Here is a 47,956-nt window from a genome sequence, read left to right on the forward strand (position 1 = left end):
CTGTCCTTCATTGTTCCCGAGCGCGAAAGCCACCTGCTGCTGATCGGGGTCGGTGTCTTGGGCACAGTCGCGCATCTGTTCATGACTTGGTCCTTGCGCTATGCGCCGTCCGCCACGCTGGCCCCCATGCAATATCTTGAGATCCCAGTGGCCACGTTCTTTGGCTGGTTGATTTTCCATGACCTTCCGGACAGCATGGCCGCCGTCGGCATCGGCATCACCGTCGCCGCGGGCCTGTATGTCATTCTGCGCGAGCGGGCCAGCGCCCGGTCTGCCCCGACACAAACGCCTGCATAACCTGATCCAGCGCATACCTTGGCACCATCACCAGCAATCCCGGCGCATCCACCGTCAGCTCAACATCTGCCAGCGCACGGTTGGATGTGCCTACTTGCCCGCCGGGTTCCATAACCAGATCGTCGATGGCCCATTCAAGGCCTTTGCTGGCACCGGTTACCCGTTGGAACGGAAACAGTGAAACGACATCGCCGGGTGTGATACTAAGGGAAACCCGCGGCGGCGCGTGAAAGACGACCTCAGTCTCACCCAATAAGACGCAGGGGCGATCCTGCCTCTGGACCAATGTGTTAAGAACAGCAAGCTGATGATCCAGCCGCCCGCCCAGGAACCCGGCCCCCAACACGACAGGCGCTTCGATGCTGCGCAGAGCCTTGTCAAAATCCGTGCTGTTTTGTTCCCGTATAGGATACAACCGGTCCACCGGAATTTGGTCTTTGTGCCGGCTGTCCAGCGAATCAAAATCGCCAATCACGGCATCCGGAATGCGACCCGATTCTACCAAAGGGGCTGCCCCACCATCGGCCGCCACAACCGTCTTGGCGCGAATCAGCATCACATTTAGGTCGTCAGGGCCGATTTCCCCGCCTCCGACCAGTGCAATTGGCTCAAATGACCGCACAATTGGGCGATTTTTACTTAGATTGATCATTTTTCCCGGATTTGGACACATTGAGACCACAAAATGATAGGTTCATGCAAAGAGTTCCGAGCCAATGGGTGTGCCTGCATAAGGTGGTTGGCTCTCGTAGTTTGTAGAGGACGTGCGTCTGATGGTACAGAACAACAAGGTATTGACCGTTTCTTATGGAACCTTCTCCTGCACTTTGGAAGGATTCGACGATTCATTCGAAACGATGAAGGCAATCGCTGAATACTTCCGTGATCTTTCTGCCGATGATCGGTATTTTGGTTCTGAACCCCCGCAACCTGACGCAGAAATGCTGACCCGGATCGCACGGCGCGACGCCGCAAAACATGTAGAAGCCAGCCAGAGCGATTCCGGCCTGTTGCTGCGTGCAACCCAGCAGGCTGCAAAGCCAGCCCCTGCTGCGGTTCCAACCGCTGCGCAAGCAGACCCCCATGTGATGAGCCACAGTGCCACCCCCCCTGCACAACGGGCCGACTCGTTTTTCGCTGACGCCGTGCCGGTCGAAAGCGCGCCTGCCCCGGCTGCGGACAGCATTGCCGCCAAACTGCAGCGCATCCGCGCCGTCGTTTCGCATTCCGAAGAAAACTCGGTGATTTATACAGAAGACGAGGACGCAAGCCTGGGTAGTCAGCCAGCTGCACCGATGGATGCGATCGCCGCCGCGTTTGAGGCAGGCTCGCTCGACGCATCGGACCTTTCGGAAACGGACAAGCCCGACGCAGCTGTTGAACCGATGGCGCCGGCTTTTGAAGCAGAAGAAATCGCGGATACCCCCGCCGTGGCAGCGCCAGCGGCAGAGGCCGAAGCAACGGAAGAACCGGTAGAATCCGTGCAGCCATTCTCGATGCAGCAGGACGCAGATTATGAAGACGAGGAAGAGGCGCCTGCACCCTCGGCGCTGTTCACCGATCTTGAGGAAACGACCGAAACTGATGAGCCCGTCAATATCCTGAGCGAAGAGACCGAAGAGGATCTGATAGATGAAGTCGCAGAGACCCAAGAGGGTTATCTGACCGCCGAGGATGAGGCCAATGTTCTAAGCGAGATCTCGAAGGTTGAGGCCGCAATGGGTGGTCAATCACCGAACGAAACGGCCCTGGATCAGGATTTGTCCCGCCTGATGGACAAGGCGGACAGCCAGATGGATGACCCGGCGACCAGCACGCAGCGCGAAACATATTCACATCTGCGCACGGCAGTCGCTGCGACCGAAGCTGAGCGCGGGAACCAGCCGCGGGACGAAGACTCCGAAGAAAGCGGATATCGTGGCGATCTGACGTCGGTCGTAAGCCCGCGCCGCCCCGAGATTCAAGTCACCAGCATGCGCCCGCAATCCGACACTTCATCCCCCTTGAAGCTGGTTGCAGAACAGCGGGTTGACACAAATGAACAGGACGCCGGCCCCGTGACCCCCCGCCGCGTCACGTCCAAATCAGAAGACGAAGCCGACGATTCCAACGAAGAAGGTGGTTTTGCCCTTTTTGCACAGGAACAAGGTGCACAATCTCTGCCTGACCTGTTAGAGGCTGCCGCCGCTTACCTGTCGTTCATCGAAGGTCAGGAACAATTCTCGCGCCCGCAGCTGATGAATAAGATCCGCTCACTCAAGCAGGACGACTTCAACCGCGAAGAAAGCCTGCGCTCGTTCGGTCAATTGCTTCGGGACGGCAAGATCGAAAAAGCCGGTGGTGGTCGTTTTGCCGCCTCAACACAGATCGGGTTCCGCCCCGATGACGAGCGCGCTGCAGGCTGAACTTAAGAAAATCAAAAGAAACGGGGCCGATGCAATCATCGGCCCTTTTTTGTACGGGAAATGAATCGCCCTCTCAGTCTTGCGACTGATCCGGGTCTGCTTGCCCAACGCCTTTGAACACGAATTTGAAAGGCAAGGCCCACACGATGCCCAGACCAATATAGACTAGCAGCTCAAGCCAGAGCGGCGGGCGGTCTAGCCAATTCACAACCGTCACGACCGCCACAATATAAAGAGGCAACCCAACCAGCAGCAGCACTAGTGACCAGCGACGGCGCGCTTTATAGCTGAGGCCTCGTTTCTGTTCCTCTGCCATCAGTCTGCAAACGGGTCAGTCACCAAAATGGTGTCATCCCGCTCCGGGCTGGTGGACAAAAGGGCGACGGGGCAATCGATCAGCTCTTCGACCCGGCGCACGTATTTGATGGCATTGGCCGGCAGATCCGCCCAGCTGCGCGCCCCTTCGGTGGATTCGCTCCAACCCGGCATCTCTTCGTAAATCGGTTTGCAGCGCGCCTGTTGATCCGCGGCCGTCGGAAGGTAGTCCAGACGTTCGCCGTCCAGCTCATACCCAACGCAGATTTTCAGGGTCTCGAAACCGTCCAGAACATCCAGCTTGGTCAGCGAGATGCCGTTCACACCGCTGGTCGCACAGGTCTGGCGCACAAGGCAGGCGTCAAACCACCCACAACGGCGCTTACGGCCCGTGGTGGTCCCGAACTCGTGCCCGCGCTCACCAAGCCGCTGACCATCGTCGTCGTCCAACTCGGTTGGGAACGGGCCCTCACCCACGCGGGTTGTATAGGCTTTGACAATGCCCAGAACGAAGTCAATCGAACCGGGACCGATGCCGACGCCTGTTGATGCCTGACCGGCAATGACGTTGGACGAGGTTACAAACGGATATGTACCGAAGTCGATATCCAGCAGCGCCCCCTGTGCGCCCTCGAACAGGATGCGTTTGCCAGCCTTGCGCTTTTCGTTCAGCACTTTCCAAACCGGCGCGGCAAAGGGTAGGATTTTTGGCGCGATCTCTTTCAGCTGGACAATCAGTGCATTTCGGTCAATTGGCTCCAGTCCAAGCCCGTTTCGCAGCGCATTGTGGTGAACCAGAGCGCGATCAACTCGCAATGCCAGCGTTGCATCGTCAGCCAGATCAGCCACACGGATCACGCGGCGACCAACCTTGTCTTCGTAACAAGGACCAATTCCGCGACCGGTCGTCCCGATTTTCGCAACCGAGTTTTGACTTTCACGTGCCCGATCCAGTTCCCCGTGGAAGGGCAGGATCAACGGTGTGTTTTCCGCAATCATCAGGTTTTCAGGGGTGATTTCAACGCCCTGCGCCTGGATGGTTCCGATCTCTTTGATTAGGTGCCATGGGTCCAGAACGACACCGTTGCCGATGACACTCAACTTGCCGCCACGCACAACACCCGACGGCAGCGCGTGCAGCTTGTATACTTCTCCGTCGATGACCAGCGTGTGCCCGGCGTTATGTCCGCCCTGAAAGCGTGCAATCACGTCTGCACGCTCGCTGAGCCAGTCGACGATCTTGCCTTTTCCTTCGTCACCCCACTGGGCGCCGACAACAACCACATTGGCCATATCCGGTCCTTTTGCGCTGAGTTATCAAACTCGGCTCGTATAACGGGGGGAAAGCGACAGGGAAACCGGTAATTCGACGCATGCAGAGATCGTGCTGCGCACGATGCCTCCGGCGGGGATATTTTTGGCCAGGTGAAGAAACGGATCCCCCGCTTCATCTGGCTGAAGATACCCCCGGGGGAAGTGCCCGGCACGGGCAACGAGTGCAGAGCCCCCTACCCCTTGGCCAACCGCACCGGCTGTCCATGAGAGGTGGTCAAATAAGCCTCTTCCCACTTGTCGCGAAATTGGACCACTTCATCTGGAGCTGCGACACCTTGCTCGGCCAAAAACGCCTCGAGCGTTTCCAGCCAGGCAAAAAAGTAGTCATCCCCTCCATTCAGTTCGCGATCCAAACCGTTCTGCTTCAAGCTGGCCGAAAAGCGCGCCGCCCAATCCGGCCAGTCGAACCGTCCGGCCTCGTTTAAGGCAACCGTCACAGCAAAGACCTGAGCGTGCCAGGGCTCTGCGAAGGCTGGTTCGGGAGCAGTATGAGTTATGCAGTCGCTCATGCGAGTTCCAGATAGCTTTGCCAAAGATCCAAAACGACTTCATCCTGCGAGTGTTCGGGATTGGCCCAAAGCTCGGATGCCGGAAAGACCACGGCGTAAAGCGGCTCGGGTGCATCCCCCAACCTATGAGCACTAGAGTCCGGCAGCACATGCGTTCCGTGCATCATAAGGATGCGCCCTTTTGCCCCGGTGGCGTACATGGGCAAACGCGTATGCCCGCCGTCGACAAGGCGGTTCGCGGCTTGACGGGCGGTCACAACTTTTTGCCCCGGTTCAAATTTCACCCGCACATTTGAAGGGCGATCCGCAGGCCCGCCGCTGGCCAACACTTTCGCAACCGCGTCAGACTTCAGCACGCGGCTTGCCAGGGGGTGATTGTCGCCGTCTGTCTCGCCGCGCAGATCCTCATCTGTCAGCACGCCTGTTTCGACGAGAAGGTCCGCAAGCCCCGAAATCCATTTCTCGTAATAAGAAAAACGGGCGTAGTCCTTAGGCGACAATCTCTCGCGCGCATGCCGGGATACGTCGATGTTCCACTGCCCAAGCGATCCCGCTGCCAGTGTTACGGCCAATGCCCTTGCATGCCAGTCTTCGGCAAAGACCGGGGCATCTTCGGGTTCAGGGAGCACAGGCCCATCGCCAAAGCGCCCGCCCATATCGTGAACTCGGGTCATGATGGCACCTTTGGCAAACCGGTTCCGATCATGCTGTCGCGTGTGACAAGCGCCGCCAACTCGTCTTCTGTTAAGCCATCCGTGTCTTCTGGCCGCATCGGAAGCACAAGGTACCGCACCTCGGCCGTCGAATCCCAAACGCGAACTGAGGAAGTTTCGGGCAGGGTCACACCAAATTCCGCCAGAACCTTGCGCGGCTCACGCACAGCCCGCGCCCGATAGGCATCGGATTTGTACCAACCCGGCGGAATACCAAGCAGCGGCCACGGGTAACAGCTGCACAGGGTGCATACGACCATGTTGTGCTGTTCATGGGTATTTGCGACGACAACCATGTGTTCACCCTGACGCCCGTAATAACCCAGATCGGCGACAACCGATGTGGCATCTTTCAGTAATGCGGCTTTGAAGTCCGGGTCGGTCCAGGCTTTGGCAACGACCCGCGCGCCATTCTGCGGACCTATCTTGTTCTGATAGGTATCAATAATTTCATCCAGCGCCGCCGGATCGATCAGACCTTTACGAGTCAGAATCGTTTCCAGCGCCTTTACCCGCAGCGCAGGATCAGGTGGCAAAAGGGTGTGCGGGTGGTCGTGATCATCATGTGGCATGGCCGCAGCCTGCGCGAGGTGCGGCCATGCTGTCCAGTCCCTTTGCCGTGATCCGGAACATCACCGATCTTGATGCCAACTCCTCACTTGCCCCCGCTGGCAAACTTGCATAAGTACCACGCGATACACGCCACGCTGTACAGGAACACCATGGAAAACGTCGTTCTCATCATCCACCTCCTCCTGGCCCTTGGCCTGATTGCCGTTGTTCTGATGCAGCGGTCCGAAGGCGGTGGCCTTGGCATGGGCGGCGGGGGCGGCGGCGCCATGACCGGACGCGCCGCAGCGACTGCTTTGGGCAAGGTGACGTGGATCCTGGCCGCTTGTTTCATCGTGACTTCAATCACGCTGACCATTCTGGCCGCTCAGAAATCCTCGGGCAGTTCGGTGATCGACCGTTTGGGCGTTCCGGCACCAGCACCGACCGAGGAAAGCACACCTGCGGTTCCGTCGGCTGACGATCTGCTGCCTCCGGCAGATGGCGACAACGCGCCGCTGATCCCACAAGCCAACTGATCCACAAAACCTAGAAACTTGAAAGAGAACTGCAACAGCATCTTGCGGTTCTCTTGCGCTATTGGCGCGAATCCTTTATATGTGAAGTCCCGTGGTGCAGCGGTTTTTCGGAACCGTCGGGCAGCTGATTTTGACGTCTCACGGGAGCAGCCGAAAACATGGCGCGTTTTATTTTCATCACTGGTGGTGTGGTTTCGTCTTTGGGTAAAGGACTGGCTTCGGCGGCTTTGGGCGCGCTGTTGCAGGCCCGAGGGTATTCGGTACGTCTGCGCAAGCTGGACCCCTATCTCAACGTTGACCCCGGCACGATGTCACCGTTCGAGCATGGCGAAGTGTTCGTGACCGATGACGGAGCCGAAACCGACCTGGATCTTGGTCACTACGAACGTTTCACCGGTGTGGCAGCGCGCAAAACCGACTCGGTCAGTTCGGGTCGGATTTATTCCAACGTACTCGAGAAAGAGCGCCGCGGCGACTATCTGGGCAAGACCATTCAGGTGATTCCGCACGTCACCAACGAGATCAAAGACTTTATCTCGATCGGTGAGGATGAGGTCGATTTCATGCTGTGCGAGATTGGCGGCACAGTCGGCGATATCGAAGGCCTACCCTTCTTCGAAGCCATCCGTCAGTTCAGCCAGGATAAGCCACGCGGCCAATGCCTGTTCATGCACTTGACCTTGCTACCTTACATCAAGGCCTCGGGCGAATTGAAAACCAAGCCGACGCAGCACTCGGTGAAAGAGCTGCGCTCGATCGGTCTGGCCCCTGACATTCTGGTCTGTCGCTCCGAGGGTCCCATCCCGGTCAAAGAACGCGAAAAGTTGGCGTTGTTCTGTAACGTGCGCCCCGACAGCGTGATCGCGGCACAGGATCTGTCGACCATTTATGACGCCCCACTGGCCTATCACCGCGAAGGACTGGATCAGGCGGTTCTGGATGCGTTCCAGATCAGCCCTGCCCCCAAGCCCGATCTGACAAAATGGGAAGATGTCAGCGACCGCATCCACAATGCTGAAGGCGAAGTCAAAGTCGCCATCGTCGGCAAATACACGCAGCTTGAAGATGCCTATAAGTCGATTGCCGAGGCCCTGACCCATGGCGGTATGGCCAACCGGGTTCGCGTAAAGGTCGAGTGGGTCGATGCCGAGGTATTTGATACCGAAGACGCAGCCCCGCATCTGGAAGGCTTCCACGCGATCCTCGTTCCCGGTGGATTTGGCGAACGCGGGACTGAAGGCAAGATCAAAGCCGCGCAATACGCGCGCGAACACAAAGTGCCCTATCTGGGAATCTGCCTTGGTATGCAGATGGCTGTAATCGAAGCAGCCCGCAACGCCGCTGGCATCACAGAGGCGGGCTCAGAAGAGTTCGACCACGAAGCGGGCAATAAACGTTTTGAGCCTGTTGTTTATCACCTGAAAGAATGGGTGCAGGGCAATCACAAGGTCGAACGCAAGGTCGGTGACGATAAAGGCGGTACCATGCGTTTGGGCGCCTATGACGCGGTACTGGCCGATGGCTCGAAAGTGGCAGAGGTATACGGCGGCACCAATATCGAAGAACGCCACCGGCACCGTTATGAGGTGGACATCAAGTACCGCGACAAGCTGGAAAAAGCTGGCTTGAACTTCTCGGGGATGTCGCCCGATGGCCGTCTGCCGGAAATCGTAGAATGGTCAGACCATCCGTGGTTCATCGGCGTACAGTACCATCCGGAACTGAAGTCCAAGCCATTTGATCCACACCCCCTGTTCCGCGACTTTGTGCGCGCAGCGAAAGACACCTCGCGCCTCGTTTAAGTGGTGTCTGTGTCGGACTGTCACCCCGCATTGTTTTGTGGGGTGTAACCTCCTAACTATTTGAACAAGCAGGTCCACCTGCCGTGCACCATGGATGCAGTTCAAAGATTTAGGAGTTTTCAGATGAGCAATGCGACAACGATAACAAACCTCCAACAAGCGCTTCACATGGAAATGACCGCAGCGCATCAATACCAGCTGCATTCGCATGTACTGAACGATTGGGGTTTGGACATCCTGGCCGAGAAGATGCGAGGCGAGATGCAGGAAGAGTTGGGGCATTCTGATGCCTATATCGAACGCATTCTTTTCCTTGGCGCAAAGCCAGAGCTTGAGCTTCAGAAAAACCCAAAGGCGGCGGACGACCTGGAAGAGATGTTTACCGCGGACCTGAAGGATGAAATGGAAGCCATCGACTTCTACACCCAAGCTGCGGCACAGGCGGCTGAGGCCGGTGACGTGGGAACCCGAACCCTGTTTGAGCGAATTCTGCTGGAAGAAGAAGGTCACAAGGCGTGGCTGGAGACCGAATTGTCGCTGCTCAAACGATTGGGTGAGCCGGCGTTCAGCGCTCGATACGTGTCGAGCACAGCCGGCGAAGACTGACTCCTCAGCAACTGATCTCACCATGTCGAAGGATTCGGGCCAACAAATGTTGGCCCATTTTCGTTCGTCACCGCAAAGTGACGGTGTGCGGCCAAAAAACACTACTCGGGCACGGTTCCAAGTGGTTACTGTTAAGTAAATGATGACAGGAGAGGCCCAAATGACCGATCAAATCCAAAACGCAGAAACCTTTGCGGCCCTGCACAAAAAGGGCGATCCGGTCATCCTTTTTAACATCTGGGACGCTGGCAGCGCCGGTGCCGTGCGGGATGCAGGCGCCATGGCATTGGCGACCGGCAGCGCACCCGTTGCAATGGCGCAGGGGTTTGGCGACGGCCAGAACATCCCGCTGGATGTCGCTTTGGACAACGCCGGCCGAATCGTCAGCGCCGTAGACCTTCCTGTTTCTTTGGATTTCGAGGGGGCCTATGCCGAGGACGCGGTGGGAATCATCGCCAATGTCCAAAGTGCACTTGAAACAGGTGTCGTCGGCTTCAACTTCGAAGACCAGATTGTCGGCACCAAGGACCTATACGACATCGAAACCCAAGCCGCCCGCGTTGGTGCGATGCGCGAAGGGTGTGACGTCGCTGGCGTCCCTGCTTTTATCAACGCCAGAACGGACATCTTCCTGAAGGCTGCGCCGGAAACGCATGACGAGGCGATGCTCGACGATGCGATGGCCCGCGCCAAAGCCTATGCCGACGCGGGTGCCAACGGATTCTTTGCACCCGGCCTCAAGGATGAGGACATGATCGCCCGGCTTTGCGAATCGACTGATCTACCTGTGAATATCATTGCCCTGCCCGGGACGCCGGATACCGCGACGCTTGCGTCGCTGGGCGTCGCCCGGATCAGTTATGGGCCTGTGCCGTATCGGAAGATGCTCGGCTGGCTGCAGGAACAAGCGAAACAGGCGCTGCAGTCAGGCGCCTAGCCAGAGGGTAGATACCGATACAAGCGGATACCGGCAAAGTTGTGACCATTCAGGGCTATGACGGGTAGTCAGCGCTTGGCGGGCCACAAAATATGGAATAACCTCGCGGCATGTTGAAAAAATTCCTTCAGGCGTTTCGCCCGCCACAGCACGACCATTTGCCCGATCCTGACGCCGAACTGGCTTTGGGTGCTTTGATGGTGCGCGTGGCGCAGGCGGATCGGGATTACAAACTGGAAGAAATCAGCCTGATCGACCGCATTCTTGCGCGGCTCTATCAGCACAACGCGATCGAGGCCGCCAAGGTCCGCGCCACCTGCGAAAAATTGCACGCCGCCGCGCCAGACACCGATACATTCGGCAAGTTGATCCGCGAAACAACCGACCTGCAGGAACGTCTGGCCGCGCTGGACGCTTTGTGGGAGGTCGTTCTGGCCGATGGCAATTCGGACGAAGGCGAAATGAAGATCGTCGAAGAAGCCCGCATCGCCATGGGCCTGAGCTTTAAAGACAGCCAAGAAGCGCATGAACGGGTACAAACGCGCTTGGAACAGAAGTAGTCCGCTTCTATAACCAATTCATGTTCAGCGATTTTCTGTCCCGGCTCACGCAGCCGCAGCCCGACCCACTTGCCGATAACGACGCCCGTTTGGCCCTTACGGCCCTTCTGGTTCGCATCGCCAGATCCGACAACGACTATGCCGACACGGAAATGGCCCGAATCGACCGGATTTCGACGGAACGCTATGGCCTGTCCCCTTTTGAGGCCGCAGCCCTTCGCGCTAGCGCCGAGGATCTAGAAGCCGAAGCCCCCGATACTGTCCGCTTTACCCGCGCGATCAAAGAGGCCGTCGCTTACGAAGATCGTCTGGCCGTAGTTCAGGCGATGTGGTCGGTCGCGCTGGCTGATGGGCATCGTACTGGCGAAGAAGATTCGCTGCTGCGTCTGGTTGTCAGCTTGCTGGGTGTCAGCGACGTCGATTCCGCCCTGGCCCGGCAAAAGGCGGCCAAATCGTGATTTCAATGCTGGGCATGTATGACATGCCCGCGCTGCAACCAGCCAATGATCGTTTCTGGTCGTTGATTCGGGCGCATCTTGGTTTTGGCCCCACGCACCTGACACGTGGCGCCGACGTTTGGGATATCTGGCATAGCCCTGACCTTGTTTTCTCCCAAACCTGCGGCATGCCTTACCGCACCCTATTGCACGGTAAAGTTCAGCTTGTTGGTACGCCGGACTACGGTTTGGCAGGCTGTCCGCCAGGATACTACCGGTCTGTTATCGTGGCCCTAAAAGACGATACCCGCGATCTGGATCAGCTTGCCAACGGCACCTTTGCTTACAATGAGGCATTGTCTCAATCCGGTTGGGCTGCGCCCATGGTTCATCTGTCACGTCACAGCCGCCTTCCAAGTTCTGTGTTGGAAACTGGCGGTCATGCCCTTTCGGTAGCCGCTGTTGCGGAAGGCCGCGCGGATTATGCCGCGCTGGATGCGCTTACGTGGGAATTGCTCAAGGAACACACGAATTTGGACGCTGAGCTTCGCGAGTTCTCAGCAACGGAACCTTCGCCCGCCCTGCCCTACATCACGGCCAATGGTCAGGATGCGCCCCAGATTGCAAAGGCGGTTCGTGCAGCCATCAACGATCTTTCCCCCGCTGACCAAAAGAGTTTGCATTTGCGCGGTCTGATCGACATTCCAGCCGAGCATTACCTTGCCGTTCCCGACCCGTCCCCTGAGGCTGCCAAATTGATCGATCCGTGACCACTTTGGCCAGAACGTCTGATCAATTTGACAGTTTGTGGCCCGTTCCGTGTCATTTGCGCATTGCATTGCACTGAATTTTCAGCCCTAGTACCGCACCAACACCAATAACAACTGGACCACCCGTGACAGATTCCACTCCGGTCATCGAGATCAAGAACCTACACAAGAGCTTTGGCAATCTTGAGGTATTGAAAGGGGTGGATATCACCGCCAGACGCGGCGACGTCGTTTCTCTGATCGGCTCATCAGGGTCCGGAAAATCGACACTTCTGCGTTGTTGCAACCTGCTGGAAGACAGCCAAGAGGGCGAAATCCTGTTCAAGGGCGAACCTGTCCGCTGGACTGGCAACGCACATAACCGCCGTCCGGCCGATCCCAAACAGGTCCTGCGTATTCGCACAAACCTGTCGATGGTTTTTCAGCAGTTCAATCTGTGGGCCCATATGACCATCCTGCAAAACGTGATGGAGGCCCCAGTGACCGTCATGGGCCGCGACAAGGCCGAGGTTGAAGACAGCGCCCGTAGGTATCTGGAAAAGGTCGGCATCGGCGACAAATGCGACGCGTATCCTGCGCAACTGTCGGGCGGTCAGCAGCAGCGCGCCGCAATTGCGCGCGGCCTGTGCATGGAGCCTCAGGCCCTGCTGTTCGACGAACCGACTTCGGCGCTGGACCCCGAACTGGAACAGGAAGTGATCAAAGTGATCAAGGATCTGGCCGCCGAGGGTCGCACCATGATCATCGTGACACACGATATGAAAATGGCTGCCGATATCTCAAGCCATGTGGTGTTCCTGCATCAAGGCCTCATCGAAGAAGAAGGCCTGCCGGAAGACATCTTTACGACCCCTGAATCCACGCGACTTCAGGGTTTTCTCTCCGCCACCATGGCGGCATAAATTCAGGACAGAACCAAAAAGGGGAGTAACAATGAAAAACCTGATTCTGACCACAGCAGCACTGGCGCTGAGCGCCGGTATGGCCATGGCCGATACGGTCCGCATGGGCACCGAGGGTGCCTACCCTCCGTGGAACTTCATCAATGACGCTGGAGAGATCGACGGTTTTGAGCGTGAGCTGGGTGACGAGCTGTGCAAGCGCGCAAATCTGGAATGCGAATGGGTCAAGAACGACTGGGATTCGATTATTCCGAACCTGGTGTCGGGCAACTATGACGTCATCATCGCGGGCATGTCGATCACCGACGAGCGCGACGAAGTGATTGATTTCACTCAGAACTATACGCCGCCAGATCCGTCGGCTTATGTTGCAACCTCCGACGACGTAGATGTCGCGAACGGCGTTGTTGCGGCACAGACCGGCACCATTCAGGCCGGTTACATTGCTGAATCCGGCGCAACTCTGGTCGAGTTCGCCAGCCCCGAAGAAACCATCGCAGCCGTGCGCAATGGCGAAGCTGACGCCGTTCTGGCCGATAAGTCTTTCCTTGCGCCGATTGCAGATGAAGACGCGGACCTGCGCTTTGTCGCCGAAGATGTCCCGCTGGGCGGTGGTGTCGGCATCGGTGTGCGCGAGTCGGACGGTGATCTGAAAGAGAAGCTCAACACTGCCATCCAGTCCATGAAGGACGACGGCAGCCTGAACGAGCTGATCACCAAATGGGAAGTGTCCTCGACCTTCTGATCTGAATCAGGTTGCGCGCCCCAATACCGGGGCGCGCTGCCCCTGCGCCTTAGCACCTCAAGAGGCCCGCCATTTTCTCGTTTTGCACTGATCCCGATACGCTGGGCACGTTCCGCTGGTTTTCCTGCTACCTCACCAACGGCGTGCACTGGTCGTTCTACCTGTCGTTCCTGAAGGTCCTGCTGTTGCTGGCCGTCACAGCGCCCGTAGCGTTGAGTTTCGGGTTCGTTGGTGCCATGGCCGCCCGCTCGCATATCCCCCCCGTCAGCTGGCTGGGCAAGGGCTATATCGCGATTGTACGGGGTGTGCCGGACATCGCCTTCTTCATGTTCTTCGTGATCGCCTTGGATCAGGCTTTTGAATGGACGCGCCATAAGATCCTTTGCCCCGATTGGCCGGACCCGATCCGCCAGGGCAACGACTTCATCGTTTGCCAGTCGGCAAAACTACCGCTCAGCACCGCGCCGGAATTTGTGCATGAGACCTATGGTTTCTTCCTCGCAGTCATCACATTCTCGATCGTTTTCGGTGCTTTTGCGGCCAACGTGCTGTTTGGCGGCATGCGGGCGGTTCCCCATGCGCAGCTGGAAACAGCAGCCGCTTATGGCCTGTCCCCAAGCCAGACATTCTGGCGCATCCTCGTGCCGCAAATGTGGGTTTACGCCCTGCCCGGCCTGTCGAACCTGTGGATGGTGCTGATCAAAGCCACTCCATTGCTGTTCCTGCTTGGTATCGAAGACATCGTCTATTGGGCCCGCGAATTGGGCGGCACGAAAACCACAAAATTCACGCAATACCCCCACGGCGATTGGCGCATGTGGTACTTCCTGGCTCTGCTGATCTTCTACCTCGGCATGACCCGCGTCTCGGAAATCGGGCTTGAAAAGCTGATGCGCCGCCTGTCCCACGGCCAGGCCACGTCGGGCGGAGAGCTTCTGCGCAAGGAGACCACCGCATGAGCTGCATCCAGACCATTCAGGACTACGGCCTGCGTTCCCTGGGCCTTGGTGAGCGGCTACTGCCGCGCAACGATTTTACCCTGTGTGAGCAATTCACCCTGATCGGTTCAGGTATGATCTGGAATATCTATTTCGGCATCATGGCACTGGTCACCGGGTTCTTTCTGGCAACCGCCGTGGCAATGGGTAAAGCATCTACCAACAAGTGGCTGCGCAAACCCTCCGAGTGGTTCATCTTTATCTTCCGCGGCTCACCGCTGTTCATCCAGTTCTTCTTTGCCTATTTCTTCTTCCTGTCGCTGAAGAAATCTTACCCGATGTTCGACGCCCTGACATCGGCATGGCTGGGGGCGTTGATCGTTCTGTTCCTGAACACCGCCGCCTATACCGGTGAGATCTTCTATGGCGCGCTGCGCTCGATCCCCAAGGGCGATATCGAGGCCGCTGATGCCTATGGTATGTCGGGTTGGTCGCGGTTCCGCCGGATCGTTTGGCCCACCATGCTACGTCTGGCGTGGCCTGCGTACACGAACGAAGCAATCTTCTTGTTTCACGCCACAACGCTGGTCTTCTTCTCGGCCTTCCCCGCCTGGCAGCAACGTGGCGACGCGCTTTACTACGCCAGCTATTTCGCCGACAAGACGTTCAACCCGTTCATCCCCTACCCGATCCTGGCCTTCTACTTCATCCTGCTGACGCTAGTGGTGGTCGGAGTGTTCGGGCTGATCAACAAACGACTGAATCGCCACCTGCCGGCCGCCAGAAAGGCCAAGATGAGGTTTCGTTTGAATCTGGCGCGCTAATTCAAACAATCCAACACTGTAACAACCGGGCTTGTTTTAAGCCCGGTTTTTTCTCGTCAAAACTTCCTAGGAACGTTCTGCGGAGGCTTGCGTATCAGGGGAAGATGGTACCGCCTCCCTGGCTTGAACAGGGGACCTCTGGATCCACAATCCAGCGCTCTAACCAACTGAGCTAAGGCGGCACTCGTGAGGGGCGATGTACCGAACGCGCACACGGATTGCAAGAGGATTAAAGACGAAATTCCCAGCTTTGTTCGACAAGATCGCGGCCAAAGGAATGAACCTTTTTGCTGCCGGTCAATTGCCACCCCGACGCCTTGTAAAGGGCGCAGGCCGCCCGATGGCTTTCATGGGTCCATAAGGCCATATCACGATAACCAGCGCTGCGCGCGAACCCCATGCATGTGTTGAGCATACGTTTGCCCAAGCCCTTCCCACGAGCCTCTGGCAGCAGCAAAAACAATCGCAATTTTGCGGTGTGGTCGTCTAGTGCGACGCAAAAGATACTGCCCATGCGCGCGCCACCCAGCTCCGCGATCCAACCCCTCTCGCGCGCTGGATCGTGTGACGTGACGAAGTCGGCCAGAATGCTTTCGACAAGGGGCGCGAACGTGTCATCAAACCCGTTGTCCCGCTGATAGAGGCGGCCGTGCTGTTCGACCAACCAGGGCGCATCATCTGGGCGGAAAGCTCTGATCAGAATATCTTCCATGCTTTACCTGACCTCAAAGGCGGCTTGATTCTCAACCCTTTGCGCGCTAGCAGGAACGCTCAGTCCCGGAGGCGCAAATGGGCATTAACACCGAACGTGACATTCAGGCGAACCTTCAGATCGGCCCGACCGACCATGGCATGGTGCGCCTGTTCATCGAGGCCGACGGCGTCGAAATTCCAATGGACTTCGAACCTGAAGAAGCGGAAGAAATCGCTGACGAAATCCTCGCCGCTGTGCAAGCTGCCCGGATCGTAAAAGACTGACAGTTCAAATTCTTGGATCACGCAATGCCTGCAATCTGCGGGCTGTGTCTGTTGCAAACTTCTGAATCATCTTCTTGCGCCGCGCTGGCGCCAGCTTATCTTCCGGTGCCATTCGGATGATTTCGGCGTCATAGGCATCTGCGATGATCAGACCGGTCTCTACTGGCAACAAGTCTGTCGGGAAATCGGTGTCCACCGCCCAGAAAAAGCGATCACACCAATCCAGATACCCCTGCCATTTAGAATCCGTCAGATAATCTGCGCGGCTGGATTTGCACTCGATCACCCACAGTTCCCCCTTGGGACCCAATCCCATGACGTCGACTCGCAGACCGCGGGTGGGGACAAATTCCTCAACAGATACAAAGCCATGAGCCAATAAATGGCGCGAAACCCCACGGGCCAGTTTTTGTCCGGGCTGTAAATCCAGTGTCATTCCCGAAATGTGAACAATTCGTGAACAAAAATCAAGCGCCTGAAAGACTCTTGACGTGATACCATTTGGTATCCCATAAACTACAATACCAAATGGTATCACTATTGAGGTGACGAATGCAGACGCAAATTCAAAACGCGTTCCGCGCCCTTGCGGACCCGACCCGACGGGAGATCGTCCAGATCCTTGCCTCTGGCGACATGACGATCGCGCAGCTGACCGATCAGTTCGATATGACCCGTGCAGCGGTCAAAAAGCACCTGACTGTTCTTTCCGATGGCGGCCTCATCACCGTCGAGGCACGTGGACGTGAGCGCATTAACCGGCTGGAGCCGAATGGAATGGCCCCCATCCTCGACTGGTTCAGCTATTTTGACCAGTTCTGGGATGATCGCCTGAATAATCTGAAGGAAGCTATTGAAAGGAATAAAAAATGACGAATGCAGTTCTGCAAAAACAGATTTTCCTGAGGGCCACGCCGGAAACCGTATGGGCCTATTTGACCGAACCCGCCCGCTTGGCAGAGTGGTTTCACAAACCAGAGCGTCCGTTGGCCACCGGTCAGAAACTTGAGATGTTCGGGACTACCAGTGGCGATCTTCTGATCTGGGGTGAGGTACGCGCTGCCCGTCCGCCCGAATATCTGGAATATACATTCACCATCAAACCCATGGGAGACGCTGTTAGTGTCGTAAAATGGACGCTGGACCCTGTACCGGGCGGTACCCGGCTGGGCTTGGTTCACGAAGGGCTGCCGCAAGGCGCAGAGGCATTTGGCCTGATCCTTGCACTCGATGACGGTTGGGACGAACATTTGGGCAAGATGCGCAATGCGCTGCACGAAACTGTTGACGCCTGACCCCTTGTGCAAACCCGCCGCAACCCCTACTTAGGCCCGTGGCGGGTTCTGCCCTTCTTGTGATTGGTAGCATTCTGGTGGCCTTAAGCAATTCCGAGGGGGCTGGCTCTGTTCAGGTCCTGGCCTGATTACCTGGCGCCCACCTGTACATACAGGTCCTCGGGAATCACACCGCACGGTTGACTGGCGGTCCCGCCACATAAACTTATCTCTCGCCCGGTCTGGGAGAGTCTTCATTTTCCGAAATAGGTTGGCTCAGCCCTTGTCCACCGCAACGCGGGCGGGTTCGAACTTGGCCGCAACGGGTGTACCGCGCCTGGGGCCTGATGGCTTTTCCGCCAAGCTCATGATCGCGTAGGCGAACTGAACACCGGCGAACACGATGCCGTTCATGAACCAGATCATTGCCAGAGCGATCAACCCGATCTCGGATCCGAAAATCAGGCCGCGCAAGTTGGCCACGTTCAGGGCCAGCAGCACCCCGACAAACAGGGCCGAGATGACAAATCCCCATGCAACTTGCGTGATGTAAAGGCGGATCAGTTTGGGCACGACAAAGCTCCTTGTCTGATACCGTGATGATAGCGCATGGTCGTGCTGAGTAAACCGCGGCCTCAACGGGTGCGACACTATATTCGGAGTCTCTATGAATGCCCTCAGCCTGTTCACGTTGGATCTTCTCGAAGAACTTTCTCTGCGCCATGATGATCAGGAACGTTGGGAGTTCACGTTAGACCGTCTGAATGAGATCGGGTTTAACGCCCTGAACATGCTTTGTTTTACACCCGAGACTGGCGCCATTCATTGGGTTCGAAGTTCAATGTCCAAAGGTTGGCTGAACCGCTATGACAGCCAAGGTTACGCCGAAGCAGATCCGATGCTGGCGCAGGTTCAAAATGGCAAGGAAAGCCTCTACGTGCAGGCCGCAAGCCTCCGATCCGCGGACGGCCATTCCTCCAAGGCGCTGGGTCTGAACCACGATCTGGAAAAGGCCGGATATATTCACCTTTACTCTCTGGTGGTTCCCTGCCCCGACAACGAGGCCAAGCTTGTGGTTCTGTCATCGGACAGACCGGACGCCCAGGTTCAGATGACTGAACGGCAGCGCGAAATGCGTGTCCTGGCAACCGTGCTGGCCACCAATCTGGGATCGGATATCCCCAGCAATCACGGTCGTGTGTACGACATCGCCAGCATTGCTCCAACCGCTCCGGACCTGACGCCACGAGAGCTGCAGGTCCTGAACCTTTTGGCTCTTGGGCACCGAAACGATAGAATCGCCGAACTTTTGAACCTCTCGGAAGTTACGGTACGAACCCATTTGAAGAATGCGCGCGAAAAATTGAGAGCCCCGACCCGAGAATCCGCACTGGTCCGTGCGATGCAACTTGGCCTGATCAATCCGCCGGGCTATCGGAATCGATAGGTGGCACGCCGGCTACGTTCCGGTAAAATGTTGGTGTCTTTGGAAAAAACTGTGAGTGGTGGAGGCCGAAGACTTGTTTGAACAAGTGTATTTTTAGATTTCAGGCGCAGCGCTTTGTGTGGCTGCGCCTTATTCTTTTGGACTAAGGCTTTACTCAAAACGCCTCTGGCTGCGCCTCGCGGGCCATGTGATCCAAAACTGCGTTGACGAATTTCGGTTCTTTACCTTCCGGGAAGAACGCGCGCGCCACATCAACGAACTCGGTGATGACGACCTTTGGTGGCGTATCGCCTTGGGTCAGTTCGGCCCCGGCTGCACGGAAGGTGGCGCGCAGGGTCGGGTCAATGCGCGCGATGGGCCATTTGGCGACCAAAGCGCGGTCGGTCATCTGGTCAATCGGTGCCTGATAATTCACCGCGTCTTCAACCAACTTGCGGAACACGCGGATATCGCCGTCCAGCATTTCCTCACCCTCATAGACAGCGCCAAACCGATGATCCAAAAACTCGTTCACGACTGCTTCCGTCGTTTGGCCCGATTGCTCCATCTGGAACAGCGCCTGCACGGCATAAAGCCGGGCGGCGGATTTCATCAGGCGTTTCTGGTTGGCCGGTTTCGGCGCGTCTGTCTGGGTCATGCTGTCGTGGGTCCGTTGTTGTCGCCCGCCACAAGGATGGACTCGGACGGCGGCTTGAACCCGACGCCCTTTTTGGAAGAGCCCCACTTACGGCTGAGTGCGATCAGATGCAAGGCCGCAGCGGCCGCACCACCACCTTTATTCATCTTTTTAGGATTTGCGCGGACTTCGGCCTGATCGTCATTTTCGACCGTCAGGATGCCATTCCCAATAAGAAGACCCTGCAGACCCATCAACTGGATCGCCCGGCTCGAGTCGTTGCACACCGTTTCATAGTGCGTGGTCTCGCCACGAATGACACAGCCCAGCGCCACGTAGCCATCATAGTTGCACTGGCGATCTGCCATGGCGATGGCGGTCGGGATTTCAAGCGCGCCCGGAACCTCAACAACTTCGCAGGTACCGCCAGCGGCTTCGATCTCGGCCATGGCACCAGTAACCAGATTGTCGGCAATGGCGCGATAGAACGGGGCCACCACGATCAAGAGTTTCACAGGCTTGTCGAATGTCGGCGTTGGCAGTACGCCATGTTTGTCTTGTTCAGCCACGATCAATCATCCTTGAGAATGGAACGGGTTCCGACGATGGAGATTCCAAACGCGTCGAGACCCAGATATTTCGTTTCCGGTGTATCGGTCAGCAACACCAGTTCCTGGATACCCAACTTGGACAGGATCTGCGCCCCTAGACCGGTTTGCTTGATGGTGCGCGGGCCTTCGTCATCGGTTGCGTATAGCGCGTTGCGCGGTTCACGAAACAGGCAAACCACGCCGCGTCCTTCGGCGGCGATCTTTTCCATAGCACGCGGCAGTTCCTGCGGCGATTTTGGACCCAGGCCCAGAACATCAGGCGCTTCATGCAGTGCATGGGTTCGTGTCAAAACCGGCTCGGGCGTGGTGATGTCACCCTTGATCATGACGACATGTTCGATGCCATGTGTCTGATCTGTGAACAGGCGCATTTCCCATTCGCCGCCATATTCTGACGCCACCGTCCTGCGCGAGGTTTCGACAACCAGATTGTCGTTGCGCGAGCGATACGTGATCAGGTCGCTGATCGTGCCGATCTTCATGTCATGTTCTTTGGCGAACGCGACCAGATCAGGCAGGCGCGCCATGGTGCCGTCGGGCTTCATGATCTCGCAAATCACCCCTGAGGGGTTCAACCCGGCAAGCCGAGAGATATCGACCGCCGCCTCTGTATGACCGGCGCGCACCAGCACCCCGCCCCGTTTGGCGCGCAGCGGAAAGATATGACCCGGTGTCGCGATATGCGCCATCGTGTTCTGTTCGTTGATTGCTGTTTCAACGGTCAGCGCGCGATCTGCTGCCGAGATGCCGGTTGACACGCCTTCGCGCGCCTCGATGGAAACGGTAAACGCGGTTTCATGACGGGATGAGTTGTTCACAGCCATCATCGGCAGGCCAAGGGCGTCGACGCGCTCTGCCGTCATCGGCAGGCAGATCAACCCGCGCCCATGGGTGGCCATAAAGTTGATCGCCTCGGCATCCGCAAACTCGGCCGCGATGACCAGATCACCCTCGTTCTCGCGATCTTCATGATCGACCAGGATATACATCCGGCCCTTGCGCGCCTCTTCGATGATATCTTCGATCGGGCTGATCGCGTCGCGCAGCTGGGCCTCGACGGGACCGGGGGTTTCAAAGCTCATGGGGCAGCCTTTCACAAGAGCGTGTCTGGACGGCTGGATAGACCACAAAGCGCTCAAATACCAGAGCGCTTGCGGCCACGGATCGTCAAAACGCGGCGTCGAAACCGTTGGGTCAGGACATCTCGGCCAAACGGGCGACGTACCGCGCCAACGTGTCAATCTCGAGGTTCACCTGATCACCGACCGAGACATCGCCCCATGTTGTCACCTCTTTGGTGTGGGGGATGAAATTGATCCCGAAATCGCAACCGTCGACATCATTTACCGTCAGCGAGGTTCCGTTCAGCGCAACTGATCCTTTAGGCGCGACAAAGCGGGCCAATTCCTTGGGCGCGCGCAACGTTACTCGGGTGCTGTCGCCTTCGTCCTGCAGGGCAACAACCTCGGCCACGCCGTCGATATGGCCGGAAACGATGTGCCCCCCCAGTTCGTCCCCAACCTTGAGGGCGCGTTCAAGGTTCACGCGTTTGCCAACTTGCCATGTGTTCAGATTGGTTTTCGACACCGTCTCGGCGCTGATCTGCACATCGTACCAATCATCCCCAAGGGCAATCACAGTCAGACAGACGCCGTCACTGGCGATGGATGCGCCAATATCAATACCCACAGTGTCATAGCCCGTTTTGATCCGGGCACGCAGATCCCCTTGCTGGTCCAACTCGGTAACAATTCCGATATCGGTGACGATCCCTGTGAACATTGCTTTCACCCTTAGCTTATAACCTGTGCGTATGTGTAACCGCCGAGGTAAGCCCAAGAAACGCTGCGGGCAAGCCCTGCCTTGCCCGGATTGATGTATACAGGCATAATTTTGGTACCAAACGATAAAGAGCAGTCCCGGATGCATCCACTCACCTCGCGCTCGCATCGCCGTGTATTCCTGTTTTTGCAGGGACCGCATGGCCCTTTCTTTAGCGCACTGGCACGCGCTTTGCGCGCCGCCGGGGCTGATGTTTTGCGCGTGGGGTTTAATGCGGGCGATCAGGCGTTCTGGTTTGACCGCAGCACCTACATCCCGTTTTTGGACAATTCCGAGCAATGGCCCGAAACCCTTAGGGAACTGATCCGGTCACAGTCGGTCACAGATATCGTCCTATACGGCGACACCCGTCCGGTTCATGCCAATGCTGTGGATATTGCGCGCGAAATGGGAGTGACTGTCCATGTTTTCGAAGAGGGGTATCTGCGCCCGTGGTGGGTCACTTACGAACGGAACGGATCAAATGGACACTCACGACTGATGTCTTTGGACGTCGCGCAGATGCAGGATGCGCTTGACCAGTCCGAGGCGCTGGTTCCACCGCCACCATCCCATTGGGGCGATATGCGGCAACACATATTCTACGGCGCGCTTTATCACTGGTTTGTCCTGTTCCTTAACCGGAGGTACTCCAACTTCAAGACGCACCGGGAATTGCCTGTTTCAAAAGAGTTTCGCCTGTACTTCAAACGACTTGCACTGATGCCTTTCCACAGGATTAGGCGTCGCTGGGCCACCATGCGCGTTCGGCAAAACGGTGCACCCTATCACTTGGCCCTGTTGCAACTGGGTCATGACAGTTCGGTGCAGGCCCATTCAAACTATACCTGCATGTCGGATTTTCTGAAGCATGTCATATCAGGTTTCGCCAAAGGCGCTCCGGCCCATCACCTTCTGGTTCTGAAGGAACATCCGCTCGAAAACCACCGCGAGCCGCTGCGCCGCAAGGCGCGCGAAATAGCCCGCGCGCACCAAGTGGCGGATCGCGTGCACTACGTTCCCGGCGGCAAACTGGCCGGATTGCTGGATGACGCGAACACAGCAGTGACGATCAATTCCACAGCCGGTCAACAAGTTTTGTGGCGCGGAATCCCGTTGCGCAGTTTTGGAAAGTCCGTCTACGACAAACCCGAGTTTGTCTCGCAACAACCCATTGCCCAGTTCTTTGCCGACCCGGACGTACCAGACCACGAATCCTACCAAGCTTACCGGAAATTTCTATTGAAAACCAGCCAGTTACCCGGCGGCTTTTATTCGCTGCGTGGGCGACGGCAACTGCTGCGCCGCGCCACCGACATGCTGCTGCAGGCGCATGACCCCTATCAGTCCGTTCTGTCCGACAACGAGGCGTCGACGCCACAGTTGAAACTCGTCGATTAAGCCGGGTTGGTTGGTGCTGGATGTTGGACCCCGAACAAGTTAACTTGACGCAAACAAAAGACGACTGAGGATAATCGGCAGTGCAGTGCTTTCCAATTCGCTGGGTGCGAGGGGCCGCCCTTGTGGCTGTATGTGGCGTACTGGCCGCGTGCCAGCTCCCTAAATCTGGCCCCAACAAATCCGAGATTCTGGCCGGTTCAGTGGAAAATGGTGGCAATGCCTTCGTCGTTGAGGTGGATGACAGAATCGCGCGAGCGACATCAAAAATCCCCCAATTCGGTTTTTCGTCCTCCTTCACCAGCGCGCAGAGCCTGACGGCGGATACCGTTCGCCCTGGCGACGTGTTGGGATTGACGATCTGGGAAAATGTCGATGATGGTCTGCTGTCAGGTGACGTCAGCTCTGCCACATCACTCAATGAGGTTCAGGTTGACGCCGATGGCTTCATCTTTGTGCCCTATGCAGGGCGTGTGCGCGCCTCTGGAAACACGCCCGAGCAACTGCGTCAAATAATTACTGAAAAATTGCAGGATCAGACGCCTGACCCTCAAGTTGAAGTCCGCCGGGCTGCGGGAGATGGTGCGACCGTTTCACTAACAGGAAGCATTGGGTCGGCGGGGATCTATCCAATTGAACTTCCTACCCGTACCCTCTCAGGCATGCTGTCACGTGCGGGTGGCGTATCCGTTGGTTCCGACATAGCGCTTGTGACGCTGCTCAGGGGCAACCAAAAAGGGACAGTCTGGTACGACGATCTGTTCAGCAACCCCAAGCTGGATGTCGCACTGCGTGGCGGGGATCGCATTCTGGTTGAAGCCGACAGCCGGTCGTACATTGCACTTGGCGCAACCGGTGGTCAGTCTCGGGTTGCATTTGACACTCAGGACCTTTCGGCGCTCGAAGCCTTGGCGCAGGTTGGCGGATTGCTGCCCCTGTCCTCGGATCCGACCGGCATTTTCGTGTTGCGAAAGGAACGTCAGGACATTGCTCGTTCAGTGATGGGGCGTTCGGACCTGCAGGGCGATCAGCGCATGATTTACCTGCTGAACCTGACGGCCCCCAACGGGCTTTTCATTGCACGGGATTTCGTGATCCGTGACGATGACACAATCTATGTGACCGAAGCACCATATGCGCAGTGGACAAAGTCTATTTCCCTGATCTCCGGCGGCCTTACTCCGCTGGCCAATGTCGCCACGCTGACAGGCAACTGATGTCGCCTGAAACAACAGCCGGGTCTGAACGTACCCGGCTGCTTGTCTACAATGGTGGTTTCCTGACATCCCGCCGAATTCGCCGAATATTGTCCCTGTCCGGTTACGACATCCGGATTGGCCTGCCAAAAGGCGGTGATGCCGTCGGGGTTTGGGGCAATAGCCCGACGGCCCATCGCGGCCTTGCTGTCGCGGATCGGCACAATGCCCCGGTGCTGCGCGTTGAAGACGCCTTTCTTCGGTCTTTGCATCCAGGCCGCAGCGGAGAGCCGCCTCTTGGCCTGTTGCTTGATCGGTCCGGACTGCATTTCGACGCGGCCCAGACGTCCGATCTGGAAACATTATTGGCCACTCATCCGTTGGATAACACCGCCCTGCTAAACCGCGCACGAGGCGGGATCGAACGGATGCGCGAGCTGCATCTTAGCAAATACTCGGCCTTTGATCTGACCGCTCCGCCCCCTGACCCTGGCTATGTACTGGTGGTTGATCAGGTCCGCGACGACGCGGCTGTGACGGCCAGCGCCGGGGATGAGGCCCGGTTTCGCGAAATGCTGGTCATGGCGCAGGAAGAGAATCCCGGCGCCAAAGTTCTGATCAAGACACATCCCGACACCATCGCCGGGCATCGTTCAGGTTATTTCTCCACCGCTGACCAATCCGATCGCGTCTCGGTCATCAGCACACCGGTCAGCCCGTGGTCTTTGTTGGAAGGTGCGGTTGGCGTTTACACCCTATCCTCACAGATTGGGTTCGAGGCAATTTTGGCCGGGCATAAACCGCGTGTTTTCGGCCAGCCCTTCTATGCAGGCTGGGGGCTGACGCAGGATGAAGCACACCTGCCACGCCGCCAACTCAACCTGACGCGCGCGCAATTGTTCGCTGCAGCGATGATCCTCTATCCGACCTGGTACGATCCATACCGGGACCAGCTGTGCGAGCTGGAAACCGTTCTGGACACGCTGGAGGCGAGAACCCGCGCCTGGCGGCAGGATCACAAGGGCTGGACGGCCTCGGGTATGCGCCTGTGGAAACGCAAACACCTGCAACGGATGTTTGGGCGCGAGAAAACGGTCCTCTTCACTGACGATCGACCAGCGCAATCAGATCGCCCTCACATGGTCTGGGCAAGTAAAGCCAAGGGCACGGAAAGTGCCGTCCGGGTCGAAGATGGATTTCTGCGCTCGCGCGGGCTGGGCGCAGATCTTGTTCCTCCCCTGTCATTGGCAACGGACAATCAGGGGATTTACTACGACCCGACGCATCCCAGCCAACTGGAAGGGTTTATTGCCGCCCGGGAAACTCTGCGGCTAGATCAGGAATTGCGTGTCGAAAGGTTGATCGCTCAAATCGTGTCCGCCCAAATCACCAAGTACAACACAGGGGTCGGCGCACCGGATTTGCCAGTTGGGCATCGCATACTGGTGCCCGGTCAGGTCGAAGACGATGCTTCAATCCAGTTGGGCACCAGCACTGTTCGCACAAATACCGATCTGTTACGCGTCGTGCGCGAGGCTAACCCAAACGCCATTCTGGTCTACAAACCGCACCCCGATGTCGAAGCGGGCCTGCGCGATGGGGCAATCGAGGCCGCAGACCTCGCCGATGTCATCGCCACCCATTGCGACCCGGCAGCTCTGCTGCCGCAGGTCCAAGAAGTCTGGACCATGACCTCATTGCTGGGGTTTGAGGCTTTGATGCGCGGTGTCAGTGTTACCACCCTGGGCGCGCCTTTCTATGCGGGTTGGGGGCTGACAAACGATTTGGGAACCGTCCCAGTCCGCAGGGGCGCTCGACCACCGGTTTTAGGTTTGGTCCACGCGGCGCTGATCGACTATCCCCGGTACTTGGACCCTGTGACAGGTGAGCCCTGTCCCGTAGAAGTTGCGGTTGAACGGCTGTCACAAGGTGCTGCACCCGCAGGCGGTCCACTGCTTCGAGTTCTATCAAAACTACAAGGCGCATTCGCGACCCATGCACATATCTGGCGTCGTTAACGCAGCACCCGCGCCCAACGGTGCATGATGTCCGGCCCGATGACCTGGGTCTCGATCAACTCAAAACGCGGGGCATTGTCCAACTTGTCCAGCCCCAGCGTACCGATGGCTGACAACCCTTCGGCACCGATTGCAAGCCCGGCGGTGAACCCGACCAATTCATCGACCATATCCGCGGCAAGTAACGACGCGGCCAAAGCCGCTCCGCCCTCGCAGAACACGCGGGTCAGACCTGCTTTACCCAACCGCTGCAACAAGTCCGCTGCATCGATCTGGTGGTCGTCCAGCGCGCAGGGCAGCAAGCGCGCGCCCAGCCCTTCCCACGCGCGGGCACGCTCGGCATCCGGGGATGGGCCATGACATAGCCAAACGGGAACCTCTGCTGCAGTGCGTGCCAGCTGCCCCAATAAGGGAATGTCCAAATGGCGCGAGACCACAATTCGCACAGGCTGAGCGTCGACCCCAATATCCCGAACGGTCAGGGATGGGTCATCGGCGCGCGCGGTTCCCGCCCCGACCATCACCGCATCATGACGCGCACGCATGGCATGCACCGCACGCCGCGCCTTTGGGCCGGTGATCCATTGGCTATGCCCCGTCGCGGTGGCAATGCGCCCGTCAAAACTGCTGGCCAGTTTCAGGGTGACGAAAGGGCGCCCCTGTTCGGTTTTCAGGAAGAACCCCGCAAGATCCTGGGCTGCTTGGTCGGCCAGAACACCGGTGACAACTTCGATCCCCGCCTCGCGCAGCATGGCAAAGCCCTGCCCCGCAACACGCGGATCGCTGTCTTCGATGGCCGCGACAACACGGGCCACACCGGCAGCAATCAGGCCCTCGGCGCATGGGGGTGTTTTGCCGTGGTGGGCGCAGGGTTCAAGCGTGACATAGGCCGTTGCACCCCGCGCCGCGTCTCCGGCCTGTGCCAGCGCTTGGGGTTCGGCGTGTGGGCGGCCACCCGGCTGGGTCCAGCCGCGCCCCATAATGCGCTCATCACGCACGATCACGCAACCGACGGCTGGGTTTGGCCAGCACGTTCCTTGACCGCGCCGCCCCAAAGACAGGGCAAGCGCCATATATCGCTTATCTGTTTCGCTCACTCGTCCGTCGAAGGCTGCGGCGGGCGCAGTTCGTGGACAAACTCCTCGAAGTCATCGGCCGCCTGGAAATTCTTGTATACGCTCGCAAAGCGAACATAGGCGACGGTGTCGATCCGCGCCAGAGCTTCCATGACGATCTCGCCAATTTTGCTGGACGGGATGTCGGTCTCACCCATGCTTTCCAGACGACGCACAATTCCAGAAATCATCTGGTCAATACGTTCCGGATCAATCGGGCGTTTCTGCATCGAAATGCGGATCGAACGCTCCAACTTGTCCCGATCGAAGTCTTCGCGTTTGCCGTTGGTTTTGATGACCACCAAGTCACGCAGTTGGACACGTTCGTAGGTCGTAAAACGTCCGCCGCAAGCAGGGCAGAACCGGCGTCTGCGGATCGCAACGTGATCCTCTGCCGGGCGTGAATCTTTGACTTGAGTATCGATATTTCCGCAAAACGGGCAGCGCATCCACCGTCTCCTCGTCCCTGGTTCCGCCTCTTTTTGTAAGCACTACGACTTACTTATCCACAACTATAGGGTAGCCGCTAGGATTTGGGTAGTCGGAAATTTCCACCGCAACATAAAGGGGTCAGGCGAAGTGCGCAGCGACCTTTCGCACATGCGCTGCGGTGCGGTGTTCAAACAGGTAAATGCCCTGCCATGTTCCCAGCACCGGTTGCCCCGCGGACACGGGAACAGAAAGCGAAACAGGCAAGAGAGCCGCCTTGATATGGGCGGGCATGTCGTCTGGGCCTTCGTAGGTATGGCGCAGATAGGCCATAGCGGGGTTGTCGGACGGCGGCACCAAACGTTCAAAAAATGCGTGCAGATCTGTTTGCACCTCAGGATCAGCATTTTCCTGAATGGTCAGCGAACAGGACGTATGTCGTACGAAAAGCGTAAGTAATCCATCGCCTGAGACCGAGTTAAGCCAGTTGCGCACGTCCCGGGTAAATTCGTACAACCCTGGTCCGTTCGTCGAAATAATAAACTCGTTCTGCATATGGCGATCAGTCCTCGATCAGTCGCGGAACGGGCGGATGTTGCAACGTCCGTTTGCCCCCTGAACCGACATGCTTTCGCCAGCCTTAAAGCCGACCGAGATCGAGCTGCTTTGCTGGGCAACGTTTGTAGGTTGCTGCAGCGAGAATTGAACGGCTGTGCGGCGACCCGTCGCTTCGCTGGGGCCATAGCCGCGCCAGACGTAAATTCGCTGCTGCCAACCGGCACCCAAAGTTCGACGCGCATAGTCCGCAGCCGCGCACCAATACCCATCCACATCCTGTCGTGCCCGCGGGATCACTTCGAACACAATGTTGTTGACTGAAACCGTCTGATACCCGTTTCGTGCGGCCGAAGCCGACGACACTGGCACGGTCAGCAAGATCGCGGCGGAAACCGCCAAAGTCATAACCTTTTTCATAATCATACTCTCATTCGCTTCGAGGTAATTTTTCAAATAGTATACATTCTTACCGGGCAAAGCTGGTTCACAATCATTTCAGTTCAAGCTGGCCAGCGCGTGATCGTACGTAAGCCAGCCCTTGTACCGGATCAAGTCCCCGAAAAAGGGCATTCGGGCCGCAACATCAAACCGGAATCGTCCGTCATCATCCTGCCATTCCACGGTCTTTGATTGCGGCAGAAGCACCTTTGCGAAAGGTACTCGCAGCATGCTGAGGCGCAGGATCTGGATCTCTAACCGCTCGTTCGCAACAACCGGTTTCAGCCAAACGCAAACCTGTCCAAACTGCTCGCGGACGCATCCCATGTCCTGGTCCAAAGTCAGCTGCGATCGGGTGATGTGACCATCGAAATCGCGCGTCCAGATCCAGGCGCTCCCTTCTTTCTCGACGCCGAGCCGCACCGGGATATCGTCGCCCCCAAACGGCATACCGGCAAAGCGCAACGCGAGTTTGGCCAGCCATCCCCTGCCCGGCGTGACCGAACATCGCCCGGAATAAAACCCGCCCGTACTATGCAATGCCTGCAACGCTTTGGGCAGGCTTGTTCCCATCGGCAACGTTTGCAAAAAAGGATCAGGCTGCACTCAGAACCCCTCGGGCAGGAAACGAGCCCGCAGAGCTTTGTCCGGGACCATGCAGGTCGGTGAACGTCCAAAGATGGCATACCGGTTTCTGGCGATCGCGTAGTACAGTGGGTCTTTGATGATACTTGGAAAGTATTTGCAGATCGAAAGAGCACGCCAGAACCCTGGCAGCTTGTGCATCGCGGCAGCGAAAGCATCCAACCGTTGATGCACCACGCCATCGGTCACAACGAGATTGGTTTCAAAATCCCGGGTCGGCAGTCCAAGTTCTTTGTATAGCCTTTGTCCCAAAGGCGATTGCGCGGTGGCAAATTTGAACCGCTGCGCCTTGTCCCGGGCAACCATGAAACGAAAAAACCCCGAGCACAGAGCGCATTCGCCGTCAAAGACGATGAAATCCTGACCATCCGCCGCATCTGTTGCCAGTTTGGTCATGCCAGTTACGCTCGCTATCCCGTTTTGACGCACATTCGCATCACTGCGCATTTCGGGCAATGCGACACTGGGCCATCTTTGCGAATTGATATGTGTCGGGGAGCCGCGGGTCATCTGCGCGACAAGTTTCCTGGGCTCTGACCTCATCCCCACAAGGCTTAACCCGACAGCACGCGGAAAATACGTATGACACCCACTGTAGGCTTGCGAAATTCTGCCATTGTTATTTGAATAGATGACAGCGGCCGAAACAAAGGCCGCGAAATGAAATACGCTGCTAACTCGGGTTTGAACATGGACGTCGATATTGCCCGCATTCAAGTGTTGTCCAAAACACTAGATCAAAGGGCAGAAGATCCTTCGATTGGTGATCGCGTGCTGGCCAAATCCGGTCTGAGCCGCAGCGACATTGCGCCACCTGCAACAGCCTATAGCGCGCACAAAGAGGCGTTGTTTGTCCGCTACGCCTGCGACGCGCTGAATGACATCACCTTTTCGGCCAGTGCTGGGCTTGGCTTCAGGTCGTCCTCCAGCCTGACGGCGTATATCAGTAAATACTCGCGTGATCTGAAGCAGGTGATCGAAAACTCGTCGCGATTTCACGGGATGATAGACCCGGCGTTATACTTCAGTCTGCGCGTTTCTGGAAATTTTGCTTCAATCGAAGCCGACTGGAAGGATGCCAGTTTTGCCCGATATCACCGTCGTACCGAATTTTTGATTTTCGCGGCCCTCGCCCGCATTCGCTCGTTAACGCAGACAAGTTTCTTTCCCATAGAAATCCGCTTTCAGCACGAGGTCGGCGAAGCCGGAAAAGAGTTTCAGAAACTAGCGGGCTTTCCTGTGTCCTTTGGTGCAGAGCGGTTGGAAATAATACTGACGCTGTCCTCATTGGATCTGCCGGTGCCGACATATGACCCCTCTCTGCGCGAGCATCTTCTGTCATATGGCGATAGGGTTCAGGCCGAAAGTGACCAGCCCGCGCAAAAACTCAGGGCGCAAGTCGAGGGGTTGATCACCCGGTCTATGCCCGGCGCGATTATTCAAGCGGACGACGCAGCCTCGAACCTTGGGATGAGCCCGCGCACCTTTGCCAGGCGGTTGAATGATGAAGGCACAAGCTATCGTGAGATTGTCGAAGACTTGAGGTGCGATCTGGCGCAGACTTTTATCACCAACGGGATGCCCTTGTCGGAAATCGCCTATTCGCTGGGTTATGCGGATCAACCTGCGTTTTCTACGGCCTTCAAACGCTGGACCGGTCAGGCACCCAGCACGTTCCGCACTCGGTTGGGACCGTAACACGGAAAGGGTGGCCGGGGGTCGTCAGCGGCACAGCCTCGCCCCGGCCTGTCCCATGAGTGGACAAGGCAGAAATAGGGGCCACATCGCCGCATGACTTGTGAGTTCTCGCCAATTTGAGGTTTGAACCGGTCACCGTGATCAACGCGTGAACGGATAAGAAAAAGGCGCCTCGGTTGAGGCGCCTTTTCGATTACTGATCCAGGAAGGACCGCAGTTTGCGCGATCGGCTTGGATGTTTCAGTTTCCGCAGTGCTTTCGCCTCGATCTGACGAATACGTTCGCGGGTCACGCTGAATTGCTGGCCAACTTCTTCCAGAGTGTGGTCCGTGTTCATACCGATGCCAAAGCGCATCCGCAGAACACGTTCCTCACGCGGTGTAAGCGACGCCAGAACCCGGGTGGTCGTTTCCTTGAGGTTTTCCTGAATGGCGCTGTCTAAAGGCAGCACGGCATTCTTATCCTCGATGAAATCGCCCAGTTGGCTGTCTTCCTCGTCGCCAATCGGCGTTTCAAGGCTGATCGGTTCCTTGGCGATCTTCATCACCTTGCGAACCTTCTCCAGCGGCATCTGCAGCTTTTCGGCCAGTTCTTCCGGCGTCGGCTCACGTCCGATTTCGTGCAGCATCTGACGACCGGTCCGGACCAGCTTGTTGATCGTTTCGATCATGTGCACCGGAATACGGATCGTACGGGCCTGATCCGCGATGGAACGCGTGATCGCCTGACGGATCCACCAGGTCGCATAGGTCGAGAACTTGTACCCGCGGCGGTATTCGAACTTGTCCACCGCCTTCATCAGGCCAATGTTACCTTCCTGAATAAGATCAAGGAATTGCAGGCCACGGTTCGTGTACTTTTTGGCAATCGAGATCACCAAGCGCAGGTTGGCTTCGACCATTTCTTTCTTGGCCTGACGCGCCTCTTTCTCACCCTTTTGAACCTGCTGCACGATGCGGCGGAATTCAGGGATGTCCAAGCCGACATACTGACCGACCTGAGCCATATCGTTGCGCAGTTCCTCGACCTTGGCGGTCGAACGTTCGATGAACATCTGCCAACCCCGGCCCGGCTTTTCTGCCATCTCGGTCAGCCAGTTCGGGTCCAGTTCGCGCCCACGATAGGCGTCGATAAACTCACGACGGTTGATGCGCGCCTGATCCGCCAGTTTCACCATCGAGCTGTCCAGAGACATGATGCGACGGTTAATGCCGTACAGCTGGTCAATCAGCGCTTCAATACGGTTGTTGTGCAGATGCAGACCGTTCACCAGTTCTACGATCTCAGACCGCAGCTGTTGATAGGTCGCCTCTTGTTTTTCCGAGAACGTGTCGTCTTCGTTCAGGGTCGCCGAGATCCGGCTATCCTGCATTTCCGACAGCATCGAGAAGTCAGTCGAGATCCGTTCCAGCGTAGTCAGAACCTGATCTTTCAGCGCGGCTTCCATCGCGGCCAACGACATGTTGGCCTGCTCATCATCGTCATCGTCGTCGTCATTGTTCAGCGGGTTGCCGTCGGCATCCAGCTCGGGGCCGGTATCCTTGGCGGGTTTTGCCGCCTGAACCGCAGACGTGTCGACAACCGGCTCTTCGACATCCCCGTCTTCATCCAACTGGTTGCCAAACGTGGCCTCCAGATCGATGACATCGCGCAACAGAATGTCTTCGGACAACAATTCGTCGTGCCAGATGGTGATCGCCTGGAAGGTCAGCGGGCTTTCGCACAGACCGGCAATCATGGTGTTGCGACCGGCTTCGATCCGCTTGGCGATGGCAATCTCGCCTTCGCGGCTCAGCAGTTCGACGCTGCCCATCTCGCGCAAATACATGCGGACCGGGTCATCTGTGCGATCCAGCTTTTCAGCACCAGCACCCGCCAGCGCAACCTCTCGGTTGCTTTCTGCAGCAACCAGTTCGGTCGAGCCTTTGTTCTCTTCTTCCTCGGCCTCTTCATCTTCGATGATGTTGATGCCCATCTCGGACAGCATCGACATAACGTCTTCGATCTGTTCCGAACTGACCTGATCAGGCGGCAGAACCTGATTGAGCTGGTCGTAGGTGATGTAACCTTTCTCGCGGGCCTCGGCGATCATTTTCTTGACGTTGGCCTGGCTCATGTCCAGCGAGATTTCCTGTTCCTGCTCGTCGGATTTGCGGTCTTCGTTTGTATCCTTGGCGGCCATTCAATGCTCCTGCAGGGATGGGTGATTCGTTTGTACCGAATCATTAGCGCGTAGAAGTGATTCGGCCACCCGTTTACCCGTTTTTCTTTTCCAGTGCCTTACGAAAACACCACTTTAGCGACGTTTCCGTTCAAAATTGATGCCAGACATGATCGCCTGAAACGCGTCTTTCTCGTCGCGGTTGATTCGTGCGCCGTTATCGGCGATGTCAAAAACCGACCTATCCTCGTTCTGACTGCGGCTTGTGCGGTTACGCTCTTCGGCGGCCTGGGCCAGCCGGTATGTCAGCGCTTCATCAGCCAGATCAGACAGTTCCTCTGCAGCTTCGGCAATCTCGGCATCCAATCCCCGGAGCGCTTTGATTTTCGCGAGTTCCTCGGCCAGAGTCATCTCGGCCTTTTCGACGTCGCCTGGTTTGAACACACAAGGGATTACTGCGACATGGCGAAGGGCCAGCAGGTTTTCAAGGATTTCGCCGCCCAAAGTTTCAAAAATGTGGTCTTTCAGATGCTCTGGGTCGTCGATCGCATGTCGAAGGATGGCGGCGCGCAAGGCGGCATGATCGGGATCGTGGCACTCCATCTCTTCAAGTTGATGTTCGAATTGGACCACAACAGTGGGGTTCAGGATGGCGATTGCCAGAATCGCAGCCTCGCGCATCTGGATATCCGCAGTTTCTGAAGACGCCAGAAAAGATGAGCGCGCACCGGGGGTTGCTGGCTGTTTCGGAGGTTGCCACTTGCCGCGTGGCTGCCATTGGCGATTTTGCGGCTGACGTTGCGGGCGGAACAATTGCCAGCGCAGGTCTTTGATCTCTTGCCCGTAATGCGCCCGGATCGAGGGGTCGCGGATCAGTTTGATCTTGTCCCTCAGCGACTTATCCAACGCAGCTTTGCGTTCCGGGCTGTCGAACACCTTGCCCTCTGTCTCACGCTGCCACAGCAGCTTGACCATCGGAATCGCGCCTTCAAGCACTGTTTTCACGGCTGCCGGTCCCTCGGCTCGTAGTAAATCATCGGGATCCTTGCCCTCGGGCATCAGGGCAAAGCGCAGAGATTTCCCGGCCTCTAACAGTGGCAACGCCAGATCAACGGCCCGCATCGCGGCACGCAGGCCGGCCGTGTCGCCATCCAACGCGATGATCGGCTCATCCGAGATGCGCCACAGGAGTTGCAACTGATGTTCGGTGATCGCCGTGCCCAATGGGGCGACCGACGCCCCAAATCCAGCTTCGGCCAGGGCGATCACATCCATGTACCCTTCGGCCACGATCAGAGGTTGCCCTTTGCCTGCGGCCTGACGCGCAGGGCCGTGGTTATAAAGACTGCGCCCCTTGTCGAACAATTCCGTTTCGGGCGAGTTCAGGTATTTCGCATTGTCATTGGGGTCCATTGCCCGACCGCCAAACGCGATGCACCGCCCGCGCGGATCGCGGATAGGGTACATGATCCGATTGCGGAACGTATCATAAGGCTTTTTGCCCTTGTTCGAAGGTTTGGCCAGCCCGGCCCCAAGGATCAGGTCCTCGGCCACGTTCTTTCCGCGCAGGTGATCCCACAACCCTTGCCAGCCATCCGGCGCAAACCCGATCTCCCACCGGTCCAACGCCTGCGCATCCAATCCTCGACGCGTCAGGTAGTCTCGCGCCACGCCCCCTGCCCCGGTCTTGAGTTGCAAGCGGAAGAATTGCGCGGCCTGCTCCATGACGTCGGCCAGTTGCGACCGGCGATCCTGCTTTTCCTGCGCTTTCGGGTCGCGCGCGGGCATGGGCATGCCTGCCTCGCGCGCCAAAATCTCAACAGCTTCGATGAATGAGACATTCTCGGTCTCTTTCACAAAGCTGATCGCATCGCCTTTGGCGTGACAACCAAAGCAGTAATAAAACCCCTTTTGGTCATCTACGTGGAAGGACGCGGTCTTTTCGTGGTGAAACGGGCATGGCGCCCACATGTCCCCCTTGCCCTGATTGGACTTGCGCTGATCCCACATGACTTTGCGCCCGACGACCTGAGACAGGCTTAGGCGGGTGCGCAGTTCATCCAGAAATCCGGGGGGCAGTGACATGGGTCAAACCTGACAGAAACAAGAACGCGCGCCAAGGGTATGGCGCGCGTTTGTCCACAGGGAAATGATGGGGCTGTGGATTATTGCTGCAAACACAGCTCAAGCCAGGCGGCGCCCAGATCCTTTTTGCGCACGTCGCGCATCTTTTGTTCGTAGACCCAAGGCGCGATCAACGGGATGGCAGCATTGTAATTTTCGGGCCAAGTCGGGCTGGTTTCGGCAACTGCCTGGGGCACGTTGCGCTCTTTTACACGGTCCAGCCGTGCCTTCTGGATCGCCGCAACAACGTCTGCCTGATATTGGCAGCTTTGCTCTTTGGTCTCTTCCGCAGCTAATGGGGTAGCCAGCAAAGCGGCTGCAATGGCGATACGCAACATAGAAAACTCCGGTAATCGATTCTGTCGCTGCAGCTTACCTGTCGCAGGCACGGCCCGCCATTACCGTTTTCGGCGTATCTGCCGGGGTTGAGGCCGCCAACCCTGATTGTAGGGGTAGCCTGACAAAGCCAGGCTGCCCCTGATTTCAAACCATCATAGCCCTTTGGCGCGATAGCTTTTGGACACACGGTCGATGGCCACAATATAGGCCGCCGTCCGCAAATCCTCGACATCATCACGGCTGTGCCAGACTTCGCGCATGGATTGATAGGCAATGCGCATCGTGTCATCGAGGCCCGAGCGCACCAGTTCCAACTCGTCCGCACCGCGAAGGTACTTGGCCTTAAAGTCCGGCGACATCGACCAGGCATCGCCTAGGTAACGATCCAGCCGCTCCAACTCGCTGACGATCAGCTCATGCCGCGCCTCTTCTTGACGGCGCTGCATACGGCCAAAGCGAATATGGCTGAGGTTCTTGACCCATTCGAAATAGGAAACCGTCACACCACCCGCGTTTGCGTACATGTCCGGAATGATCACCGTACCCTTCTTGCGCAGAATCTCATCCGCACCGGCAGTCACCGGGCCATTCGCAGCCTCAATGATCAAAGGCGCTTTGATCCGGTCTGCATTAGACAGGTTGATAACCGCTTCCAGAGCAGCCGGGATGAGGATATCGCATTCTTCTTCAAGAACTGCACCACCCTCGGCCGAGTGCGTCGCATCTGGATAGTCACTGACACCGCCATGCTTGACGATCCACTGGCGTACGGATTCCACGTCGATCCCGTCGGGATTATACAGCGCACCATCCCATTCGATGATGCCGACAATTCTGGATCCGTCCTCCTCGCTCAGGAACTTTGCGGCGTGATAGCCCACATTGCCCAGTCCCTGAACAATGATACGTTTCCCATCCAGCTTGCCGGACAACCCTGCCTTTTGCATGTCTTCCGGGTGGCGGAAGAACTCTCGCAGAGCGTATTGGATGCCACGGCCCGTTGCTTCGACCCGGCCGGCGATTCCGCCTGCATTCAGTGGTTTACCGGTCACACAGGCGCGCGCATTGATGTCCGTCGTGTTCATCCGGGCGTATTGGTCCGCCATCCACGCCATCTCACGCTCACCCGTTCCCATGTCGGGAGCGGGTACGTTTTGCGAGGGGTTGATCAGATCGCGCTTGGCCAGCTCATAGGCAAAGCGGCGGGTGATCTGCTCCAACTCGTGCTCTTCGTATTTTCGGGGATCAATGCACAATCCCCCTTTTGATCCGCCAAAGGGCGTTTCGACCAGAGCACACTTATAAGTCATCAGGGCGGCAAGCGCCTCGACCTCGTCCTGGTTCACAGCAAGGGCGTAACGAATACCGCCCTTCACAGGTTCCATATGTTCGGAATGCACCGAGCGGTAACCGGTGAAAGTATGAATATCGCCGCGCAGGCGGACACCAAACCGAACGGTGTAGGTGGCGTTGCAGACCCGGATCTTTTCCTCCAGCCCCGGTGGCAGATCCATAAGGGACGCCGCCCTGTTAAACATCAAATCTACACTTTCGCGAAAGCTTGGTTCATTAATGGCCGTCATGTAATCCTCCGTGCCGACGAACGACGAGCGTTCTGACGTTTTGTCGCACCCATTGCCTAAACGATCAATAATTAAGCAACAATAAAACCCGAAATCGTCATTAAGGCGCTCAGACCGGGCTGAGTCGCGCGCTGGGCTCAACACCTGAATAATTGTCGCCCGACCGAAAACAGAGGCGATAAAGTCGTTCAATTATCTACGGTTCCAGCCCAAAGTTGCCATAACTCTGGCGCTTCCGCCCAATTCACGCCACGATTCGCCGTTAGTTTTCATACGTTAACTTTTCCTTAGCAGCGTCGGATATCTGCTCAGCGAGGACGGCTAGATGAAAATGCGCGTATTTAAGTGCAACGCCAAGAATTATAAGAACGCAGCCGCTGCTGCTCGTCGTTTTTCACGCGACGAGGACGGTGGCGTGTTCACGATCTTTGTGGTTGTTGGGTTTTTGCTCATATTTGCGACAGCAGGTATCGGCGTTGACATTATGAATTTTGAGCGTGACCGAGCGAGCCTTCAAGGAACTCTGGACCGTGCGGTTCTTGCAGCGGCCAATGTCAAACAAAAACTCGCCCCAAAAGATGTAGTCATTTCTTACATTGAGAAATCCGACGTCCGCGGCGATCTTACCGAAGAACCTATCGTTTTTGATGATCCGACCATCGGATCAAGAAAAGTTACCGCAAACGCTAAAGTCGACGTCCCTACACATTTCATGTGGTTTTTTGGGTATCCCACACTGACAGCTTCGGTAACAAGCGTTGCTGAAGAGGCCATTGGGTCGCTCGAAATCGCGTTGGTTCTGGATATTTCCGGCTCAATGGGCGATCCATCCGCAACGGAGGGTAAAACAAAGATACAGGCGCTTCGAGAGGCCGCCGTACAATTCGTGGATACGATCTATCTTGGCGAAGACCCGGACAAGATTTCTATCTCGATCATACCCTACAACAACCAGGTAAACGCTGGCGCGAACCTTTTGGACAACATGCCGGGTGTTACGACAGAACACAGTTATTCCAATTGCGTGGATTTCAAGGACACCGAAATCGAAGACCAATTCAAAGAATCTTGGATTGATCCGAACAAAACACTCAATCGCACAGCGCATTTCGACCGCTCTAACAAAAGTGACCGATACGATCGAGAATCCCACTCCTATTCAGTTTGCACTACCCGAGCCGGCAGTTCCATCACGCCGGTAACCAATATCAAAACTGACCTGCACAAGCAGATAAACGCCATGACTGCGGGCGGAAACACGTCGATTGATATCGGAGTCAAATGGGGTGCCGCACTGCTGGATCCCCAATTCCAGCCGGTCATCAGCAGACTATCAACGCAGAACGCCGACCCGAACGTCGTAGTTGATCCGGAAACGGGAAAAGACGCGGATGGAAACATTCCCCCCAAAGTCGTTCCACCGACCTTTAGCAACCGCCCTCTGGCATATGAGTCCAATGTCAAAAAGATCATGATTGTCATGACAGACGGGCAGAACACCAGCAATTGGATTTTGGACGAGGACTTGCGCGACGGATTATCGGATGTTTGGTACAATCCCAGCACAAGTATTGAAAAGGACTATAGGAACTGTCGCGAGTATTATGACTGGGACGTCGGAGTATGGGTTAAATACGACTGCTGGAGAACATTGACTCGCTCTGGTGAGTACAGTGTTCAAATCTCAGAAAACCCGCCCGAGTTTTTCTATACCCGGAGGGGAACAAGAGGGCACACGGAACCCTTCAACGAAGAAGGTGAATCCGTCCGCCTGACCTACCCGGAACTGTGGAATCGTGTGAACTTGGACTGGAACGCCGAGTATAACTATGCATTCGAATACCAGCGCACTCGAGACTGGTACAACAATGCCTTCACAACGATTGGTAGCGGAACCAAAAACACTAGGGTGAGTGATATTTGCGGTGCGATCAAGGCTAAGAACGTTGATGTCTATGGCATTGCATTCGAAGCACCGGAAGCAGGTGCCACGGTCATCGATAACTGTTCTAGCGGCGACGGCTTCTTTTTCAAAGTCAACGACGGCGGCGGCCTGGGCGACGATAACCTCTCGCTTTCACAAGTTTTTGACTCCATTGCCGTTTCAATCAAACAACTGAGACTGACGCAATGATCCGCAAAGCTCTGGGAAAAGTGATCAGGTTCAAACGAACTGAGGACGGTTCGTTGACCGTCGAGTTCGCCATACTGTTCCCTTTGTACATATTCTTCATTCTAGGCGTCATCGAATACTCGTTGGTCACGATTCAGAAAGCGATGCTGGATCGCTCTATGGATCTGGTCGTGCGCGACATTCGACTTGGGATCAATTTGCCGGATACTGAGCACGATACAATCAAGAATGCCATCTGCGACCATATGGTTGTTATGCACGCATGCTCTGACAACCTGCTTTTGGAGATGATTGTTCAGAATCCGCGTGGCGTTTTGGATTTTCCGGTCGAGCCCACCTGCGTTGACAGAGCGGAAGAGGTTCAACCTGTTACCGTGTTCCAAAACGGCGGATCCAACGCACTGATGATCATGCGCGCCTGTGCAAAGGTCGATCCAGTATTTCCCACGACGGCAATGGGGCGAGCTCTGTCAGGCGAAGATGGTCTGGTCACTCTTACGTCGACGACGACCTTTGTTCAGGAGCCTTAAAATGACGCGTATTGCTTCACGTATCCGTCACTCGCTTGGCACTTTTGCGAGCAACGAAAACGGCAACCTGTCCGTGGAGACGGCTATTATTTTACCTCTCCTCGTATGGACTGTTACACTTACATATACGTACTTTGATGGTTTTCGCGAAAACACCGCCAACCTAAAAGCTGCGTACACAGTAAGTGACTTGATTTCACGTGAAGGTGAGGATGCAATTACCGATAACTATGCGGAATCTATGTATTTGGTATACAACCGTATGGTGACCGACAATTCACCGCTAAAAATGCGTTTGTCGGTAATCCAGTACATCGCTGCAGATGTAGATGCGGGTACAGAAGAGCGCTATAGAATTGAGTGGTCGACAACTTGCGGGTTCGAGGGCAATTGGACCAATGACAACCTCGACCCTTTGGTTGAATTGCTTCCGGAAATGGCGGATTTGGACACTATGATCATTGTCGAAACGTCGAAAGACTACGTTCCATTGCTGAACACCACTTGGCTGGACAGAGATCACACATTCAATAACTTTGTTTTCACGCGTCCGCGTTTTGTTCCAATCGTCAAGGGGAACGTTTCTGATCACTTCTGTCAGCAGGATGTAGAGCCAGTGGGTGTAGCACCTGTATCATGAATTTTGTTTCGGCGGCCGTGGTCAGGCCGCCGATGCCAACACGGCGCCCCAATCGCCACCAGAGTCCCGGTGCCCAGCTGTTTCCTGCGCTTTCCTTTGTCCTCAACAAAAATCCATTTGACGGTTTGAACGCAAACACCCCCTGATCGATGGTCTTGATATCTTCGATACGCGTAATCACCTGCCCCGATCCGGTCCGCAATTCAGTCTCTGTCAGCTCGATCCAGTCGCTGGTGGCTTGCCACATGCGATAGGCTAGCCAGAACGCCGCCACACCAACGACAAGCAAAAAAACAAGCCAGGCCGGTTCCGGTGGCGTGGTCAAAGCGACATAGATGACCAACACACCCACGGTCGACAGCATCCCGACCCCTATCCAGCGCCTGGATGATGAAGGTCGGACCGTGGCCAGAATTTCTTGTTGCATTGACGTCCCCTGCTCTGCTCGGTCCGGGTTTATCCGCTTTGTCCGCCGAAAAACAGAGGGAAGCCGACTATGGAATTGCGCACAGCACCCGTGTTTGCACGCAAATTGACGCATATCGCCAACAGCATACATGATCCCCACAAATTCAGGAGGCCGTCATGTCCCTTAGACCAACATTGGAAACCCGCAAAGCCATGCCAACCATGGAAGGCGCAGGCGTCAAATTGCACCGGGCGTTTGGCTTTCAGGACCCGTCCGAGCTAGACCCGTTCCTGTTGTTCGACGACTTCCGCAATGATCACCCCAAGGATTATCAGGCAGGCTTCCCCTGGCATCCGCATCGCGGCATCGAAACCATCACTTATGTCCTGTCCGGCTCGGTCGAGCATGCGGATTCGCTGGGCAACACCGGCATTTTGGGCGCAGGCGACGTTCAGTGGATGACCGCCGGGTCCGGAATCCTGCATCAGGAAATGCCCAAGGGAAACGGTGCGGGCCAAATGCACGGTTTCCAGCTGTGGGGCAATCTGCCGTCAGATCAAAAGATGACAGCCCCCCGCTATCAGGATGTCCAAAGCAAAGAGATCCCCGAGGTCACTGATGATGACGGCACCACCGTGCGCGTTATTGTTGGTGAGTTCTGGGGCAAAACCGGCCCGGTAGACGGTATTGCCGCCGACCCGCAGTACTTGGATATTCAGGTTCCGGCCGGTGTGAGAAAGACCTTTCGCATCGACACCTACCGCCGGGCGTTTGCCTATGTGTTCCAAGGACAGGCGGCCTTTGCCGATGCATCACAACCTACCGGCGTGCTTTTGGAAAAAGAAGTCGCGGGACAAGAGGTTAACATCCGTGATCTGTCCGGTGACCGCACTCTGGTTCGGTTTGGCACCGGTGATGAGGTCACGGTTCAAGCTGGTCCGGAAGGTGTCCGGTTTCTGTTGATCTCCGGCGCGCCCATTGATGAGCCTGTCGCATGGCATGGTCCAATTGTCATGAACACGCGTGCCGAACTGGAACTGGCGTTCAAAGAACTCCGCAATGGCACATTCATCCGCGCCGCGCACTGATTAAACAAAGTTGGTCAGGCGGTTACGGCGCGTCTGACCATATCCCAATAAACCTGCTCTACTTCGTCCAGCGACAAGCGTCCGCCTGCACGATACCAGGTCATCACACCGTTCAGCATCGCGATCACGGCCAAGGTCGCGATTTTGGTATCGGCAACCGAGAAGAGCCCAGACTTCTGCCCATCCTGCAAGATGGCTTCAAGCGAATCCTCATAAGCCCGGCGCAGGCCTTCTATTTCCGAGAAGTTTTCGGGCGTGAGGTTGCGCAGCTCCATATAGGCAATAAAGACTTCATCCGGTCGCTCCAAATGAAACCGAATGTGAAAGCCGACAAAGCGGCGCAGCGCAGCCTCTGCATCGGCAGGTTTTTCAAGCTCATCGTATGCGGCCAACAGATCCTGCATATGGTCATGCATCAGGCGATAAAGCAGGCTTTGCTTGTCTGGCGTATAGTTATACAGAGCACCCGCTTGTACGCCCACCTCCTTTGCGATCTGGCGCATGGACACGGCTGCATAGCCATGTCGGGCAAACAGCCCCAGCGCTGCTTTTCGAATGCGCGGGCCGGTGATATCGGAATGTGAACCTTGAGTACGTGCCATACCGCCATCGTATATGAACAAGCGTTCATATAGAACCCCGCTTGAACGACCCCAGCAAAAGGTGCATCACAGTCTAAGTCGTTATTGAAAGGGTTCGTTATGAAGCCTCTGCCATTGTTGGTCCTGCTTCTGACTTGCGCTGCCTGCACGGACTTTCCGGAATTGGAAGGACGCGAGCAGCCGAATGTGCGCTCGGCCGCGTATCCGAAGCTGGTCCCACTTCAGGATATTCTTGGCCCGCCCATAGATCCCGTGAACGAAGCGGCCGAGGTTGAAGAAGACCTGACCGCGCGCCGCGAAGCGCTGGCCAAAAGGGCCGAAGCGCTGCAGAACGCGCAAACCAACTGACCTTTAGCGTTTCAACCGACTGTTACCGCTGTCTCGGATTGCGCCTCGGCGCCGAACCCGTTAAGGCACCTTTGAACGGGCAAACAGCCCGAAACCAAGGACATTCGAGCGGAAAGGAACCCACGGGATGACACAGGCGCTGCGGCTGGGAATTGCGGGCTTGGGAACGGTTGGCGTGGGTGTCGTGCGGATCGTGCGCCGCCATGCGGACCTGCTGCAGGCGCGTACAGGTCGTGCGATCGAAATCACAGCTGTTTCTGCACGCGACGCAAACAAAGACCGTGGCGTGAACCTGTCGGAATATGCATGGGAGACTGATCCCGTTGCTTTGGCGCAGCGCGACGATGTCGATATTTTTGTCGAACTTATGGGCGGCGAAAACGGCCCCGCCAAAGCATCTGTCGAGGCCGCGTTGGTCGCCGGCAAGGATGTGGTGACCGCAAACAAGGCTTTGTTGGCCATTCACGGTCAGGAGCTGGCTGAAAAAGCCGAGGACGCAGGCCGTGTAATCCGTTTCGAAGCGGCCGTTGCTGGTGGTATCCCTGTGATCAAATCCCTGACCGAGGGGCTGGCCGGGAACGAGATCACCCGCGTCATGGGCGTGATGAACGGCACCTGCAACTATATCCTGACGCGGATGCAATCGCAGGAGTTGGGGTATAACGCGCTGTTCGAAGAATGTGCCGAGCTGGGCTACCTTGAGGCTGACCCGAACCTGGACGTGGGCGGCATCGACGCGGCGCACAAGCTGGCGCTGTTGTCCTCGATCGCGTTTGGCACCAAACCGAATTTCGACGGCATCCAGATCGAAGGCATCCAGCATATCAGTCTGGATGACATTCATCAGGCAGCCGACATGGGCTATCGTATCAAGTTGCTGGGTGTCGCTCAGCGCTCGGCACGCGGTCTGGAACAGCGGATGCAGCCATGCCTTGTACCCAGCGGCTCGCCCTTGGGTCAGCTGGAAGGCGGCACGAATATGGTCGTCATCGAAGGCGACGCAGTCGATCAGGTCGTCCTGCGCGGCCCCGGTGCGGGCGAGGGTCCAACGGCAAGCGCCGTGATGGGTGACGTCTGCGATCTGGCGCGGGGGTTGCAAATCCCGACCTTTGGCCGCCCAGCAACAACATTGGAAGACGCAAAACCCGCTATTACCGGCCTGCCCGCCCCCTACTATCTGCGCCTCGCGCTGTTCGACAAACCCGGTGCACTGGCCAAAGTGGCCGCCATTCTGGGTGACGCGGGCGTCTCGATCGACCGGATGCGCCAATACGGGCACACCGAAGCCACCGCGCCGGTTCTGATTGTGACCCACAAAACCACGCGGGCCACTTTGGATGTCGCTTTGGAAGGGCTTCGCGCGACCGATGTCGTGTCGGGTGAGCCCGTCGCACTGCGGATTGAAGAGGTTTGACCCTTGCGGCTTGCACAAAACGCAGGCTATGCCCGATGAAACGCCTTTATTGACCTGAGGATACGAAAAATGAGCGCTGCCAAAATCGATTTCAACGACCGCCTGTTGTCTCTGGGCCTTGCACGGGTCGCAGAGCAGGCCGCACTGGCATCGGCCTCGCTGGTCGGACGTGGTGACGAAAAGGCTGCGGATCAGGCGGCTGTAAACGCGATGCGCGAGCAGCTGAACCTGCTGGATATTGCCGGCGTGGTTGTCATCGGCGAAGGCGAGCGTGACGAAGCACCGATGCTGTATATTGGCGAAGAGGTCGGCACTGGAAACGGCCCCGGTGTGGATATCGCACTGGACCCGCTTGAGGGCACGACTCTGACCGCCAAGGACATGCCGAACGCGCTGACCGTGATAGCTATGGGGCCGCGCGGATCAATGCTGCACGCACCCGATGTTTATATGGACAAGCTGGCCATTGGTCCGGGCTTTCCCGAAGGCGTCGTGAACCTCGACATGAGCCCACGCGAGCGTGTTGAAGCGCTGGCCAATGCCAAAGGCTGCAAGCCTGCCGACATCACCGTCTGCATTCTGGAGCGTCCCCGCCACGAAGCGATGATCGCTGAAGTGCGCGAAACCGGCGCCTCGATCCGCCTGATCACCGATGGTGACGTGGCTGGTGTCATGCACTGTGCCGAAAGCGAAGAGACCGGCATCGATATGTACATGGGTCAAGGCGGAGCGCCCGAGGGCGTTCTGGCCGCTGCCGCGCTGAAATGCATGGGTGGACAGATCTTTGGCCGCCTGCTGTTCCGCAATGATGACGAGCGTGGTCGTGCCGCCAAGGCGGGTATCACCGATCTGGACCGTGTTTATTCTCGTGATGAGATGGTGACTGCAGACGTGATCTTTGCCGCAACTGGCGTGACCGGTGGTTCTTTGCTGCCGCGGATCAAACGCCAGCCGGGTTGGGTTGAAACCACCACCCTGTTGATGCGTTCCAAAACCGGGTCGGTGCGCCGCATGTCCTACCGCACGCCAACCTGGCCGCACGACAACGCGTGATGGCTTGCACCTTTGCCTTTGGCATAGGTATCGATAGATACATTGAGGCCGGGTCCGAGAGGGTCCGGCCTTAGCATATGAGAGGCAGGCATGAGCTTTTTAGGGGTTGAGCAGTCACTGACCGGGCGGCGCTGGATCGGACCGGAGGCCGAGGTCGAACGGGCAACAGAAATGCTGGTGCAACAGACTGGCCTGCCTCGTGCAGTGTGTCAGGTTCTGGCGCGGCGCGGAGTGCCCCCCATGGAAGCCGAAAGCTTTCTTGAACCAAAGCTGAAGGAATTGCTACCCGATCCCCGGTCCATGAAGGATATGGAGACCGCCGCAACGCGGTTTTTGGAAGCTGTCCGGAATAAGCAGCGGGTCGCGGTTTTTGCCGATTACGACGTCGATGGGGGCAGTTCGGCGGCTTTGCTACTTGTCTGGCTGCGTCAGATGGGGCTGCAAGCCACGCTGTATGTGCCAGACCGAATTGATGAGGGTTATGGGCCGAACATGCCTGCAATGCAGGAACTGGCGGCCGCGCATGACCTGATTATCTGCGTGGACTGCGGAACGCTCAGCCACGAACCTATCGCGGCGGCAAAAGGCGCGGATGTCATTGTGTTGGACCACCACCTTGGTGGTGAAACGCTGCCGGATTGCGTGGCCGTAGTGAACCCGAACCGGCAGGATGAAAGCGGCGACCTGGGTTATTTCTGCGCCGCTGGCGTAGTGTTTCTGATGCTGATTGAGGCTGGTCGGCAACTGCGTGAGGCTGAGGTTAAGGGTCCCGACCTGATCGGGCTGCTGGATCTTGTGGCATTGGCAACCGTTGCAGACGTGGCCCCGCTGATTGACGCGAACCGGGCGCTGGTGCGGCAAGGCCTTAAGGTCATGGCACAGAGGCAACGACCAGGATTAGTGGCGCTGTCGGATGTGGCGCGTATGGATTCAGCGCCTACCAGCTATCACCTGGGTTTTCTTCTGGGTCCGCGCGTCAATGCGGGCGGGCGGATTGGTCAAGCGGATCTGGGCGCGCGACTGCTCAGCACGGACTCGATGACCGAAGCCGAAGCGCTTTCTCAAAGATTGGATGAGTTGAACACCGAGCGTCGTGATATCGAAAACGCAGTCCGTGCAGCGGCGCTGGAACAGGCCGAGGAACGTGGGCTGGATGCCCCCTTAGTCTGGGCGGCGGGCGAAGGGTGGCATCCCGGCGTTGTCGGCATCGTGGCATCCCGCCTCAAGGAAAGCGCCAACAGACCCGCCATTGTCATCGGCTTTGATGGTGATGAAGGAAAGGGTTCAGGGCGGTCGGTTTCTGGCGTTGATCTGGGGGCATCAATCCAACGGTTGGCGGCCGAGGGACTCTTGGTTAAAGGCGGCGGGCACAAGATGGCCGCTGGGTTGACCGTTATGCGGGATCAGTTGGAGCTGGCCATGGAACGCCTCAGCGAGTTGTTGGCCAAGCAAGGCGCGGGCAAGGGCGGTCCTGCAGACATGAAGCTAGACGGAGCGCTTATGCCGGGCGCAGCTTCGGTCGATCTGATCGAACAGATAGAAAAAGCCGGTCCTTTCGGGGCCAGCGCCCCTGCCCCGCGCTATGCGTTGCCGGACTTGCAGGTGCGATTTGCCAAGCGCGTGGGGGAATCGCATCTGAAACTGTCGCTGTCCGACGGGGTTGGTGGTGGTCTTGATGCCATTGCCTTTGGAGCCTTTGACGGACCAATGGGTGAAAAGCTGTCCAACCATGGCGGCGCGCGCTTTCATTTCGCCGGACGGCTTGAAGTGAACACATGGGGTGGACGGCAAAGCGTTCAGCTGAGGTTGGAGGACGCGGCAGAGGCAAACTGAGCCCATTTCCGGCCCTGCCAAAAAAGTTTCGCATCCCTGCATTTTTCGGCTTGCGGGGGTCAGAGGTAAACCGTAAAAGGCCCTCCACAAGCCAGCGTGGCCCGTTCGTCTATCGGTTAGGACGCCAGGTTTTCAACCTGGAAAGAGGGGTTCGATTCCCCTACGGGCTACCACTTGTGCTTGTGCCATTGGCAGATGGCCCGTTCGTCTATCGGTTAGGACGCCAGGTTTTCAACCTGGAAAGAGGGGTTCGATTCCCCTACGGGCTACCAC

General features: G+C 57.0%; 54 protein-coding genes and 3 tRNA genes (1 of these 57 only partly in view). 31 read left to right on the forward strand and 26 right to left on the reverse strand.

Annotation, left to right across the window (positions count from 1 at the left end; genetic code table 11):
- Positions 1–297, forward strand: the 3' end of a protein-coding gene (locus tag AC2FI9_RS06995) for a DMT family transporter (RefSeq protein ID WP_496766829.1). The gene continues 618 nt to the left of window position 1, outside the view; only the last 297 of its 915 coding nucleotides appear in the window; the start codon falls outside the window, past its left edge; the stop codon is at positions 295–297.
- Here AC2FI9_RS06995 and AC2FI9_RS07000 read toward each other — a convergent pair.
- On the reverse strand, positions 242–949 hold the full coding sequence (locus tag AC2FI9_RS07000; protein ID WP_496766830.1) for a thiamine diphosphokinase: 708 nt from the start codon (positions 947–949) through the stop codon (positions 242–244). The two genes, AC2FI9_RS06995 and AC2FI9_RS07000, sit on opposite strands and share 56 nt — an antisense overlap.
- Before the next feature lie 121 nt (positions 950–1,070).
- Here AC2FI9_RS07000 and AC2FI9_RS07005 point away from each other — a divergent pair, with 121 nt between their 5' ends.
- The gene (locus AC2FI9_RS07005) at positions 1,071–2,702 is read left to right on the forward strand and encodes a hypothetical protein (RefSeq protein WP_496766831.1); all 1,632 of its coding nucleotides are present in this window, start codon (positions 1,071–1,073) and stop codon (positions 2,700–2,702) included.
- Between the two features lie 73 nt (positions 2,703–2,775).
- On the opposite strand, the gene AC2FI9_RS07010 is transcribed toward AC2FI9_RS07005, so the two are convergent.
- The 5 genes from AC2FI9_RS07010 to nthA form a co-directional block, all read right to left on the reverse strand.
- Positions 2,776–3,018 (reverse strand): DUF2842 domain-containing protein, encoded by a 243-nt coding sequence (locus AC2FI9_RS07010; RefSeq protein WP_496722135.1) that lies wholly within the window; start codon positions 3,016–3,018, stop codon positions 2,776–2,778.
- A complete protein-coding gene (locus AC2FI9_RS07015) occupies positions 3,018–4,310 on the reverse strand; it encodes an adenylosuccinate synthase (protein ID WP_496766832.1) in 1,293 nt (430 codons plus the stop codon). Before AC2FI9_RS07015 ends, AC2FI9_RS07010 begins: the two co-directional genes overlap by 1 nt.
- Positions 4,311–4,525: 215 nt before the next feature.
- Positions 4,526–4,861, reverse strand: a complete 336-nt coding sequence (locus tag AC2FI9_RS07020; protein WP_496766833.1) for a nitrile hydratase accessory protein — start codon at positions 4,859–4,861, stop codon at positions 4,526–4,528.
- Entirely contained in the window at positions 4,858–5,535 is a 678-nt protein-coding gene (nthB, locus tag AC2FI9_RS07025) for a nitrile hydratase subunit beta (RefSeq protein ID WP_496766834.1), read from the reverse strand. The genes AC2FI9_RS07020 and nthB overlap by 4 nt, the downstream gene beginning before the upstream one ends.
- Entirely contained in the window at positions 5,532–6,146 is a 615-nt protein-coding gene (nthA, locus tag AC2FI9_RS07030; protein WP_496766835.1) for a nitrile hydratase subunit alpha, read from the reverse strand. The genes nthB and nthA overlap by 4 nt, the downstream gene beginning before the upstream one ends.
- Before the next feature lie 150 nt (positions 6,147–6,296).
- Between nthA and secG the strand changes: the two genes are divergently transcribed.
- From secG to AC2FI9_RS07085, 11 genes are all read left to right on the forward strand, one after another.
- On the forward strand, positions 6,297–6,662 hold the full coding sequence (gene secG, locus AC2FI9_RS07035) for a preprotein translocase subunit SecG (protein ID WP_058276104.1): 366 nt from the start codon (positions 6,297–6,299) through the stop codon (positions 6,660–6,662).
- 158 nt (positions 6,663–6,820) lie between these two features.
- Positions 6,821–8,464 carry a CTP synthase gene (gene pyrG / locus AC2FI9_RS07040; protein WP_496766836.1) on the forward strand — a complete coding sequence of 548 codons (1,644 nt, stop codon included), beginning with the start codon at positions 6,821–6,823 and terminating at the stop codon, positions 8,462–8,464.
- A 123-nt stretch (positions 8,465–8,587) separates the two neighbouring features.
- Entirely contained in the window at positions 8,588–9,070 is a 483-nt protein-coding gene (locus AC2FI9_RS07045) for a bacterioferritin (RefSeq protein ID WP_496722126.1), read from the forward strand.
- A gap of 160 nt (positions 9,071–9,230) precedes the next feature.
- Positions 9,231–10,007: an isocitrate lyase/PEP mutase family protein gene (locus tag AC2FI9_RS07050; RefSeq protein ID WP_058276116.1), complete on the forward strand. Its 777-nt coding sequence runs from the start codon at positions 9,231–9,233 to the stop codon at positions 10,005–10,007.
- A 110-nt stretch (positions 10,008–10,117) separates the two neighbouring features.
- The gene (locus AC2FI9_RS07055; RefSeq protein ID WP_058276107.1) at positions 10,118–10,567 is read left to right on the forward strand and encodes a tellurite resistance TerB family protein; all 450 of its coding nucleotides are present in this window, start codon (positions 10,118–10,120) and stop codon (positions 10,565–10,567) included.
- A 20-nt stretch (positions 10,568–10,587) separates the two neighbouring features.
- Positions 10,588–11,025 carry a tellurite resistance TerB family protein gene (locus tag AC2FI9_RS07060; RefSeq protein WP_496766837.1) on the forward strand — a complete coding sequence of 146 codons (438 nt, stop codon included), beginning with the start codon at positions 10,588–10,590 and terminating at the stop codon, positions 11,023–11,025.
- A gap of 5 nt (positions 11,026–11,030) precedes the next feature.
- On the forward strand, positions 11,031–11,774 hold the full coding sequence (locus AC2FI9_RS07065) for a phosphate/phosphite/phosphonate ABC transporter substrate-binding protein (RefSeq protein WP_496766860.1): 744 nt from the start codon (positions 11,031–11,033) through the stop codon (positions 11,772–11,774).
- A gap of 125 nt (positions 11,775–11,899) precedes the next feature.
- Positions 11,900–12,676, forward strand: a complete 777-nt coding sequence (locus AC2FI9_RS07070) for an ABC transporter ATP-binding protein (protein ID WP_496766838.1) — start codon at positions 11,900–11,902, stop codon at positions 12,674–12,676.
- Between the two features lie 31 nt (positions 12,677–12,707).
- Positions 12,708–13,421, forward strand: coding sequence for a transporter substrate-binding domain-containing protein (locus AC2FI9_RS07075; RefSeq protein WP_058276110.1), 714 nt, complete (start codon positions 12,708–12,710; stop codon positions 13,419–13,421).
- A 71-nt stretch (positions 13,422–13,492) separates the two neighbouring features.
- Entirely contained in the window at positions 13,493–14,380 is an 888-nt protein-coding gene (locus tag AC2FI9_RS07080; RefSeq protein WP_108858966.1) for an ABC transporter permease, read from the forward strand.
- A complete protein-coding gene (locus tag AC2FI9_RS07085) occupies positions 14,377–15,183 on the forward strand; it encodes an ABC transporter permease (RefSeq protein ID WP_496738807.1) in 807 nt (268 codons plus the stop codon). The genes AC2FI9_RS07080 and AC2FI9_RS07085 overlap by 4 nt, the downstream gene beginning before the upstream one ends.
- A 105-nt stretch (positions 15,184–15,288) precedes the next feature.
- Here AC2FI9_RS07085 and AC2FI9_RS07090 read toward each other — a convergent pair.
- Together AC2FI9_RS07090 and AC2FI9_RS07095 are read right to left on the reverse strand one after the other, a co-directional pair.
- Positions 15,289–15,365: transfer RNA gene (locus AC2FI9_RS07090), tRNA-His, on the reverse strand.
- Positions 15,366–15,412: 47 nt separating this feature from the next.
- Positions 15,413–15,895, reverse strand: coding sequence for a GNAT family N-acetyltransferase (locus tag AC2FI9_RS07095; protein WP_496766839.1), 483 nt, complete (start codon positions 15,893–15,895; stop codon positions 15,413–15,415).
- 77 nt (positions 15,896–15,972) lie between these two features.
- On the opposite strand from AC2FI9_RS07095, the gene AC2FI9_RS07100 reads away from it, so the two are divergent.
- Positions 15,973–16,161, forward strand: coding sequence for a DUF6324 family protein (locus tag AC2FI9_RS07100; RefSeq protein ID WP_058274816.1), 189 nt, complete (start codon positions 15,973–15,975; stop codon positions 16,159–16,161).
- A gap of 4 nt (positions 16,162–16,165) precedes the next feature.
- On the opposite strand, the gene AC2FI9_RS07105 is transcribed toward AC2FI9_RS07100, so the two are convergent.
- The gene (locus AC2FI9_RS07105) at positions 16,166–16,597 is read right to left on the reverse strand and encodes an MmcB family DNA repair protein (protein ID WP_496722113.1); all 432 of its coding nucleotides are present in this window, start codon (positions 16,595–16,597) and stop codon (positions 16,166–16,168) included.
- Between the two features lie 116 nt (positions 16,598–16,713).
- On the opposite strand from AC2FI9_RS07105, the gene AC2FI9_RS07110 reads away from it, so the two are divergent.
- Both AC2FI9_RS07110 and AC2FI9_RS07115 read left to right on the forward strand, forming a co-directional pair.
- Positions 16,714–17,034, forward strand: a complete 321-nt coding sequence (locus AC2FI9_RS07110) for an ArsR/SmtB family transcription factor (RefSeq protein ID WP_108858970.1) — start codon at positions 16,714–16,716, stop codon at positions 17,032–17,034.
- Complete coding sequence (locus AC2FI9_RS07115; protein ID WP_496766840.1) at positions 17,031–17,456, forward strand: SRPBCC family protein; 426 nt, start codon at positions 17,031–17,033, stop codon at positions 17,454–17,456. Before AC2FI9_RS07110 ends, AC2FI9_RS07115 begins: the two co-directional genes overlap by 4 nt.
- Positions 17,457–17,711: 255 nt before the next feature.
- Here AC2FI9_RS07115 and AC2FI9_RS07120 read toward each other — a convergent pair whose 3' ends face one another.
- Complete coding sequence (locus tag AC2FI9_RS07120) at positions 17,712–18,008, reverse strand: hypothetical protein (protein ID WP_496766841.1); 297 nt, start codon at positions 18,006–18,008, stop codon at positions 17,712–17,714.
- A gap of 94 nt (positions 18,009–18,102) precedes the next feature.
- Between AC2FI9_RS07120 and AC2FI9_RS07125 the strand changes: the two genes are divergently transcribed.
- Positions 18,103–18,882, forward strand: a complete 780-nt coding sequence (locus AC2FI9_RS07125; protein WP_472723479.1) for a helix-turn-helix transcriptional regulator — start codon at positions 18,103–18,105, stop codon at positions 18,880–18,882.
- A 154-nt stretch (positions 18,883–19,036) separates the two neighbouring features.
- Here the strand turns inward: AC2FI9_RS07125 and nusB are convergent, their stop codons facing one another.
- From nusB to AC2FI9_RS07145, 4 genes are all read right to left on the reverse strand, one after another.
- A complete protein-coding gene (gene nusB / locus AC2FI9_RS07130) occupies positions 19,037–19,519 on the reverse strand; it encodes a transcription antitermination factor NusB (RefSeq protein ID WP_058274810.1) in 483 nt (160 codons plus the stop codon).
- Entirely contained in the window at positions 19,516–20,067 is a 552-nt protein-coding gene (locus AC2FI9_RS07135) for a 6,7-dimethyl-8-ribityllumazine synthase (RefSeq protein WP_058277314.1), read from the reverse strand. The genes nusB and AC2FI9_RS07135 overlap by 4 nt, the downstream gene beginning before the upstream one ends.
- 2 nt (positions 20,068–20,069) lie before the next feature.
- The gene (gene ribB, locus AC2FI9_RS07140; RefSeq protein ID WP_496766842.1) at positions 20,070–21,191 is read right to left on the reverse strand and encodes a 3,4-dihydroxy-2-butanone-4-phosphate synthase; all 1,122 of its coding nucleotides are present in this window, start codon (positions 21,189–21,191) and stop codon (positions 20,070–20,072) included.
- A gap of 112 nt (positions 21,192–21,303) precedes the next feature.
- Positions 21,304–21,891 carry a riboflavin synthase gene (locus AC2FI9_RS07145; protein WP_496766843.1) on the reverse strand — a complete coding sequence of 196 codons (588 nt, stop codon included), beginning with the start codon at positions 21,889–21,891 and terminating at the stop codon, positions 21,304–21,306.
- A gap of 141 nt (positions 21,892–22,032) precedes the next feature.
- Between AC2FI9_RS07145 and AC2FI9_RS07150 the strand changes: the two genes are divergently transcribed.
- The 3 genes from AC2FI9_RS07150 (at position 22,033) to AC2FI9_RS07160 (ending at position 26,542) form a co-directional block, all read left to right on the forward strand.
- Positions 22,033–23,331, forward strand: coding sequence for a capsule polysaccharide biogenesis protein (locus AC2FI9_RS07150; RefSeq protein WP_496766844.1), 1,299 nt, complete (start codon positions 22,033–22,035; stop codon positions 23,329–23,331).
- A gap of 80 nt (positions 23,332–23,411) precedes the next feature.
- Positions 23,412–24,545 carry a polysaccharide biosynthesis/export family protein gene (locus tag AC2FI9_RS07155; RefSeq protein ID WP_496766845.1) on the forward strand — a complete coding sequence of 378 codons (1,134 nt, stop codon included), beginning with the start codon at positions 23,412–23,414 and terminating at the stop codon, positions 24,543–24,545.
- A complete protein-coding gene (locus AC2FI9_RS07160) occupies positions 24,545–26,542 on the forward strand; it encodes a capsule polysaccharide biogenesis protein (RefSeq protein WP_496766846.1) in 1,998 nt (665 codons plus the stop codon). Before AC2FI9_RS07155 ends, AC2FI9_RS07160 begins: the two co-directional genes overlap by 1 nt.
- On the opposite strand, the gene ribD is transcribed toward AC2FI9_RS07160, so the two are convergent.
- The 6 genes from ribD to AC2FI9_RS07190 all read right to left on the reverse strand — a co-directional run bounded on the left by ribD (position 26,539) and on the right by AC2FI9_RS07190 (position 30,237).
- A complete protein-coding gene (gene ribD, locus AC2FI9_RS07165; RefSeq protein ID WP_496766847.1) occupies positions 26,539–27,639 on the reverse strand; it encodes a bifunctional diaminohydroxyphosphoribosylaminopyrimidine deaminase/5-amino-6-(5-phosphoribosylamino)uracil reductase RibD in 1,101 nt (366 codons plus the stop codon). The two genes, AC2FI9_RS07160 and ribD, sit on opposite strands and share 4 nt — an antisense overlap.
- Positions 27,636–28,106 (reverse strand): transcriptional regulator NrdR, encoded by a 471-nt coding sequence (gene nrdR, locus AC2FI9_RS07170; protein WP_037307671.1) that lies wholly within the window; start codon positions 28,104–28,106, stop codon positions 27,636–27,638. Before nrdR ends, ribD begins: the two co-directional genes overlap by 4 nt.
- Before the next feature lie 121 nt (positions 28,107–28,227).
- Entirely contained in the window at positions 28,228–28,641 is a 414-nt protein-coding gene (locus AC2FI9_RS07175; RefSeq protein ID WP_496766848.1) for a secondary thiamine-phosphate synthase enzyme YjbQ, read from the reverse strand.
- An 18-nt stretch (positions 28,642–28,659) separates the two neighbouring features.
- Positions 28,660–29,061 (reverse strand): hypothetical protein, encoded by a 402-nt coding sequence (locus AC2FI9_RS07180; RefSeq protein WP_496766849.1) that lies wholly within the window; start codon positions 29,059–29,061, stop codon positions 28,660–28,662.
- 78 nt (positions 29,062–29,139) lie between these two features.
- On the reverse strand, positions 29,140–29,655 hold the full coding sequence (locus tag AC2FI9_RS07185; RefSeq protein ID WP_496766850.1) for a DUF4166 domain-containing protein: 516 nt from the start codon (positions 29,653–29,655) through the stop codon (positions 29,140–29,142).
- A 33-nt stretch (positions 29,656–29,688) separates the two neighbouring features.
- Entirely contained in the window at positions 29,689–30,237 is a 549-nt protein-coding gene (locus AC2FI9_RS07190) for a thiol-disulfide oxidoreductase DCC family protein (RefSeq protein ID WP_496766851.1), read from the reverse strand.
- Positions 30,238–30,387: 150 nt separating this feature from the next.
- Here AC2FI9_RS07190 and AC2FI9_RS07195 point away from each other — a divergent pair, with 150 nt between their 5' ends.
- The gene (locus AC2FI9_RS07195) at positions 30,388–31,425 is read left to right on the forward strand and encodes a helix-turn-helix domain-containing protein (RefSeq protein WP_496766852.1); all 1,038 of its coding nucleotides are present in this window, start codon (positions 30,388–30,390) and stop codon (positions 31,423–31,425) included.
- Positions 31,426–31,618: 193 nt separating this feature from the next.
- Here the strand turns inward: AC2FI9_RS07195 and rpoD are convergent, their stop codons facing one another.
- The 4 genes from rpoD to AC2FI9_RS07215 all read right to left on the reverse strand — a co-directional run bounded on the left by rpoD (position 31,619) and on the right by AC2FI9_RS07215 (position 37,632).
- The gene (gene rpoD, locus AC2FI9_RS07200; RefSeq protein ID WP_058277324.1) at positions 31,619–33,607 is read right to left on the reverse strand and encodes an RNA polymerase sigma factor RpoD; all 1,989 of its coding nucleotides are present in this window, start codon (positions 33,605–33,607) and stop codon (positions 31,619–31,621) included.
- A gap of 114 nt (positions 33,608–33,721) precedes the next feature.
- Complete coding sequence (gene dnaG, locus AC2FI9_RS07205; protein WP_496766853.1) at positions 33,722–35,671, reverse strand: DNA primase; 1,950 nt, start codon at positions 35,669–35,671, stop codon at positions 33,722–33,724.
- A gap of 80 nt (positions 35,672–35,751) precedes the next feature.
- Positions 35,752–36,048: a hypothetical protein gene (locus AC2FI9_RS07210; protein ID WP_496738824.1), complete on the reverse strand. Its 297-nt coding sequence runs from the start codon at positions 36,046–36,048 to the stop codon at positions 35,752–35,754.
- A gap of 153 nt (positions 36,049–36,201) precedes the next feature.
- Entirely contained in the window at positions 36,202–37,632 is a 1,431-nt protein-coding gene (locus AC2FI9_RS07215) for a Glu/Leu/Phe/Val family dehydrogenase (RefSeq protein WP_496704433.1), read from the reverse strand.
- Positions 37,633–37,957: 325 nt separating this feature from the next.
- Here AC2FI9_RS07215 and AC2FI9_RS07220 point away from each other — a divergent pair, with 325 nt between their 5' ends.
- Genes AC2FI9_RS07220 through AC2FI9_RS07230 form a run of 3 tightly spaced genes read left to right on the forward strand, consistent with a single transcriptional unit; the run spans position 37,958 to position 40,936 of the window.
- The gene (locus tag AC2FI9_RS07220) at positions 37,958–39,766 is read left to right on the forward strand and encodes a TadE/TadG family type IV pilus assembly protein (RefSeq protein ID WP_496766854.1); all 1,809 of its coding nucleotides are present in this window, start codon (positions 37,958–37,960) and stop codon (positions 39,764–39,766) included.
- Complete coding sequence (locus tag AC2FI9_RS07225) at positions 39,763–40,296, forward strand: TadE/TadG family type IV pilus assembly protein (RefSeq protein WP_496722072.1); 534 nt, start codon at positions 39,763–39,765, stop codon at positions 40,294–40,296. Before AC2FI9_RS07220 ends, AC2FI9_RS07225 begins: the two co-directional genes overlap by 4 nt.
- 1 nt (position 40,297) lies before the next feature.
- Positions 40,298–40,936, forward strand: a complete 639-nt coding sequence (locus tag AC2FI9_RS07230) for a TadE/TadG family type IV pilus assembly protein (RefSeq protein WP_496722070.1) — start codon at positions 40,298–40,300, stop codon at positions 40,934–40,936.
- On the opposite strand, the gene AC2FI9_RS07235 is transcribed toward AC2FI9_RS07230, so the two are convergent.
- The gene (locus tag AC2FI9_RS07235; RefSeq protein ID WP_496766855.1) at positions 40,866–41,363 is read right to left on the reverse strand and encodes a hypothetical protein; all 498 of its coding nucleotides are present in this window, start codon (positions 41,361–41,363) and stop codon (positions 40,866–40,868) included. The two genes, AC2FI9_RS07230 and AC2FI9_RS07235, sit on opposite strands and share 71 nt — an antisense overlap.
- A 158-nt stretch (positions 41,364–41,521) precedes the next feature.
- Here AC2FI9_RS07235 and AC2FI9_RS07240 point away from each other — a divergent pair, with 158 nt between their 5' ends.
- Positions 41,522–42,433, forward strand: a complete 912-nt coding sequence (locus AC2FI9_RS07240; RefSeq protein ID WP_496766856.1) for a pirin family protein — start codon at positions 41,522–41,524, stop codon at positions 42,431–42,433.
- 14 nt (positions 42,434–42,447) lie between these two features.
- Here AC2FI9_RS07240 and AC2FI9_RS07245 read toward each other — a convergent pair whose 3' ends face one another.
- On the reverse strand, positions 42,448–43,035 hold the full coding sequence (locus tag AC2FI9_RS07245; RefSeq protein WP_496766857.1) for a TetR/AcrR family transcriptional regulator: 588 nt from the start codon (positions 43,033–43,035) through the stop codon (positions 42,448–42,450).
- Positions 43,036–43,134: 99 nt separating this feature from the next.
- On the opposite strand from AC2FI9_RS07245, the gene AC2FI9_RS07250 reads away from it, so the two are divergent.
- From AC2FI9_RS07250 to AC2FI9_RS07275, 6 genes are all read left to right on the forward strand, one after another.
- Positions 43,135–43,383, forward strand: a complete 249-nt coding sequence (locus tag AC2FI9_RS07250; RefSeq protein ID WP_058274791.1) for a hypothetical protein — start codon at positions 43,135–43,137, stop codon at positions 43,381–43,383.
- A 127-nt stretch (positions 43,384–43,510) separates the two neighbouring features.
- Positions 43,511–44,797: a homoserine dehydrogenase gene (locus AC2FI9_RS07255; protein WP_496766858.1), complete on the forward strand. Its 1,287-nt coding sequence runs from the start codon at positions 43,511–43,513 to the stop codon at positions 44,795–44,797.
- 69 nt (positions 44,798–44,866) lie between these two features.
- Complete coding sequence (gene glpX / locus AC2FI9_RS07260; protein WP_058274789.1) at positions 44,867–45,850, forward strand: class II fructose-bisphosphatase; 984 nt, start codon at positions 44,867–44,869, stop codon at positions 45,848–45,850.
- 90 nt (positions 45,851–45,940) lie between these two features.
- Entirely contained in the window at positions 45,941–47,683 is a 1,743-nt protein-coding gene (gene recJ / locus AC2FI9_RS07265; protein ID WP_496766859.1) for a single-stranded-DNA-specific exonuclease RecJ, read from the forward strand.
- 98 nt (positions 47,684–47,781) lie between these two features.
- Positions 47,782–47,856, forward strand: a tRNA-Glu gene (locus AC2FI9_RS07270).
- Between the two features lie 24 nt (positions 47,857–47,880).
- Positions 47,881–47,955, forward strand: a tRNA-Glu gene (locus tag AC2FI9_RS07275).
- Position 47,956: the final 1 nt, after the last annotated feature.

The organism is Ruegeria sp. CDSA246, assembly GCF_059611225.1.

Coding starts and splice junctions, on each gene's coding strand:
- nthB (WP_496766834.1), bottom strand. CDS start 5,535: ATGACCCGAGTTCACGATATGGGCGGGCGCTTTGGCGATGGGCCTGTG.
- AC2FI9_RS07150 (WP_496766844.1), top strand. CDS start 22,033: ATGCATCCACTCACCTCGCGCTCGCATCGCCGTGTATTCCTGTTTTTG.
- AC2FI9_RS07100 (WP_058274816.1), top strand. CDS start 15,973: ATGGGCATTAACACCGAACGTGACATTCAGGCGAACCTTCAGATCGGC.
- AC2FI9_RS07075 (WP_058276110.1), top strand. CDS start 12,708: ATGAAAAACCTGATTCTGACCACAGCAGCACTGGCGCTGAGCGCCGGT.
- AC2FI9_RS07185 (WP_496766850.1), bottom strand. CDS start 29,655: ATGGGAACAAGCCTGCCCAAAGCGTTGCAGGCATTGCATAGTACGGGC.
- AC2FI9_RS07230 (WP_496722070.1), top strand. CDS start 40,298: ATGACGCGTATTGCTTCACGTATCCGTCACTCGCTTGGCACTTTTGCG.
- AC2FI9_RS07020 (WP_496766833.1), bottom strand. CDS start 4,861: ATGAGCGACTGCATAACTCATACTGCTCCCGAACCAGCCTTCGCAGAG.
- AC2FI9_RS07015 (WP_496766832.1), bottom strand. CDS start 4,310: ATGGCCAATGTGGTTGTTGTCGGCGCCCAGTGGGGTGACGAAGGAAAA.
- recJ (WP_496766859.1), top strand. CDS start 45,941: ATGAGCTTTTTAGGGGTTGAGCAGTCACTGACCGGGCGGCGCTGGATC.
- AC2FI9_RS07245 (WP_496766857.1), bottom strand. CDS start 43,035: ATGGCACGTACTCAAGGTTCACATTCCGATATCACCGGCCCGCGCATT.
- AC2FI9_RS07010 (WP_496722135.1), bottom strand. CDS start 3,018: ATGGCAGAGGAACAGAAACGAGGCCTCAGCTATAAAGCGCGCCGTCGC.
- AC2FI9_RS07225 (WP_496722072.1), top strand. CDS start 39,763: ATGATCCGCAAAGCTCTGGGAAAAGTGATCAGGTTCAAACGAACTGAG.
- AC2FI9_RS07240 (WP_496766856.1), top strand. CDS start 41,522: ATGTCCCTTAGACCAACATTGGAAACCCGCAAAGCCATGCCAACCATG.
- dnaG (WP_496766853.1), bottom strand. CDS start 35,671: ATGTCACTGCCCCCCGGATTTCTGGATGAACTGCGCACCCGCCTAAGC.
- AC2FI9_RS07060 (WP_496766837.1), top strand. CDS start 10,588: ATGTTCAGCGATTTTCTGTCCCGGCTCACGCAGCCGCAGCCCGACCCA.
- AC2FI9_RS07235 (WP_496766855.1), bottom strand. CDS start 41,363: ATGCAACAAGAAATTCTGGCCACGGTCCGACCTTCATCATCCAGGCGC.
- nrdR (WP_037307671.1), bottom strand. CDS start 28,106: ATGCGCTGCCCGTTTTGCGGAAATATCGATACTCAAGTCAAAGATTCA.
- AC2FI9_RS07110 (WP_108858970.1), top strand. CDS start 16,714: ATGCAGACGCAAATTCAAAACGCGTTCCGCGCCCTTGCGGACCCGACC.
- AC2FI9_RS07055 (WP_058276107.1), top strand. CDS start 10,118: ATGTTGAAAAAATTCCTTCAGGCGTTTCGCCCGCCACAGCACGACCAT.
- AC2FI9_RS07000 (WP_496766830.1), bottom strand. CDS start 949: ATGATCAATCTAAGTAAAAATCGCCCAATTGTGCGGTCATTTGAGCCA.
- AC2FI9_RS07125 (WP_472723479.1), top strand. CDS start 18,103: ATGAATGCCCTCAGCCTGTTCACGTTGGATCTTCTCGAAGAACTTTCT.
- AC2FI9_RS07250 (WP_058274791.1), top strand. CDS start 43,135: ATGAAGCCTCTGCCATTGTTGGTCCTGCTTCTGACTTGCGCTGCCTGC.
- AC2FI9_RS07005 (WP_496766831.1), top strand. CDS start 1,071: ATGGTACAGAACAACAAGGTATTGACCGTTTCTTATGGAACCTTCTCC.
- AC2FI9_RS07210 (WP_496738824.1), bottom strand. CDS start 36,048: ATGTTGCGTATCGCCATTGCAGCCGCTTTGCTGGCTACCCCATTAGCT.
- secG (WP_058276104.1), top strand. CDS start 6,297: ATGGAAAACGTCGTTCTCATCATCCACCTCCTCCTGGCCCTTGGCCTG.
- ribB (WP_496766842.1), bottom strand. CDS start 21,191: ATGAGCTTTGAAACCCCCGGTCCCGTCGAGGCCCAGCTGCGCGACGCG.
- AC2FI9_RS07175 (WP_496766848.1), bottom strand. CDS start 28,641: ATGCAGAACGAGTTTATTATTTCGACGAACGGACCAGGGTTGTACGAA.
- glpX (WP_058274789.1), top strand. CDS start 44,867: ATGAGCGCTGCCAAAATCGATTTCAACGACCGCCTGTTGTCTCTGGGC.
- AC2FI9_RS07115 (WP_496766840.1), top strand. CDS start 17,031: ATGACGAATGCAGTTCTGCAAAAACAGATTTTCCTGAGGGCCACGCCG.
- AC2FI9_RS07050 (WP_058276116.1), top strand. CDS start 9,231: ATGACCGATCAAATCCAAAACGCAGAAACCTTTGCGGCCCTGCACAAA.
- AC2FI9_RS07160 (WP_496766846.1), top strand. CDS start 24,545: ATGTCGCCTGAAACAACAGCCGGGTCTGAACGTACCCGGCTGCTTGTC.
- AC2FI9_RS07045 (WP_496722126.1), top strand. CDS start 8,588: ATGAGCAATGCGACAACGATAACAAACCTCCAACAAGCGCTTCACATG.
- AC2FI9_RS07220 (WP_496766854.1), top strand. CDS start 37,958: ATGAAAATGCGCGTATTTAAGTGCAACGCCAAGAATTATAAGAACGCA.
- AC2FI9_RS07085 (WP_496738807.1), top strand. CDS start 14,377: ATGAGCTGCATCCAGACCATTCAGGACTACGGCCTGCGTTCCCTGGGC.
- AC2FI9_RS07095 (WP_496766839.1), bottom strand. CDS start 15,895: ATGGAAGATATTCTGATCAGAGCTTTCCGCCCAGATGATGCGCCCTGG.
- AC2FI9_RS07255 (WP_496766858.1), top strand. CDS start 43,511: ATGACACAGGCGCTGCGGCTGGGAATTGCGGGCTTGGGAACGGTTGGC.
- AC2FI9_RS07180 (WP_496766849.1), bottom strand. CDS start 29,061: ATGAAAAAGGTTATGACTTTGGCGGTTTCCGCCGCGATCTTGCTGACC.
- AC2FI9_RS07145 (WP_496766843.1), bottom strand. CDS start 21,891: ATGTTCACAGGGATCGTCACCGATATCGGAATTGTTACCGAGTTGGAC.
- AC2FI9_RS07065 (WP_496766860.1), top strand. CDS start 11,031: ATGCTGGGCATGTATGACATGCCCGCGCTGCAACCAGCCAATGATCGT.
- AC2FI9_RS07190 (WP_496766851.1), bottom strand. CDS start 30,237: ATGACCCGCGGCTCCCCGACACATATCAATTCGCAAAGATGGCCCAGT.
- AC2FI9_RS07215 (WP_496704433.1), bottom strand. CDS start 37,632: ATGACGGCCATTAATGAACCAAGCTTTCGCGAAAGTGTAGATTTGATG.
- rpoD (WP_058277324.1), bottom strand. CDS start 33,607: ATGGCCGCCAAGGATACAAACGAAGACCGCAAATCCGACGAGCAGGAA.
- AC2FI9_RS07195 (WP_496766852.1), top strand. CDS start 30,388: ATGAAATACGCTGCTAACTCGGGTTTGAACATGGACGTCGATATTGCC.
- nthA (WP_496766835.1), bottom strand. CDS start 6,146: ATGCCACATGATGATCACGACCACCCGCACACCCTTTTGCCACCTGAT.
- pyrG (WP_496766836.1), top strand. CDS start 6,821: ATGGCGCGTTTTATTTTCATCACTGGTGGTGTGGTTTCGTCTTTGGGT.
- AC2FI9_RS07105 (WP_496722113.1), bottom strand. CDS start 16,597: ATGACACTGGATTTACAGCCCGGACAAAAACTGGCCCGTGGGGTTTCG.
- nusB (WP_058274810.1), bottom strand. CDS start 19,519: ATGACCCAGACAGACGCGCCGAAACCGGCCAACCAGAAACGCCTGATG.